This is a genomic window from uncultured Shewanella sp., assembly GCF_947491715.1.
Lineage (GTDB): Bacteria > Pseudomonadota > Gammaproteobacteria > Enterobacterales > Shewanellaceae > Shewanella.
The window spans coordinates 1-57,671 of record NZ_CANLKR010000004.1; the positions used below are offsets into that span (position 1 = coordinate 1).

Annotated in this window: 54 protein-coding genes and 1 tRNA gene; 29 read left to right on the forward strand and 26 right to left on the reverse strand. The window is 39.1% G+C overall.

What is annotated here, in order from left to right; translation table 11 throughout:
• Positions 1 to 366: 366 nt before the first annotated feature.
• The 7 genes from Q0779_RS05205 to Q0779_RS05235 form a co-directional block, all read right to left on the reverse strand.
• The gene (locus Q0779_RS05205; protein WP_298770231.1) at positions 367 to 1,569 is read right to left on the reverse strand and encodes a multidrug effflux MFS transporter; all 1,203 of its coding nucleotides are present in this window, start codon (positions 1,567 to 1,569) and stop codon (positions 367 to 369) included.
• 285 nt (positions 1,570 to 1,854) lie between these two features.
• Complete coding sequence (locus Q0779_RS05210; protein WP_298770233.1) at positions 1,855 to 2,892, reverse strand: nitronate monooxygenase; 1,038 nt, start codon at positions 2,890 to 2,892, stop codon at positions 1,855 to 1,857.
• A 324-nt stretch (positions 2,893 to 3,216) separates the two neighbouring features.
• Positions 3,217 to 3,588 carry a hypothetical protein gene (locus Q0779_RS05215; RefSeq protein WP_298770235.1) on the reverse strand — a complete coding sequence of 124 codons (372 nt, stop codon included), beginning with the start codon at positions 3,586 to 3,588 and terminating at the stop codon, positions 3,217 to 3,219.
• Between the two features lie 581 nt (positions 3,589 to 4,169).
• Positions 4,170 to 4,814 carry a hypothetical protein gene (locus Q0779_RS05220; RefSeq protein ID WP_298770237.1) on the reverse strand — a complete coding sequence of 215 codons (645 nt, stop codon included), beginning with the start codon at positions 4,812 to 4,814 and terminating at the stop codon, positions 4,170 to 4,172.
• A 526-nt stretch (positions 4,815 to 5,340) separates the two neighbouring features.
• Positions 5,341 to 5,967, reverse strand: coding sequence for a hypothetical protein (locus Q0779_RS05225; protein ID WP_298770239.1), 627 nt, complete (start codon positions 5,965 to 5,967; stop codon positions 5,341 to 5,343).
• Positions 5,968 to 6,380: 413 nt separating this feature from the next.
• A complete protein-coding gene (locus Q0779_RS05230; protein ID WP_298770241.1) occupies positions 6,381 to 7,496 on the reverse strand; it encodes a calcium:proton antiporter in 1,116 nt (371 codons plus the stop codon).
• A gap of 341 nt (positions 7,497 to 7,837) precedes the next feature.
• Positions 7,838 to 7,914, reverse strand: a tRNA-Trp gene (locus Q0779_RS05235).
• Between the two features lie 349 nt (positions 7,915 to 8,263).
• Here Q0779_RS05235 and Q0779_RS05240 point away from each other — a divergent pair.
• The 4 genes from Q0779_RS05240 to Q0779_RS05255 all read left to right on the forward strand — a co-directional run bounded on the left by Q0779_RS05240 (position 8,264) and on the right by Q0779_RS05255 (position 13,246).
• Complete coding sequence (locus Q0779_RS05240) at positions 8,264 to 8,584, forward strand: 2Fe-2S iron-sulfur cluster-binding protein (protein ID WP_298770243.1); 321 nt, start codon at positions 8,264 to 8,266, stop codon at positions 8,582 to 8,584.
• Position 8,585: 1 nt separating this feature from the next.
• Positions 8,586 to 9,980, forward strand: coding sequence for an FAD/NAD(P)-binding oxidoreductase (locus Q0779_RS05245; RefSeq protein ID WP_298770244.1), 1,395 nt, complete (start codon positions 8,586 to 8,588; stop codon positions 9,978 to 9,980).
• A 2-nt stretch (positions 9,981 to 9,982) separates the two neighbouring features.
• Positions 9,983 to 11,224, forward strand: a complete 1,242-nt coding sequence (locus tag Q0779_RS05250) for an FAD-binding oxidoreductase (protein ID WP_298770245.1) — start codon at positions 9,983 to 9,985, stop codon at positions 11,222 to 11,224.
• Positions 11,225 to 11,620: 396 nt separating this feature from the next.
• A complete protein-coding gene (locus tag Q0779_RS05255) occupies positions 11,621 to 13,246 on the forward strand; it encodes a ricin-type beta-trefoil lectin domain protein (protein ID WP_298770247.1) in 1,626 nt (541 codons plus the stop codon).
• A 299-nt stretch (positions 13,247 to 13,545) separates the two neighbouring features.
• Here the strand turns inward: Q0779_RS05255 and Q0779_RS05260 are convergent, their stop codons facing one another.
• Both Q0779_RS05260 and rsgA read right to left on the reverse strand, forming a co-directional pair.
• Positions 13,546 to 13,794: a hypothetical protein gene (locus tag Q0779_RS05260; protein ID WP_298770249.1), complete on the reverse strand. Its 249-nt coding sequence runs from the start codon at positions 13,792 to 13,794 to the stop codon at positions 13,546 to 13,548.
• Between the two features lie 214 nt (positions 13,795 to 14,008).
• Positions 14,009 to 15,070 carry a ribosome small subunit-dependent GTPase A gene (gene rsgA, locus Q0779_RS05265; RefSeq protein ID WP_298770251.1) on the reverse strand — a complete coding sequence of 354 codons (1,062 nt, stop codon included), beginning with the start codon at positions 15,068 to 15,070 and terminating at the stop codon, positions 14,009 to 14,011.
• A gap of 691 nt (positions 15,071 to 15,761) precedes the next feature.
• Here rsgA and Q0779_RS05270 point away from each other — a divergent pair.
• Positions 15,762 to 16,226: a type III secretion system chaperone gene (locus tag Q0779_RS05270; RefSeq protein WP_298770254.1), complete on the forward strand. Its 465-nt coding sequence runs from the start codon at positions 15,762 to 15,764 to the stop codon at positions 16,224 to 16,226.
• Between the two features lie 13 nt (positions 16,227 to 16,239).
• On the opposite strand, the gene Q0779_RS05275 is transcribed toward Q0779_RS05270, so the two are convergent.
• The 6 genes from Q0779_RS05275 to lolB form a co-directional block, all read right to left on the reverse strand.
• Entirely contained in the window at positions 16,240 to 17,085 is an 846-nt protein-coding gene (locus Q0779_RS05275) for an isocitrate lyase/phosphoenolpyruvate mutase family protein (RefSeq protein WP_298770255.1), read from the reverse strand.
• Between the two features lie 65 nt (positions 17,086 to 17,150).
• Positions 17,151 to 17,690: a methylated-DNA--[protein]-cysteine S-methyltransferase gene (locus Q0779_RS05280; protein WP_298770258.1), complete on the reverse strand. Its 540-nt coding sequence runs from the start codon at positions 17,688 to 17,690 to the stop codon at positions 17,151 to 17,153.
• The gene (locus Q0779_RS05285; RefSeq protein WP_298770260.1) at positions 17,687 to 19,177 is read right to left on the reverse strand and encodes a DNA-3-methyladenine glycosylase 2 family protein; all 1,491 of its coding nucleotides are present in this window, start codon (positions 19,175 to 19,177) and stop codon (positions 17,687 to 17,689) included. The genes Q0779_RS05280 and Q0779_RS05285 overlap by 4 nt, the downstream gene beginning before the upstream one ends.
• Before the next feature lie 230 nt (positions 19,178 to 19,407).
• Positions 19,408 to 20,355: a ribose-phosphate pyrophosphokinase gene (locus Q0779_RS05290; protein ID WP_298770262.1), complete on the reverse strand. Its 948-nt coding sequence runs from the start codon at positions 20,353 to 20,355 to the stop codon at positions 19,408 to 19,410.
• Positions 20,356 to 20,424: 69 nt separating this feature from the next.
• Positions 20,425 to 21,279: a 4-(cytidine 5'-diphospho)-2-C-methyl-D-erythritol kinase gene (gene ispE, locus Q0779_RS05295; protein WP_298770265.1), complete on the reverse strand. Its 855-nt coding sequence runs from the start codon at positions 21,277 to 21,279 to the stop codon at positions 20,425 to 20,427.
• A complete protein-coding gene (gene lolB / locus Q0779_RS05300) occupies positions 21,276 to 21,893 on the reverse strand; it encodes a lipoprotein insertase outer membrane protein LolB (protein ID WP_298770266.1) in 618 nt (205 codons plus the stop codon). The genes ispE and lolB overlap by 4 nt, the downstream gene beginning before the upstream one ends.
• A gap of 300 nt (positions 21,894 to 22,193) precedes the next feature.
• Between lolB and hemA the strand changes: the two genes are divergently transcribed.
• The 5 genes from hemA to Q0779_RS05325 all read left to right on the forward strand — a co-directional run bounded on the left by hemA (position 22,194) and on the right by Q0779_RS05325 (position 27,067).
• Entirely contained in the window at positions 22,194 to 23,444 is a 1,251-nt protein-coding gene (gene hemA / locus Q0779_RS05305; RefSeq protein WP_298770268.1) for a glutamyl-tRNA reductase, read from the forward strand.
• A 13-nt stretch (positions 23,445 to 23,457) separates the two neighbouring features.
• The gene (prfA, locus tag Q0779_RS05310) at positions 23,458 to 24,543 is read left to right on the forward strand and encodes a peptide chain release factor 1 (RefSeq protein WP_298770270.1); all 1,086 of its coding nucleotides are present in this window, start codon (positions 23,458 to 23,460) and stop codon (positions 24,541 to 24,543) included.
• Positions 24,544 to 24,642: 99 nt separating this feature from the next.
• A complete protein-coding gene (gene prmC / locus Q0779_RS05315; RefSeq protein WP_298770272.1) occupies positions 24,643 to 25,485 on the forward strand; it encodes a peptide chain release factor N(5)-glutamine methyltransferase in 843 nt (280 codons plus the stop codon).
• A 189-nt stretch (positions 25,486 to 25,674) separates the two neighbouring features.
• Positions 25,675 to 26,340 (forward strand): methyltransferase, encoded by a 666-nt coding sequence (locus Q0779_RS05320; protein WP_298770274.1) that lies wholly within the window; start codon positions 25,675 to 25,677, stop codon positions 26,338 to 26,340.
• 10 nt (positions 26,341 to 26,350) lie between these two features.
• On the forward strand, positions 26,351 to 27,067 hold the full coding sequence (locus Q0779_RS05325) for a transporter substrate-binding domain-containing protein (RefSeq protein WP_298770276.1): 717 nt from the start codon (positions 26,351 to 26,353) through the stop codon (positions 27,065 to 27,067).
• A gap of 30 nt (positions 27,068 to 27,097) precedes the next feature.
• On the opposite strand, the gene Q0779_RS05330 is transcribed toward Q0779_RS05325, so the two are convergent.
• Positions 27,098 to 28,588 carry a CoA-acylating methylmalonate-semialdehyde dehydrogenase gene (locus Q0779_RS05330; protein WP_298770278.1) on the reverse strand — a complete coding sequence of 497 codons (1,491 nt, stop codon included), beginning with the start codon at positions 28,586 to 28,588 and terminating at the stop codon, positions 27,098 to 27,100.
• A 93-nt stretch (positions 28,589 to 28,681) separates the two neighbouring features.
• On the reverse strand, positions 28,682 to 30,025 hold the full coding sequence (locus Q0779_RS05335; RefSeq protein ID WP_298770280.1) for an aspartate aminotransferase family protein: 1,344 nt from the start codon (positions 30,023 to 30,025) through the stop codon (positions 28,682 to 28,684).
• 582 nt (positions 30,026 to 30,607) lie between these two features.
• Between Q0779_RS05335 and Q0779_RS05340 the strand changes: the two genes are divergently transcribed.
• From Q0779_RS05340 to kdsA, 11 genes are all read left to right on the forward strand, one after another.
• The gene (locus Q0779_RS05340) at positions 30,608 to 31,507 is read left to right on the forward strand and encodes a nitrilase-related carbon-nitrogen hydrolase (protein WP_298770281.1); all 900 of its coding nucleotides are present in this window, start codon (positions 30,608 to 30,610) and stop codon (positions 31,505 to 31,507) included.
• A 46-nt stretch (positions 31,508 to 31,553) separates the two neighbouring features.
• On the forward strand, positions 31,554 to 33,023 hold the full coding sequence (locus tag Q0779_RS05345; RefSeq protein ID WP_298770283.1) for an NCS1 family nucleobase:cation symporter-1: 1,470 nt from the start codon (positions 31,554 to 31,556) through the stop codon (positions 33,021 to 33,023).
• Positions 33,024 to 33,097: 74 nt separating this feature from the next.
• On the forward strand, positions 33,098 to 34,375 hold the full coding sequence (codB, locus tag Q0779_RS05350; protein ID WP_298770285.1) for a cytosine permease: 1,278 nt from the start codon (positions 33,098 to 33,100) through the stop codon (positions 34,373 to 34,375).
• Positions 34,372 to 34,818, forward strand: a complete 447-nt coding sequence (locus Q0779_RS05355; protein WP_298770287.1) for a nucleoside deaminase — start codon at positions 34,372 to 34,374, stop codon at positions 34,816 to 34,818. Before codB ends, Q0779_RS05355 begins: the two co-directional genes overlap by 4 nt.
• Before the next feature lie 209 nt (positions 34,819 to 35,027).
• Complete coding sequence (gene hydA, locus Q0779_RS05360; protein ID WP_298770290.1) at positions 35,028 to 36,470, forward strand: dihydropyrimidinase; 1,443 nt, start codon at positions 35,028 to 35,030, stop codon at positions 36,468 to 36,470.
• A gap of 74 nt (positions 36,471 to 36,544) precedes the next feature.
• Entirely contained in the window at positions 36,545 to 37,102 is a 558-nt protein-coding gene (locus Q0779_RS05365) for a hypothetical protein (RefSeq protein ID WP_298770292.1), read from the forward strand.
• A 98-nt stretch (positions 37,103 to 37,200) separates the two neighbouring features.
• Positions 37,201 to 37,521: a hypothetical protein gene (locus Q0779_RS05370; RefSeq protein ID WP_298770293.1), complete on the forward strand. Its 321-nt coding sequence runs from the start codon at positions 37,201 to 37,203 to the stop codon at positions 37,519 to 37,521.
• Between the two features lie 113 nt (positions 37,522 to 37,634).
• On the forward strand, positions 37,635 to 38,030 hold the full coding sequence (locus Q0779_RS05375) for a SirB2 family protein (protein ID WP_298770297.1): 396 nt from the start codon (positions 37,635 to 37,637) through the stop codon (positions 38,028 to 38,030).
• Entirely contained in the window at positions 38,030 to 38,818 is a 789-nt protein-coding gene (locus tag Q0779_RS05380; protein WP_298770299.1) for a tetratricopeptide repeat protein, read from the forward strand. Before Q0779_RS05375 ends, Q0779_RS05380 begins: the two co-directional genes overlap by 1 nt.
• A 169-nt stretch (positions 38,819 to 38,987) precedes the next feature.
• Entirely contained in the window at positions 38,988 to 40,244 is a 1,257-nt protein-coding gene (locus Q0779_RS05385; RefSeq protein WP_298770301.1) for a DUF819 family protein, read from the forward strand.
• Positions 40,245 to 40,330: 86 nt separating this feature from the next.
• Positions 40,331 to 41,179, forward strand: coding sequence for a 3-deoxy-8-phosphooctulonate synthase (gene kdsA, locus Q0779_RS05390; protein ID WP_298770586.1), 849 nt, complete (start codon positions 40,331 to 40,333; stop codon positions 41,177 to 41,179).
• A 105-nt stretch (positions 41,180 to 41,284) separates the two neighbouring features.
• On the opposite strand, the gene Q0779_RS05395 is transcribed toward kdsA, so the two are convergent.
• Both Q0779_RS05395 and Q0779_RS05400 read right to left on the reverse strand, forming a co-directional pair.
• Positions 41,285 to 41,386, reverse strand: coding sequence for a MetS family NSS transporter small subunit (locus tag Q0779_RS05395; protein ID WP_298770302.1), 102 nt, complete (start codon positions 41,384 to 41,386; stop codon positions 41,285 to 41,287).
• A complete protein-coding gene (locus Q0779_RS05400; protein WP_298770306.1) occupies positions 41,383 to 42,888 on the reverse strand; it encodes a sodium-dependent transporter in 1,506 nt (501 codons plus the stop codon). The genes Q0779_RS05395 and Q0779_RS05400 overlap by 4 nt, the downstream gene beginning before the upstream one ends.
• 373 nt (positions 42,889 to 43,261) lie before the next feature.
• Between Q0779_RS05400 and Q0779_RS05405 the strand changes: the two genes are divergently transcribed.
• Positions 43,262 to 43,864, forward strand: coding sequence for a DUF6515 family protein (locus tag Q0779_RS05405; protein ID WP_298770308.1), 603 nt, complete (start codon positions 43,262 to 43,264; stop codon positions 43,862 to 43,864).
• Between the two features lie 74 nt (positions 43,865 to 43,938).
• Here the strand turns inward: Q0779_RS05405 and Q0779_RS05410 are convergent, their stop codons facing one another.
• Both Q0779_RS05410 and Q0779_RS05415 read right to left on the reverse strand, forming a co-directional pair.
• The gene (locus Q0779_RS05410; protein ID WP_298770310.1) at positions 43,939 to 44,865 is read right to left on the reverse strand and encodes a 2-dehydropantoate 2-reductase; all 927 of its coding nucleotides are present in this window, start codon (positions 44,863 to 44,865) and stop codon (positions 43,939 to 43,941) included.
• A 58-nt stretch (positions 44,866 to 44,923) separates the two neighbouring features.
• A complete protein-coding gene (locus Q0779_RS05415) occupies positions 44,924 to 45,331 on the reverse strand; it encodes a VanZ family protein (protein WP_367180781.1) in 408 nt (135 codons plus the stop codon).
• Between the two features lie 115 nt (positions 45,332 to 45,446).
• Between Q0779_RS05415 and Q0779_RS05420 the strand changes: the two genes are divergently transcribed.
• Positions 45,447 to 45,932, forward strand: coding sequence for a YajQ family cyclic di-GMP-binding protein (locus Q0779_RS05420; protein ID WP_298770312.1), 486 nt, complete (start codon positions 45,447 to 45,449; stop codon positions 45,930 to 45,932).
• An 82-nt stretch (positions 45,933 to 46,014) separates the two neighbouring features.
• On the opposite strand, the gene Q0779_RS05425 is transcribed toward Q0779_RS05420, so the two are convergent.
• Entirely contained in the window at positions 46,015 to 47,385 is a 1,371-nt protein-coding gene (locus Q0779_RS05425; protein WP_298770313.1) for an MFS transporter, read from the reverse strand.
• A gap of 156 nt (positions 47,386 to 47,541) precedes the next feature.
• Between Q0779_RS05425 and Q0779_RS05430 the strand changes: the two genes are divergently transcribed.
• Positions 47,542 to 48,819: an MFS transporter gene (locus Q0779_RS05430; RefSeq protein ID WP_298770315.1), complete on the forward strand. Its 1,278-nt coding sequence runs from the start codon at positions 47,542 to 47,544 to the stop codon at positions 48,817 to 48,819.
• Positions 48,820 to 48,902: 83 nt separating this feature from the next.
• Here Q0779_RS05430 and Q0779_RS05435 read toward each other — a convergent pair whose 3' ends face one another.
• The 3 genes from Q0779_RS05435 to Q0779_RS05445 all read right to left on the reverse strand — a co-directional run bounded on the left by Q0779_RS05435 (position 48,903) and on the right by Q0779_RS05445 (position 50,575).
• A complete protein-coding gene (locus Q0779_RS05435) occupies positions 48,903 to 49,223 on the reverse strand; it encodes a hypothetical protein (protein ID WP_298770317.1) in 321 nt (106 codons plus the stop codon).
• 148 nt (positions 49,224 to 49,371) lie between these two features.
• The gene (locus tag Q0779_RS05440) at positions 49,372 to 49,941 is read right to left on the reverse strand and encodes a peptidylprolyl isomerase (protein ID WP_298770590.1); all 570 of its coding nucleotides are present in this window, start codon (positions 49,939 to 49,941) and stop codon (positions 49,372 to 49,374) included.
• A 28-nt stretch (positions 49,942 to 49,969) separates the two neighbouring features.
• Positions 49,970 to 50,575: a YajG family lipoprotein gene (locus tag Q0779_RS05445; RefSeq protein ID WP_298770319.1), complete on the reverse strand. Its 606-nt coding sequence runs from the start codon at positions 50,573 to 50,575 to the stop codon at positions 49,970 to 49,972.
• A gap of 187 nt (positions 50,576 to 50,762) precedes the next feature.
• Here Q0779_RS05445 and Q0779_RS05450 point away from each other — a divergent pair, with 187 nt between their 5' ends.
• The 5 genes from Q0779_RS05450 (at position 50,763) to Q0779_RS05470 (ending at position 56,870) form a co-directional block, all read left to right on the forward strand.
• On the forward strand, positions 50,763 to 51,836 hold the full coding sequence (locus Q0779_RS05450) for a DUF2804 domain-containing protein (protein WP_298770320.1): 1,074 nt from the start codon (positions 50,763 to 50,765) through the stop codon (positions 51,834 to 51,836).
• Positions 51,837 to 51,903: 67 nt separating this feature from the next.
• A complete protein-coding gene (locus Q0779_RS05455) occupies positions 51,904 to 52,824 on the forward strand; it encodes a sterol desaturase family protein (RefSeq protein ID WP_298770322.1) in 921 nt (306 codons plus the stop codon).
• Between the two features lie 450 nt (positions 52,825 to 53,274).
• Positions 53,275 to 54,843: a hypothetical protein gene (locus Q0779_RS05460; protein ID WP_298770324.1), complete on the forward strand. Its 1,569-nt coding sequence runs from the start codon at positions 53,275 to 53,277 to the stop codon at positions 54,841 to 54,843.
• A gap of 173 nt (positions 54,844 to 55,016) precedes the next feature.
• Entirely contained in the window at positions 55,017 to 55,298 is a 282-nt protein-coding gene (locus tag Q0779_RS05465; protein WP_298770326.1) for a hypothetical protein, read from the forward strand.
• Positions 55,299 to 55,406: 108 nt separating this feature from the next.
• Positions 55,407 to 56,870 (forward strand): sodium:alanine symporter family protein, encoded by a 1,464-nt coding sequence (locus Q0779_RS05470; RefSeq protein WP_298770328.1) that lies wholly within the window; start codon positions 55,407 to 55,409, stop codon positions 56,868 to 56,870.
• A gap of 13 nt (positions 56,871 to 56,883) precedes the next feature.
• On the opposite strand, the gene Q0779_RS05475 is transcribed toward Q0779_RS05470, so the two are convergent.
• Entirely contained in the window at positions 56,884 to 57,462 is a 579-nt protein-coding gene (locus Q0779_RS05475) for a hypothetical protein (RefSeq protein ID WP_298770329.1), read from the reverse strand.
• Between the last annotated feature and the right edge of the window lie 209 nt (positions 57,463 to 57,671).

Genomic DNA, 57,671 nt, shown 5'->3' on the forward strand with positions numbered 1-57,671 from the left:
AGGCCTATGACGTTGTCATATTCACCTTGGCAGTCGTAGGGTGAAATGGGCGTTGTTGGCGAAGCGTAGCTTTGCGCACATTGATAGAAAATAGTTCCAGACATTTTCTACGTTCTCCACATCCATGTGCTTTAACGCGAAGAGCTTGCTCAAAGCGGGTGATTTATAGGATATAGGGAATGCCATTGATGCAGGATGCGTATCAATGACCCATGACTGATGCTATTCTCAGATGGAAAATAAAAAGCCCGAACACAGTGAGGTTCAATACCATGTGTATCCAGAGGGATAAAAGAGCATAGGATAAATGTAATTAGATCATATTTTTACTTAGATTGGTATTATTCTACACTTGCTAGAGTCGTATTACTTATCAGAGCGGTATTGAATAAAAATAACAACCAATAAACCGATTGAGATAGCTATAAAAAATAGGCTGAAATTGACAGCCGTATTAGCAAACTGTGACATAAATAATGTTCCTAAAAGGCTACCAAAGCCATAACGAAGGCAGGCTAATATTGCACTTGCGGCCCCCCCCATTGCTTTAAAATCCTCCATTGCAGCGGCTAAAGAAGGCCCAAAACAAAAAGCCACTCCCCCAAATAACAACCAAGCAGGAAAAATAAAGGTTAACGCATTTTCTTTAATATAAAGGTTACTTAATAGCATTACGACAGCTCCAGTAAGCATTAAGCTTGCCCCTATCATAATGCTGCGATTAAGCCCAAGAAATTCAACCCAACGAGAAGAGCAAAACGCGCCAATAACAAACATCAAGGCACAGCTAGCAAAATAAAAGCCATAGGCCTCCTGGCTAACATGGTATTGCTCAATCAATATAAAGGGGGAAATACTGGATAATGTAAAAAATAAAATAGCACTAGCTGTACTGAAAACACTATAACTTAATAACGATTTATTTCTGATTATAAAAACATAGTTTTTAAAGACTTGCCTAAGGTTTAATGTCTGGCGAGGCTGAAAGCGACTCGTATCTTCAATAAACAAAACAGCTATTAATAACGCAATAATGCCAAAAATGAACAATACGATAAAGGCCGCTCTAAAGTTATGAAATTGAGCTTGTAACAAACCGCCAATGACAGGACCTATCAAGGTGCCTAATGTTGCCGCACTGGATAAAAAACCATAACCTTTTGCTGCTTGTACTCCGACATAACGATCCCGAATAATGGCATAAGCGGTTACAACTGCCGCAGAGGCTGCTAAGCCTTGTATTACTCTCGCGATGATCAAACTCTCAACGCTTGAGGAAACAATACAATAGAGTGAGCCTAAAATATAGACAAATAGTGCTGTTATAGCACTAATACGTCTGCCAAATCGATCGGATAATGGGCCAAAAATAAGCTGTCCCACTCCTAGAGATAAAGTGTAAGCTGTCATGGTCAATTGAGATTCAATCTGAGAACTCGATAGCATACGCATCATATTGGGTAATGAAGGCGCATAAATATCTAAAGATAAGGTTATAATTCCCACCATTGGGGCTAAAATTAAGCCAACACCTAGCATTTTATCAGGTAGTTTTACATTAAAAGTCAATCTATTATCTCCTGATATTGTTAATGTCAATTTTAAAAAGAGTAACGCATTATATCGAACACCCTCAATATTAGTGCTAAATAGCATTTTTATGAATTTAAAAGAGCGTCCGTTCTTGATAAAAACAATAGGTAACCCTTGGCGCAACATTAATATTAAGTATTCAAGCTTGATTTTGATCTTTTTTGATAAAACTAGCGATATAAATTAATCATCGCTATCTTCGATGGTGCGTTGTTACCAGCAGTAAAAATTGATGAATACGCAGTGACTATCATGCTTTCTCTAAATCAACTTTGCCAGTGCTTTTGTTAGTGTCATCGCTGATATTTCTTTACAGCCAGTTGCATTTTGCCCACACCATAATGGAGAAAAATCTTTAATTCCCTTAGCTTCAGCCTTTTTACGTATAGCGGTCATGCTCATCGCTGCTAACGGAAATGGAGGAACGGCTGAATTCATGATACCCATTTCTATCATCACTCTATTCATAATTCCTCGGGCAGGCTTGCCTGAAAATAGTGTTGTCAGTGCCGTATGTCTAGATTGTGGACTTTTAATGGCTTTTCGATGAATGATTGTTGTTTTAGCTTCGTCGCATAATAAATATGCTGTGCCGATTTGTACCGCTAATGCCCCAAAAGATAGCGCTAATTTAACCGTTTGTGCATCAACAATACCACCAGCAGCAATTATGGGGAGCTTAACCTTATGGATAATTTGAGGTAATAAAGCGAAAGTACCAATTTGAGTACTTACATCTTGAGTCAGAAACATGCCTCTGTGGCCACCAGCCTCAATGCCTTGTGCAATTATGGCATCGGCTCCATTGGCTTCGAGCCATTGAGCTTCCTCAACGGTTGTTGCCGTTGATAACACTTTTGCCCCCCAAGATTTTACTCTTTCTAACAAGGCTTTATTTGGCAACCCAAAATGAAAACTGATAAATTCAGGTTGATAAGGCTCAATGATATCGGCAATATCATGACTGAAGGGGACCCGTTTGGCCCCTTGAGTAATGTCCGATTTTTGAATGCCATATTCTAAAAAGTAAGGCTTTAAAGCTGATCGCCATGTTAATTCAATGGCATGATTATATTCTGGGGATTGATGGCAAAAAAAGTTGAGATTAATAGGGGTAGATACCTGTGTTTTTAATTTTTCGATTTCAAACTTTAAAATGTCAGGACTCAACATCGCGCATGGCAGTGAGCCCATTCCCCCCGCCTTGGCGACGGCAATGGCTAATTCGCTATCTTGCACCCCTGCCATCGGTGCCTGAATGATAGGTAAGTCGATTCCTAAAAAATCTTGAAATGTCATAATGCAGTCTCTCAAATGCTCTTCTGCAATAAAGATACTCCAAATTAATCAAAGAGTGTGCTTTTCAAAAAAAAAAAATCACATGCTCCTTGATATCTAAGAAATGTGGCGAAAGAAAAAGAATAAAAAAGCTAGCTAGTTAACTCAATGACTAGTAAAAATGAGAGGTAGCCAATTCAATTTAGCCTCCATGTTAACCAAGCATAGTTAACTCGTTCTCCATAATATACAAATCTGTGGTATTTGCCTCTATTTTTGTAGTATGGCATCAACTGCAGTTTTAATTGCTGTTACTCTTGCTGACACAGCTCAACTTGGTTCGTTTTAGTTTTCTATGGCAGTTATTTTTGTATCAATGCTCGCCATAGTTGTGTTAACTTCACTAGCTAATACGCTGACATCAGAAGTCAAAGTGTTGAGCGTAGAGGTGACTAATTTCACATTTAATGCTATTGACGCTGTTGTTAATAAACTCGCGTGTTCAATGATAAATTTTTGTGCTGCTAATTCAGCTTTATCTACTGCAATTTTTGTACTACTTTCTTCAATAGCTATTTCACTTAACGTATATTTATTTAATACCAGATTGACACTATTCTTACTGACTAATGTAAAGTAAAATGTTTCATTAATAGTGATCATTGTTGCATTTTTTAGCCCTATCACTGCAGTGTTATATTCTGTAAATGTTATCAATATAGGTGGGTTTCACTATTTAATTCAGAGGTAAAATAGTAGAATATAATAAATAGAAGATCTTTAATTTTTTAGATTATTAATTTGTCATGAGAATTTATTATCATAAGTTATAAATACCTCGCTTAAAACTTGTCAATAACTGACGATGAGTTTATTGCTTTTAATTCGTCTGGTTTATAATCCTTACCTATATAGTAAAACTATATTTTGTATGGGATTTAAAAGGCGAGTAGTGAATGTTTATAATTTATTTTTAATAAAAACACACACCAATATATAAGTCTACAGTATTTAATTCTTTAAAAAATAAAGGCAGTGAATAAAGTATAGTTGCAAGAGTTTATAATATACATTTTTATTATCAGTAAATGCTTACTTAATGCGGTTATATTAGCTTTACAATTGTGCTCATTAGTAATTTTAACCTATTTTTAGATGGGGAAGGTCGAGTGAATTTGGGCTCTCATTCAAGAATAATGATATAGCACAGATACTGAAAATATCATTTATTAATTGATGTTTAAGCACCAAAAAAACTCAACAAACGAAAACGATAGAAGTAGAATGATAGGCGTTAATCAATCTAACATTAAAACTCCTGACTCAAAGATAGCTATATCATTTTGCTGTATTTGAGCAGTATTTTCTTCAATTTTTGTTGTATTACTCATAACAGCAGTACCTACTACAGCAACCACTGTCGCGACAGTATTAAGATCTGTAGCAGTATCTGTGATTTTCGTTGAAACCTCTCCAATTTCTGTTGCAATAGCTCGGATCTCATTACCTTTTACTACTAACTCTGTTGAAATGCTATCTACTGCCGTTTCTATTACATCCACTTTTTCTTCTGTAGCAGCTAATTTTGCTTGTACTAATTTCATTTCAGCGTCAGTTAAAGCAATTTTGGCCGCGGCTAACTCTTTTTTCGCCGCAGTGACTTCTGTTGCATTCTCACCAAAATAAATACGTTCAAAAGACCATTTATTGACTAACACATCAACTGACCATTTACTGGCCAAGGTGATATCTATTTTTGCTCCGATGGTTAGACTCGTTGCTAATGCTAATTTTAAATTATTATAATTCCCCACTGTCACACTTGTACTGGAACCATAGGTGTATGAATAGGAATAATTGGTTATCATTTTCCAGCCAGTATAATCATTAATGGCTTCAAATGCAGCTATTGTACCGTCATCATCACTATCATCATAATACATGAAGCACCTCCCACTAGAAAAGTTTAATATAATGTTCTATCAACTTTTATTGATTATTGTATATTGGATATTTTAATTATCAATCATTAATATATCGAACAAGCTGGTCTACAACTTACAAGACTTGTTTGAAATTAAAAAATATATTTACTTATCTTTACCTATTAATAAAGTTTAATTTAAATATTGAAGTTAATACTGTTAAAGTGAAAATGATATATAGGTATAAGCGTTCATTACTCGTAGGTATAAATATAATATGGTGGAAAGATATTTCTAATATGATAGTTTATATTAAAAACTTCTATTTTACTTGTTGTTATTTTTATATTGTCTGTTCTTAAGGGTAATTTGACCTATCCTCAGGGAGGAAGGATTAGAGACTGTTAGAGCTAGTTCGAGAATGCTGATATATTACAGACTTTGCGCGCTATAAATTAGCCATTAAGGCCCTATATTCAAAAACAGCATTCAAATACTCAACAGCCACTCACGCTAGCTATAGAGGTAGAATTAGAGATTTTAATCAATCTAACATTAAAATTCCAGACTCAATGATAGCCATTTCATTTTGTTCGATTTGAGTAGTATTCTCTTCAATTTTTGTCGTATTACTCATAACTGCAGTACCCACTACAGCAATCACTGTCGCGACAGTATTAAGATCATTTGCAGTATCTGTGATTTTCGTTGAAACCTCACCAATTTCTGTTTCAACAGCCCGGATCTCATTACCTTTTGCGACTAACTCAGTTGAAATACTGTCTACTGCTGTTTCTATAATTTCCACTTTCTCTTCTGTTGCAGCTAATTTGGCTTGCACTAATTTCATTTCAGCTTCTGCTAAAGCAATCTTTGCCGCAGCCAATTCTTTTTTGGCTGCCGTTACTTCAGTCGCATTTTCACCTATATAGATACGCTCAAATGACCATTTATTGAGTAATACATCAATAGACCACTTACTGGCTAAAGTTACATCAAATTTAAGACCTGCTGTGAGCCCTAGATAAGCACCAAACTTAATATTGTTATAATCACCAACAGTAATACTTGTTTTTGTTCCTGAGAAATAAGAATAAGAATAATCCGCGACTATTTTTAATCCGTCAAACGGTTCCACAGATCCCTGCTTACTCACATCATGTGTTGCCATAAACTCTCCTTGTAATGCTCTATTGCTGGGGCCATAAATAGTATTGAATAACTTTGATCTAAGCAAAGATATTGAATAAAATAATGGAAGTCGGTGTCAGTGTCGATGATTTTTTGTATGATATTAAAAAATACTCATTTAAGAGAAAGGTCACGCTATCGTCGTTCGGTATTCACTAAGAACAAATTTATCCTAAGATAGTTAATACTGTATTCCAAATTGCAAGTTCATTAGTTATTTGTCATGAAACCTGGTTCATTAGCTGTAATTGGGGGGCATGTCGTTTTTATTCTCAGTAAGGTTTTTAATCCCTCAAAACAATGTAATGATTCATTCATCTGAATTTTTGAACATTAAAAACATGTATGGCGGATGAAAAGTACAAAATAAGCCTCCAATTACTTAACTAACCTTTAAACTGAATCAAAAATAAGAACGATATAAGCTGCGAATAAAGTAAGGTGGACCACCCCCTGCATGATATTGGTTCTGCGACTAACGAATGTGACTACACTCACCATTAATGTCAATACTAATAACATCGATTCAAGTGGAGCAAGTCCTAATTCTACGGGTAAAGTGGTGATCCAACTGACGCACAATACTGCAGGAATCGTCAACCCAATCGTTGCTAACGCTGATCCCAAGCAAATATTCACCGAACGTTGAAGCTTATTAGCCAAGGCTGCATTCACTGCACTTAATCCTTCGGGTGTTAAAATTATCGCAGCAATGAGAAACCCCCCTAATTCAACAGGGGCATGGCTTAGGGCAATCACATGATCAATATAGACAGCGAGTATTTTAGATAAAAAGACAATTGCTAAAATAGCAGCGATTAGCATCACAACGTGATAAGAAAGTGTCTTCACCTTTAATTTATGTGTATTAAGTTTAGCGGATATGGCGTGGGGACGTTTATGCTTAGGCGGCTGAAAAATATCACTGTGGGTTGTTGTTTGAATCACAAGAAATACGCCGTACAATACTGTTGCAGCAATTCCTAGAGAAATTGCTAACAAAGGGGATAATGTTCCACCGAGAGTCGAGTTAGTAAAGCTTGGCATGACTAAGCCTAATATTGCTAATGGAATTAAAACAGATAAATATGCATTAGCTCCTTGCACATTATAACTTTGCATTTTGTGGCGCCAGCCACCAAGTAATAGGCTTATTCCTACCAAACCATTTAGAATAATCATGAGGACAGAAAACATGGTATCTCTTGCTAATGTTGGACTATCTGCTCCCGTTAACATGACTGAAGAAATCAACGCAACTTCAATTAGAATGACTGAGAGCGTTAAGATCAAGGTACCATATGGTTCGCCTAAAATAACAGCGAGCGATTCTGCATGGCGCACGACATTGAATGCGCACCAAAGCATGATAAGAAAAACAATTATGAGTACAAAAAAGCTTTGTGTATTTCCTAAATTTTGTGGCGACAAGCCATCCTTTAAGGATATAAAAACAACTAATATTAAAAAACAACATATCGTTGCAAGTTCTTGTCGTATTATTCTCATTTACTTACTACCCCTTGCTGATTTCTCATACGAATTAACTCAGTCAATAACCATAAGCATAGTTAATGATTTAGCTCTTTAAGCACAATCTGCATTGATAGTTGGCCTTGACAAGGGATCATTCAGGTTCCTTGATGTTTAAGAGGGTGGCAATGAGTGGGTACTTTGCTCTTTTACTATGATATTTAAGAGTCTGTTTTCAATGGGTAGAATCTTTTTTATTTTAGTATATACGGATAGGTAAGATATAAAAAATAGACAAAATGAAGAGGTGTAAATAAAAGAATAATAAATTATGTAAAAAACAAAGGCCTAGCATTTCTGCTAGGCCTTCTGGTATTTGGCAGGGGTGGAGAGACTCGAACTCCCAACCATCGGTTTTGGAGACCGCTGTTCTACCAATTGGAACTACACCCCTGTTGACGAAACGCATTATGCTGAAAAGCATGGCAAAGGTAAAGTACTTTTTTACAATAAACAATTAAACGAATATTTTTCCATCACGGTGGTGTTTTGTTATTCAAAACAAGTATCGAACAGAAGGTTTTCATACAGCCATTCGGTTATCCACTTCACACCCTCTATCACCTTAGATTTTATCAATATAAGTTAACCTAGATCATTGAAAGCTTAAATACTCCGCACTTTTGTTACCTATTCATACATTTGTCACACTTTTGTTATCGATTAAGTTCATAAAAACCAGTACCCTCGCTCGCAGCCATATATTTATCTGTATATTTGAGCTTTAGAGGTAGGAAATACTAATGAATAAAAATGAAAAACGACTAAGAAATCACGATATCGTTCCAACCAGTGGCCAATCAACTCGAGTTTGGGTCGATAACCAATCAGTCGACGCAATTCCAGGAGAGAATATTCTCAGTGTCCTATTTGCTGTGGGCAAAAGAACAATAACCAAAAATGATCACGGTAAAGTCACTGGCGCCTATTGCGGTATGGGGGTTTGTCATTGCTGTACCGTCAAGGTGAATGGGCAACATAAAGTGAAAGCATGCCAAACACTCATCGAGCCAGAAATGCAAATTACCACTCAAGTCAACCGCCTACAAGATGAGGGATTGTAATATGTCTCACTCTTCTCTTCCTGTCGTCATTGTTGGTGCAGGTACTGCAGGTATTTCTGCTGCTGCCGAGCTTGCAGAGGCAGGTATTCATTCTATTGTGATTGATGAAGCTCCTCGAATTGGTGGCGCTGTTTTTCGCGGCCCCTTTCGTGAAGCGATAGAATTACCTCATCTCGATAATAAATTACGAAAAAAAATAGCCAACATACGTCAGCTATATCAAGAAAACCAATCGCATATTCAGCTAATGCTCGAAACCAGAGTCTTGGGGCCCTCTGGTAATAAGGCACTGCTTGTGAGGCATAAAAACGAGGTGTTCGACATCCCCTATGAACAGCTCATTATTGCAACGGGCTGCCATGAACGCAGTATTCCTTTCGACGGCTGGCAATTACCCGGCATTATGTTACTTGGCGGAGTTCAACTCCAACTTAAATCAGGCTTAGTTAAACCCGGTCAAAAAATGGCCATTGTAGGCACAGGACCATTGCTTCCCTTAGTGGCTTGCCAACTTCACAAAGCAGGCGTCCATGTTGTGGGTGTTTACGAAGCGGGTAAGTTCAGTGACTTTGCCAAAGAAAGCCGTGCATTTTTAAATAGACCCCTATTAACTTTAGAAGGCATGGGGTTACTCAGTTACTTAAAAGCTCACGCCATTCCCATCCATTATGGTTGGGGGATTGTTTCAGCAAAAGGAGAGGAGTCTTTAAACAGCATCACTGTCGCACAATATAATGAAGATTGGTATCCGATTCAAGATACGGAAAAATCCATTGATCTCGACAGCCTAGCGGTCGGTTATGGCTTTGTTTCTCGCAATCAACTCTCACAACTGATGGGAATTAAACATGACACTTGCTCTTTAAGTGGCCTTAAACCCCAAGTCGATGAATGGCAAATGAGTTCTATACCCAACACCTATATTGCTGGAGACAGTGTGGGAATATTAGGTGGAGAAGGTGCAATGATGGAAGGACGAATAGCCGCTTTATCCATAGCCCAAAATATGAAAATGATGTCGGCCATTGTCGCTAAAGAAAAAGCTAATGAATATTATAACTTGCTCAATAAAGTTAAACTCTTTAGAGCAGGCTTTGATCGGGTCGGCCGCCGTCGAGAAGGGCTGTTATCACTACTGAAACCCGAAACCCTCGTTTGCCGCTGTGAAAATGTGTCTCGAGCAGATATCGATAAAGTGATCAACCAAGGCGTTAAAGATATTACCGCGTTAAAAATGCGAACACGTGTTGGCATGGGTGATTGTCAGGGAAAAACCTGTAATAGCTATTGCCAAGATAGGCTAAGACAAGAGCTCGATACACTCGATGTCGGATACGTTAAGCCTCGTTTTCCTCTTGACCCTATTCCTTTTTCAGCATTATCGGAAGGTGCATAAACATGCCAACTCTCTCACATAAGAAATATGACATTATTATTGCAGGTGGCGGCGTCATTGGCGCAGCTTGTGCTTATTTTTTAAGTAAAGACAAAGATCTTAATATTGCCTTAGTTGATTTAAAGAAACCGGGTAACGCCTCTCGTGCTTCAGCAGGGGGTCTTTGGGCTATTGGTGAATCTGTTGGTTTAGGTTGCGGAGTGATATTCTTCAAACGCATGTCAATGCAGCGAGCAGAAGCCGAAGGTGCCGATCTCCCACCACTGCGCCCTCATGTTCTACCTGATTGCTTTTTTGAATTTGCGCTTAAAAGCAATAATATGTACCCCGCCCTTTGGCAGGAATTAAAAGACAAGCATGATGTTGACTTTAAGTTTGAAAAAACCGGCCTTAAATACATCATGTATGACAAATACGATAAACTCTATGCCGACTCGATTGTAGAACAAATTCCCGGACTAAAAGATGAAATTAATTGGCTAAGTGCTGAAGAGCTGGCAAAAGATGAGCCTTATATTAATGCTGATGCCATTGGCGCATTAGAGTTTAAGTGCGATCATCAGGTCAACCCTTATCGCTTAAATGAAGCCTATATGGAAGCGGCTAGACAAAATGGTGTTGAGCTATTTTTACAAACTGAAGTGATAAGCATTGAAAAAGATGGCAATCGCATCACAGGCGTCAATACCACAAAAGGGACACTAGAATGCGACATGCTTATCAATGCAGCAGGGAGTTGGGCTGCACAATTAAGTAAAATGGCCACGGGTATTGAGATTCCAGTTTATCCCGTTAAAGGACAAATTATTCTCTCAGAGAAATTACCTAAAGTACTCAAAGGCTGTGTTTCCACCACAGACTGTTATATCGCTCAAAAAGATAACGGTGAAGTGCTCATTGGCAGCACGACAGAAGAGAAAGGATTTGATACCACTAATACTCTACCAGAACTAAAAGAGTTGGCCACTGGCGCCATGCGCTGTTTGCCTATACTGAATGACATGAACATCAAACGTTGCTGGGCGGGCCTAAGGCCCGGTACACCCGATGAACTGCCCATTTTAGGCGAAATGGAAGGAGTAGAAGGTTATCTTAATGCTTGTGGGCATTTTAGAACAGGTATTCTGACTTCTGCTATCACAGGAAAGCTTATTAACGATTTGTATCGTGGCCTTCCGTTGGATTTAGATATTACGCCGTTTAAACACGCTCGCTTTAATGAGCAACATAAAAAGCAGGCTTAACCTTTAATTGCATGACAAATCCGCTCTAACTTATATTATTCAAATAAGTTAGAGCACTTTATACATTTCATTGTTATCGCTACAAAGTCCCTAGGTAAAAATCATTCAAAAATTTAGCATACTTAGCCAAACTGGGTAAACCCACTGCTTTTCTATGTTGATCGACATTGGCTTCATCTTCTATTTCATCAGGAACATATTCTCTCCCTTAAAAATAAAGACACATAAAAAATGAAACATCCACTTAACCACATCACGTACAACAAGATCACGCATGCTTACAATTTGATCGTTGTTGTTATCATTTATGTTCATTATGATGCCCCACATTACAAATTCTAAAATGATTTTTAGGGCTATTTAAATTGGCCTAATCTATCCCGAAGGAGCAAAGTAATGAAATATATTTTACCTGTATTTATCCTTTATTTATTCGGCGTAAGCCATGTTTTTGCTGCTGATTACTATTTCAGCAAATGGGACAATAGCTTGCCTTTATCTGAAAAATGGACCGTGGTGAAAGAGAGCTCTGGAAGGGAAACTGGATCACTGGAACTCATAAATAATTTTAATGGTGCTAGATGCTTACTTACCGCAATTGGTGATCAATGTACTCTCTGGGAAGGAAAAATATACACAGGGAAAATGATTAGTTACAAGGATGTATTTCATGGGAGATTCAGCTTTCATGACCAAGCAGGCAATGAAGTTGTTAGAGCTACCCTAGAGCGTAAGATGAAAACAAGTAGTAATGATCCCATTCCTGAATGGCACTCAATAAGCCAACCCCAAAGTTCAATAGCATTCTCACGTCCAGGAGATATTCAAATTTTTCTAACTCAATTTTTAGCCAATAATCCTATGGTGATCCGCAGCTCAACAGGAGATGCTTGTGTCCATAAGGATAGCTTTGGAAGTGAGTCTGGTAAGAATATCCACATTGGAACGAGTGATTGTGACGCCCCTTCATTCCCCGTCGCAGAAAACAGTACCTGGAGAATGGATGAAGATGGACTGATCAAAAATTATTTGTATTCTGACATTTGTTTATCTGCTAATTCACATAACAACATTGAGACTATTGCTTGTGATGAGGCTGATCCAGCCTATAGTCGTTGGGAATTAATGCGCCATACTCTACAAATAAAGCTACAGAACGAAAATTTATGCATGGAGCGAGAAGGTGACCATCAAGGAAAAAATATACATACCAAGATTTGCCAAAGTGCTAATACAAAACAACACTGGAAATTTATGCATCCTGACGAATTTAATATTAACACAGTAGGCGATGGCCATGTAAATATTACTGACTCAGAAAATAATATGCTTTGTAACTCTAAGAGTTCTTGTCGCTATACTCACCTAAATATAGGCGAGAAAATAACCTTTACAGCGGTACCAGATATTGTAGATCGTAAATTTTCTCATTGGATCAACTTACCTTGTGGGTCAGATCCTGTATGTGATGTCATTTTCGACACAGAATTAAATTTAAATGCTATTACCGCATTCTTTAATGTGAAATTAGGTGATATTTCCAGTTGGTATATTACCGAAGAAATAGATAACATCGACAACGTTTACTTTGATGGGACTCGATATTTTCTTGAAGGTAAATCTGAATTAGAACCTCTTGTAACATTTAAAGCAGAGTTACCCATTGGACCCTGGGGTGCATTCTATTATGTTGATGCGCACATTGATTGTATAAAAGAATTACATGTTGAAAAACTAAGCTATACGCTCAATGAAGATAACGCACTCAGTAACATCATAATAGATGGGTATTATGTAGACATTAAAAGCCCTAGTATTGATCCTACCAAACCATTTTATTTAAATGAAATAACGGGGCAATTGCATGTTTCCTATATTTGCACCGATGATAAAGGTTCCAGCGGATTACATTTTGATAAGGCGATTTTTAATCCAAACTCCGAAACAATCAATATCCAAACACATATCAGTAATTATAGCCATGCTAATTTCAAAGTGAATATACCCAAGGAACAACACTGAAACATGAGTAATATCATAGTATGTATCAATATATTAAGATAATATAGTCGACCCTAATATTCAGATAAAGCCATGGATTGACTAAGGAGGCCATAGGCCTCCTGCTTGTACCATTTTCAAAAGTAAAGCAGTGCATATCATCCCTAAGCATTGATATTCAATTGGTAATGAGAGTATTGATTAAGCCTGATTAAAAATAAATATCACTTTCATCGTAAGCGATAAACTATGAGCCTTCGCTAAACAATCTATATCATTTTATACACTGACAACTTAATTTTCTAAAAGTGTGAGTTAGCTCACCATGTGTCGTTACCCCAGCATTCATCCTTGTGCTGCTCATATTGTTGACCAATAGGAAAAATAACACTCACTTTTTGTACTTCATCCTGCAGATCAGTTTGATTTTGTCTATGCGCAGGAATGACATCATCATGGTCATCATTCACGACTGCGACTGACGCACACCCTTGAAGCAATAGTGCACATCCTAGTGCTGTTATTAGTACTGTTATTAATGCTCTCAAACTTAAAATAAAACGGCGCATATCATCCATAACCATCGGTATTTAATTAAGAATAAAAGTATTCCTTAAGTAAGCGTAAAAATATATATCACTTTAATCGTAAGCAATAAACGATCAGTTAACACTCCATAGCGGATCGTTCAGTAGAATGTCAGGGAAAATAAAGTCGATGATAAGAAAATGAAAAATGCCGCTAAATTAGCGGCATTGAAAATGTCGATATGTTCAGTGTGTATTAATCGCCTTGCTTTAGTTTACGGCCTGTCGATTGCACCTTTTTGTACATCTTAGACAGCTGTTTATCATGAAGACGTTTATCAGCCAGAGTTGCACCATTACGAGCTTGCTCTCGCAATAACTTTTGATAATTATTAAAACGCCTTTCAGTCAGGAGGCCATTATCAATAGCGGCAAGTACTTTACAACCCGGCTCAGTGTGATGCTGGCAATTAGCAAAACGACACTGTGATATAAGCACTTCAAGATCAGCAAACGTTTCTTGTACGCCGACGGTACAATCTGCTAATTGTAACTCACGCATACCTGGTGTATCGAGTAATAAGCCACCACTTGCTAATACATGCAATGAACGCGATGTTGTGGTGTGACGTCCTTTATTGTCATCTTCACGAACACCCGCTGTAATTTGCACTTTTCTACCTAATAATGCATTAATTAGACTCGACTTTCCTACGCCAGACGACCCCATCAATGCAATGGTTTGCCCCATCTTGCACCAAGATAACAGCACCTTTACCGAGCTCACATCAAGGCTATTAACTGCCTCGATCATTAACTGACTATCCAGTTGCTGAACGTGTTTAATTTTATCCTCGACATCATCACAAAGATCGACTTTGGTGAGTACAACGACAGGCTCAATTTGTGCGTCGTTGGCAAGCGTTAAATACCGCTCGATTCGACTCAAATTAAAATCATTATCCAGTGCTACCACGATAAACACAGTATCGATATTTGCAGCAATATACTGCTCAACCACTTTACTACCAGCAGCTTTACGACTGAACAATGATTGTCTCTCTAATAAACGTTCAAACTTTTTTTCTTGGTTTAACACAATCCAATCACCTATGCTCATCAAGGGTTGGCTTTGATGTACAGGCAATGGTATTTCACCTTGCTCAGTGGCTAATAGATAACCGCTTCTATGGTGAGCAATCACTTTAGCAAACCTTGAGTATTCAAGATCGGTAAGTGTAAGCTGTTGCTGAAAAAATGTTTTCCATCCAAGTTGTTGTAATGAGATTGGATATGTAAATAATGTTTTAGAATTCATTGGTTTTACCCTAGACGCATGCATAAACTTATCGACAGTTTTACAACGTCAAAAAACAATTAAGTTAGGGTCTACTTCAGATATTGTGACCCCGGTAATGACATACACCGGGTAAAAGGAACGCGAACATAAACTCAATGACATTGAGTTATTCAATTAGGAAATGGCTTGATAAGAAAACAATAAACGAAAGTGACTTAATAAAGTCCTCAGTTCATCTACCTATCATTACTTCACTTGACCGATTTATACGCGCGTCACTTTTACAGCCGTGTATCGGGTTTTCATTACAATCATCTTATATCCTCTCATTATTTATTAACTCAAGCAGAGTAACAGAAAAAGAACAATAGCAAAAGTGTACCTAATGTATTAATCATTGAATGTGACTAAAATCCACTTGCTTGCTAAGCACATATTGAGCTCCCCTATTTTTTGCCCGTACAAACCCAGTATCAACTGATAGAGGTATATAATTTACAAATAGATAACAGAGTGAACTTCAGCCAAAAGTCGATCATCAACACTATAACATGAAATAAAAATTGTTTTATATCAGTTATTTATTGTATATAATGATGAAGAGGTCATAAATTTTAAAATTGATGTCTTTTTCTGATAGATATTACACTAAAGTCGTATAGTATATTCATGGTTTGTTGTTGCTACTGTCAATATTAGGAAGAGAAATATGATCACGGCTTTTGAAAAGTTAGGAAATTCATTAGGAATAGGTGAATTTAAGTTTAATGCCGATGGCTATTTATCTGTTATCCTTCACGGAGAATATACAATCCACTTTCAGTTTAATGAGAGCAAAAACACATTAAGTTTTTACTCAGAAATTGCGGATTTAACGCATGTTAAATCCGTTAATTTACTTTCTGAATTATTAAAAGAGAATTTTCTCAGCGAAAGTGGTAATCAATTTCACTTTAGCATTAATCCTGAAACAAATTGGTTACTCTTATTTAGAACAATAGATGAACCTATAATAGACTTATCAATATTTAAAAATATAATCAATAGCTTAATTGAGTCGGTTATGACGTGGAAAAAACGCATCAATAATTTTTTGCAAGATAATCTCAATAAAAAAATGCAACAGAATCAGTATCAGATCCCCGCCAATAAGTTTTCTTTTATTTCCAGATAATGCACTAGAATGACTACCCATTCACCGTATAAAAAACGGTACTCACTTGAGTATTAAAGGCAGGGTTTTGATATAAGGCAGCCGTATTGTTCTGCTTTAGCAAAGTAGTGGCTGTATGCTCCATAAAAGCAATCGTCAGATCTGACAACGCGTTGCCAATACTAAAACGTTTCACACCCAAATTTTGTAACTGACTCATATCAGTCAGATCGGGTAGCGACATAACATTAACGGGCGCTGCAATGCTGCGAGTCACCGCCTTAATGTCATCACTTTGAGTCATGCCGGGCACAAATATTCCACTGGCCCCGCTGGCAATATAACAACTGCCCCGCGCTATCGTTTCTTGAAGCGGATCCTTGGCATGAAAATAAGCATCAATACGGGCATTGATGAAAAAATCCTGATAACCCGCCTCGTCCAATCCCGAGCGAATTGACTTGATAAGTTCTGCATGGGCAGCGGTATCTTTCAGACCACCTACAACACTGTCAGTCAAATGACTGGCAAAAGGCTTATATGAATCTTCAATATTAATACCAACAACACCTAGGTTTGCCAGTGTAATCACATTATCAACAATCTCGTCATTTGTCTTCGCAAAGCCCGACTCAATATCAACTGTCACCGGAATACTGACCACAGCCATAATTTTCTCGACAATGGATAAACATGCCTGAAAAGAAATAATTTCACCATCTTTATATCCAAGGCTATTGGCCATTCCCCAACTTGTGGTCCCTATCGCCTTAAAGCCAGCTTGCTCTAAGATCAGAGCAGATAATGCATCCCAGGCATTTGGAAGCAAAAGTGGGGCATCTTGTTCATGTAGATTTTTAAAATTTTTACTGTTATTCATTTTTCACTCCATTGATACTATTATTCTTATTGTTAAAAAAGTAGCTTATTATATTGATTGCTAAATTAATTCAGAAACTGCGTTTTTGCCTGACGCTGACATTTCATCGAGTTCACATCAGCGTAAGATTGAGAAATTGATTGCTTGATGGCAATGCCCTCATGCTGCAATAACCATAATTTACGCTCCAGACCACCGGCATAACCCGTGAGGGAGCCATTGGCCCCAATCACACGATGACACGGCACTATGATGCTAATAGGATTTCGACCATTGGCGCCTCCTACTGCCTGCGCCCCTTTTGGTTTATTCACTTTTTTGGCAATATCAGCATAGGTCAGTGTTTTCCCAAATGGGATCTGACTCAAACATCCCCAAACAGCTTGTTGAAAATCAGTGCCTTGTGCATCAATGGGTAAATCAAATGCTTGGCGAGAGCCTTCAAAATACTCAAGTAATTGCAGCTTACAGGCATCAGTCACATTATTTGCATTTTCAACGCCTTGCTCAGAGCCACAAAATATTAACTGACGAATGCCAATATCTGACGCCTTACATTCCATCAAGCCTATTGGTGTTTCTAAATAATCGGTATAAATTATCATGGCAATTGACTCCATAATTGAAAGGTCAAATAGCTGCCCCACGGAGAGGCTTTCTTTGCATTGAGTCTATTTTCTTCATCTGGTTCGTTGGTATGATATTGTTCTAATACTTTTTTGATGCCTAAGTCCCCAGCTAAAAAGATATCGGGATCACTTAAGCCTCTCATACGAGCATATTCAACCGTCCACGGACCAACTCCTTTTAACTTCAGCCATTGACTGGTATCGTTTGCATTATTCTCACCCAATCCATTTAGAGTGCCTTCACAACAGCCTTGATCGATTTTACCGTCAGCATCCTGAGCTGCCGTATCGCAACAGCCTTGAGCGGTTTTAGCTGCAGTATCGCAATAATATTGTGCCAAATTGCGTAACGTTTGCTTACGAGAGCCTGGAATTTTTAAAAAAGCCAGCTCACTATCTGCTATGGCTTGAGGTGAAGGAAACAAAAGGTGCTTCCCATAAGGCTCACCCAATTCACTCACTAAAGTTATTACTAAATTTCGCGCCGCAGTCACCGAAATCTGCTGTCCTAAAATTGCTCGAATGCCTGCTTCAAATAAGGTCCAAATACCCGGTAATCTCACTCCAGCCTTAAAAGGAAATGAAGCAGGCAAACAGGCTTTTAGATCTTTCTCAACAGCTTGTATATCAAGATCTAAATCTAAAATGCGACGAATATTGTTAATTATCGCTTTCAGATAGTTGACTTCATTGAGTGCTATATTGACTTCAAACATATTCACTTCGCCATAATGCTTCGCAGTAAAACATCCTTGAGTATCATGCCAATTAAACGTGCGCCCATAACTGTGTTCATCACACCATTCGAGCTTATCCACGACTCTTGCAGCTAATATGCCTTGCATTAAAGACCAATCAAAGGGTGGCCTATAATACAATTTCAACGTTAATTGGTTAGGCTTGTCTTGACGGGTTTTCCGCACCTGTGATGGCGTCAATTTAAGCTCTGATTTAAAGCAGTCATTAAAACGTCGCAGGCTGTCAAAACCACTTGCTAATGCAACTTGAATGATCGGTAATTTAGTTTGTTGTAATAACTGTTTAGCAAATAAACACTGTTGATAAAGAGAATAACGCTTCGGCGACATACCAAGATGCTGATTAAATAATTGCCTCAAATAGCGATCGCTGATCCCTAATCGTTCGGCCAATTGCACTAATGAATGAGATTGCAATGCGCCTTCATCAATTAAACGCATCGCTCTATCAAGAGTGGCATTCACACCTTTCCAAGCTGGTGAATGAGGGGCGCTATCCGGTCGACACCTTAAACAAGGTCTGAATCCCGCTGTCGCACACTCAATGGCTGAGCTAAAATATTGCACATTTTCTTCTTTTGGTGGGCTCGCAGGGCAGATATTACGGCAATAGATCCCCGTCGTCTTTACTGCTGTAAAGAACTGCCCATCAAAGCGGGGATCGCGTGATAATCTTGCCTTCTGGCAAATACGGGTGTCCAACATTAAGCGTCCCTTCTTTCTCACTGATGACTTAATGAAATCAGTATATCTTGACTCGAGCAGGAAACTAGCCAGAATCGGAACTGAATGTAAAAGATGTTTTGCGATGGTTGACGGGCAAATATGAAAAAGCACACGGTTAAGTGTGCTTTTTATCTGGCATGTCTTTTTTATAGGCTAAAAATGCATTGTAGCATTAGTGACCTATTTAGGATTAATGCTCAATCTAGTATTTAGTGCTCAAACATGGCAGAAATAGACTCTTCATTGCTGACGCGGCGTATTGCTTCAGCCATGACAGTGGACATCGTTAATTGAGAAACTTTATCAAGTGCCTGGATTTCTTTACTCAGTGGAATTGTATCAGTCACAATGACTTCATCAATCACAGACTCTTTGATGTTTTGCACTGCGTTTCCTGAAAAGACGGGGTGAGTTGCATAAGCAAAAACGCGGTTTGCACCATGCTCTTTCAAGGCTTCAGCCGCTTTACAAAGTGTACCACCTGTATCAATCATATCATCAACAATGATACAGTCTCGGCCTTGAACATCACCGATAATGTGCATGACTTGAGCCACATTAGCTTGTGGGCGACGCTTATCAATAATGGCAAGATCGGAATCATCAAGGAGTTTGGCGACAGCACGGGCACGAACAACGCCACCAATATCGGGTGAGACGACGACAGGATTTTCCAGTTCTTTTTGCATCATATCTTCTAGCAATACTGGGCTGCCAAAGACATTGTCAACGGGAACATCAAAAAAACCTTGAATTTGCTCTGCATGTAAATCGCAAGTTAATACTCTATCTACACCCACACTGGATAAGAAGTCAGCAACCACTTTTGCTGTGATGGGGACACGTGCACTGCGCACACGGCGATCTTGGCGAGCATAACCAAAGTAAGGTATAACGGCAGTAATACGGCCTGCTGATGCGCGACGAAGCGCGTCAACCATGACTATTAGTTCCATTAAGTTATCATTGGTCGGTGCACAAGTAGATTGAATGATGAAAACATCCGCCCCTCGCACATTCTCATTGATCTGGACACTGATCTCACCGTCACTGAATACGCCAACTTCTGCGTCTCCAAGTTTACAAAATAAACGTTCAGCTATTTTTTTAGCGAGACTCGGTGTAGCGTTACCAGCAAAAAGTTTAATGTCAGGCACTGTATGGACCTCAGGCTTAAGCGTTATTTTTAGTGGCTGAAATAATCTATATTACTTCAGATGCGTATTTTAACGTTGAGCTAATCTCAGCGTTAATGGTGATATATTTTTTCCTTGTGCAACAAATCCACTCATTTCCGCAGGCAGCTTAGCCAGTGCGGATAGGGCTTGCTGATGTTGCTCGAACTCCCCGAAAACACAAGCACCCGTTCCGGTCATCCTAGACGGCGCATATTCTAGCAGCCACGCTAAGGCATTGGCAACTTGGGGGTAGCGATTGGTTACCAATTTTTGACAATCATTATGCCAAGGGGCACTCATTAATGCGTCAAGTGATAATTTTGGTGTGTCGCGAGGAAGCTTGGGATCTCGGAAAATGTCAGCAGTCGATACATGGACAGTTGGGGTAATGATCAAATACCACTTCTCAATAGGCGTAACGGGCGTGAATTGTTCGCCAACACCTTCAGCAAATGATGATAGTCCATTGATAAATATTGGTATATCAGCACCAAGTTTGAGGCCTATATGGCAGAGCTCTTTTTGACTTAAGTGAGTATTCCACAGACTATTAAGGGCGACAAGTGTGGTGGCAGCATTTGACGACCCTCCACCAATGCCGCCCCCCAGAGGTAAACGTTTATCCAAGTATATTTCTGCTCCTTGAGAGCATTGAGTATATGCCTGCAATGATTTTGCGGCTTTAAGAATTAAGTTATCGTTTTGGGGGACAACTTTATTCAGACTTGAATGGAGGATGAGACTGGGTGTTTGAGTGATCTTAAAATCAAGGTAATCTGAGTGATCGATAAATTGAAACAAAGTCTGTAGTTCATGGTAACCATCGTCACGTTGATGATTGATATGTAAAAACAGGTTCAGTTTAGCGGGAGCAGGCCACGCGGTTGAAAGAGAGGCTGTCATATTGAGGGAGTGCTCGTGGCTTGATTAGTGCGAGCTAAGCGGTTGCTATTAGTCGATGCTGCTAATGCTTGCCATTGATTAATTTGAATTTTTATTTTTATATCTGTGCTGTTAAGTGCGAGTAACCTAGGCAGTTCAGTACCCTGTTGTTGTTGCCAGCGTAAATAGTGAATGTGCCAAGATGGATTGGTTTGTGTGATAACGTGAACGGGTCGGTTTTGATTATCTTTTGCTTTAACCACGTCCGTTGGACTGAGTTGACCTGTTATCCAAAGGGGGAGCGCATCTATGGGCAGCGTCCAACCTGTTACGCGAAAGAGTAAATCTTGAGCATTATTATCGTCATAGGTTTCGCCATTGACGACTAAGCGCGCTTTGCCCTCTTTTTGAGTTAACGAGAGGACTTGAATACCCAACATAGTGGTGAGGGTTAACTCATCGCTGTTACTCGTATGTAACCAGTATAAGTTACTGCTTAATTTGTCATTGGGTAGCGTGATAGCGATTTTCCCTGTCATTTCCCAAGCTTGGGCATCGGCGACTTTTTCAACCGACACTGGGCTGAGGTTACTGGGTAAACTACTACAGCCAGATAGAAAAACTAAGCTCAGCATTAGCCATGAATAGAATTTTTTGCTTAAGTCAGTCAAATTAGTTATTCGATATTTTTGGATTAGACAGATTATAATACGAGGGAGAATAAAAATAGCCAATGCTTATGATGATCTTTTCATTATAATGGAGCAATAGTCATCTTTTTTGGATGAAAAAGCAGCAATCAGCGTGTTTTTTTGTTAAATACGCTCGAAATGAACATTATTCTTCGGTTTTGTTAAGCATATTCTGTTTTTAAGTAACTCAATTCAGTAGAATAGCGGCCAATAAATAAGATAGTAACAATCTAAACGAGTCAGATGAGCCTTGTAGCAATCGGTATTAATCATAAGACAGCCACCGTGGATACCCGCGAAAAAGTGGCGTTTGCGCCAGATAAAATTCATGATGCCATGAAGAGTCTGGCTGCACACACTTGCTCTGGTGAAGCGGTTATTATCTCGACTTGTAATCGTACTGAACTGTATTCAAATGCGAAAAACACGAGTTTATTAGTTGATTGGCTTGAGCAATATCATGCTCTTTCTCATGAAAATATAGCGCCTTGTTTGTATACATTAACCGATCAAGAAGCGGTGAAGCATTTAATGCGTGTCGCGGCGGGGTTAGATTCATTAGTATTGGGCGAGCCGCAAATCTTAGGGCAGGTGAAGCAATCATTCGCCCAAGCCAAAGAAGCGGGTACCGTTGCTTTTGCCATGGATAAGTTATTTCAAAATACCTTTTCTGTGGCGAAAAAAATTCGCACAGAGACGGATATCGGTACTTCCGCAGTCTCAGTGGCATTTGCTGCGGTCAGTATGGCGAAGCATATCTTTTCAGCCTTAAGTCAAACTCAAGTCTTATTGGTTGGGGCTGGAGAAACCATAGAGCTGGTGGCTAAACACCTTTTTGATAATGGTGTAAAATCCATGATCGTGGCGAATCGAACGATCCATCGTGCGCAAGCCATGTGTGAACAATTTGACGCCAAACCTATTACATTAGAACAGATCCCTGATTTTCTCGCTAAAGCGGATATCGTGATATCCTCTACGGCAAGTCCATTACCTATCCTTGGAAAAGGCATGGTAGAAAAAGCGCTAAAGCAGCGTCGTCATCAGCCTATGTTATTGGTTGATATAGCGGTTCCCCGTGATATTGAAGCAGAGGTAGCCGAGCTAGATGATGCCTTCCTCTACACAGTAGATGATCTGCAAAGCATAATTGAACAAAATATGGCCTCTCGACGAGAGGCTGCCGAGCAAGCTGAATTAATTGCTGAAGATCAATCTCACCAGTATATGGCATGGGTTCGTTCCCTGAGTTCGGTTGACAGTATTCGTGAATATCGCAATAAAAGTCTCGCGGTGAAGGATGAATTGGTTGAACGAGCGATGAATAAATTAGCCCAGGGGGGAGACAGTGAAGCCCTCATTTTAGAACTGGCTAATAAATTAACCAATCGTTTGATTCACGCTCCGACACAAGCGTTAACTGCGGCGAGTCGTGAAGGGGATTTACATTCTCTTGAGCAATTAAGAAATGTGCTTGGATTAGATAAAGACTAAGGTTAGCGTTTTAATGAAAGAGAGTGTTATTCGCAAGCTTGAAGGCTTGCTTGAGCGAAATGAAGAGGTGCTGGCTTTACTGAGTGATGCCAGTGTGATTGCTGATCAAGAGCGTTTTAGAGCCTTATCTAAAGAGTATTCGCAATTAGAAGAGGTGGTTAAAGCTTTTACGGCATTTAAGCAAGCAGAAGAAGATCTTATTTCAGCAAAAGAAATGCTGGCTGAAGATGATGCTGAGCTAAAAGAAATGGCTCAGGAAGAAATTAAGCAAGCCAAAGAAGTGATTGAATCACTTGAAGATGAGCTACAAATCTTACTGCTTCCTAAAGATCCCAATGATGACAACAATGCGTTTGTTGAAATTCGTGCAGGGGCTGGGGGTGATGAGGCGGCTATTTTTGCGGGTGATTTGTTCCGTATGTACAGTCGTTATTGTGAAGGTAAACGCTGGCAAATAGAAGTCATGAATGCCAGTGAAGGCGAACATGGTGGTTTCAAAGAAATCATTATTAAAGTGTCAGGAGAAGGGGTTTACGGTAATTTGAAATTTGAGTCTGGTGGACATCGTGTTCAGCGAGTGCCTGAAACCGAATCTCAAGGTCGCGTGCATACTTCTGCATGTACTGTGATTGTTTTACCTGAAATTCCTGAAGCGCAAGCCATCGAAATCAATAAAGCTGATTTAAAAGTGGATACGTTTAGGGCTTCAGGTGCGGGTGGGCAGCACGTTAACAAAACAGATTCTGCTATTCGTATTACGCATATTCCCACGGGCATCGTTGTAGAATGCCAAGATCAGCGTTCTCAGCATAAAAACCGTGCTCAAGCCATGAGTGTATTATCGGCTCGTATTCAAGCCGTTGAGGATGAAAAGCGTCGTAGCGAAGAAGATTCCACTCGTCGAAGTCTTGTGGCCAGTGGCGATCGTTCTGAGCGCATTCGTACTTATAATTTTCCACAAGGACGGCTGAGTGAGCATCGTATTAATTTGACGTTATACCGTTTAGGTGAAGTTATGGAGGGTAATTTAGATATGATTATTGAGCCCTTGATACAAGAAAACCAAGCGGATTTATTAGCCGCGTTGTCAGACGAATAGTCACTCGATAGTCATAAAACCAAAGCCCTTAAAGGGCTTTGGTTTTATCTATTATTCCAATACCAATTAATCTTGTGTTCATAATGAAAAGGATGTGCAGTGCAACTGATTATTGTTAAAGCGCTTGAATGGGCTTCATCACAACTGATGGATATTTCTGATACACCTCAGTTAGATGCCGAAATTATGTTATTACATGTGATTAATAAACCGCGAGCGTATCTCTACACTTGGCCTGAAAATAATATCACATCAGAACAAGGCTCAGAGTTTAAACGTATGGTGGCTAAACGGCTAGAAGGTAATCCTATCGCACATATTGTGGGTGAGCGAGAGTTTTGGTCCCTCCCCTTCAGGGTCAACCCAACGACGTTAATTCCCAGACCAGATACCGAAATACTCGTTGAAACTGCATTAAATTTACCTTTATCTGATTCGGCTCGAGTACTGGATTTGGGGACCGGAACGGGGGCGATAGCGCTCGCGTTAGCGCATGAAAGGCCTTCATGGCGGGTGACAGGTGTAGATAAGGTGAAAGATGCCGTCGAATTGGCAAAATTAAATCGACAGCTACTTAAACTGGATCAGGTTGACATTTTACAAAGCGATTGGTTTGATGCCATATGTTGCTATGATTTTAATCTCATCGTCTCAAATCCTCCTTATATCGATGAGCAAGACCATCATCTGAATGAAGGAGATGTCAGGTTTGAACCTCAAAGTGCACTCACCGCTCCTGAATCGGGCTTTGCAGATCTGTATCACATTGCGTCGGCCGCACGGGATTATTTAGCGCCGGGTGGATATTTATTATTAGAGCATGGTTATCAACAAGCCATTGCGGTACGAGATAAGCTTATTGAACTCGGTTATGAAAATGTCTCTACGGTGAGAGATTTTGGCAGTAACGATCGCTGTACATTGGGGCGTTGGTCTCGATAATGTCACTCTAGCAATAAGAAAGACGAGCCACAGACTTCTTGTTGGCTCCATTTTCTATTCTGTTTTTATTCCCCATACTTTTATCATTAAGGACTTTAATGACTTAGTATTGGACGTAAATGTTCTATATTTATCCTTACTTGCTCATTATTATTCAATGATGGGTTTTGATTTAAAAAAGGATAGAGGATGACGTTACAAGACGATCCCAGTTATGCTGGTCAAGCCGTGTATACACGTAAAATGTTATTGATTTATAATTTATGGGTATTAGGTTTTTCAAATACTTATCTATGGCGTTGCCCCACCACTTTTCTGCGAGCCCACTTTCATAAAAAAGTCAGTTTAAATCATCTCGATGTGGGAGTTGGGACAGGGTATTATTTAGAAAAATGTCTTACAGAGAAGCAAAGGCGAGTGGCTTTATTAGATTTGAATTCTGTGAGTTTATCGACGGCTGGTGCCAAGATAAGGCAGTATCATCCTGAAATTTATAAAGGCAATGTGTTAGCGCCTCTAGAGCTTAATTGTGAACCTTTTGATTCTATAAGTATGAATTACTTATTGCATTGCTTACCCGGAGATTTAGTTGCTAAATCTGTTGTTTTTGAACATTTAATTCCTTATTTGAATGAAGGGGGCACTTTATTTGGTAGCACCATATTAGGCCAAGGCACTCAGCCAGGCTATTTTGCGACTAAGTTGATGAATTTTTATAACCATAAGGGTATTTTTGATAACTTGTCTGATGATTTAATGAGCCTAGAAACCATTCTTAATAAACATTTTCAGAAAGTTAAAATAGAAATGCGAGGTTGTGTTGCCATTTTTTCTGGTGTGAAAAAAGACACCTAGGAGGACAAACATGATATTACGGGTGATGTGTTATTTTGTGATAGGGGGCTTATTCTACGCGCAAGCGTCGCAAACATTGCGGGTGGGCACCACGGGAGATTATCGACCACTCACTTGGTTTGATAAACAAAATAACACCTTTAGCGGTGATGCTATTACATTAATTAAGCGTTTCGCGAAAGATAAGCATTATGACATTGAGTTTATACAAACCCATTGGCCTGATTTATCAAAGGATCTGGCCAATGGCCGTTTTCAAATAGCAGTAGGTGGCATTTCAGCTACTGAGCAACGAGAGAATCAATTTTTATTTTCATTGCCTATACAGGTTTTTGGTAAAACAGCCTTGATGCGGTGTCGCGATCAGTCACGTTTTAAAACCTTCGATGATATTGATGTAGAGGGAGTCAGAGTTGTGGAAAATCGTGGTGGGACGAATGAAGCATTTGCATTATCTCGAGTGAAAAAAGCCACATTAATTATTGTGCCCAATAATCATCTGCCTTTTATATTGCTGACTGAAAATAAAGCTGATGTGATGTTTACTGATTCTATTGAAGTTAATTATATGCACAGTATTAATCCAGCATTGTGTGGTTTAGCGTCAAAAAAATTATACACACAATCTGAAAAAGTGTTTCTATTTGGAAGAGATGAAGGTGCGTTACAGCAACAATTTAATGCTTGGTATAAAGAACAAGCGGTGACAGACAAGTCAGCACCTTGATACTTGTCTGCGGTTTGATTCTACACGTGCTTATTTCATCGTGGGCATCACAAATTCGGCTTGATTATGCATAATGGTTGGCCAGCGGGCGGTAATGGCTTTGCGCTTTGTATAGAACCGAACACCATCGGGGCCATGCATGTGCAATGGTCCAAATAACGAACGCTTCCAGCCTCCAAAACTATGAAACGCCATTGGCACAGGTATAGGCACATTGACGCCGACCATGCCGACTTGAACATGATGACAAAAGTGACGAGCCACTTCGCCATTTTGAGTAAAAATGGCGGTACCGTTGCCAAATTCATGTTTATTAATCAGTGCGAGAGCCTCTTTATAATCTGTGACTCTCACCACGCAGAGTACAGGGCCAAAAATCTCTTCTTGGTAAATTCTCATATTGGGGGTGACATGATCAAACAAACAGCCACCTAAAAAGAAACCGTTTCCTCTGTCTTTGACTGATAATTGACGTCCATCGGCGATAAGCGAGGCGCCTTCTTTTAGGCCGACTTCAAGGTAATGTTCAACTTTGGCTTTATGGGCAGCGGTGATCAGAGGACCCATGTCCATGTCGGGTGTCATGCCATCACCTATTTTGAGGGATGTCACTTTTGGGGTCAGTTTTGCTATTAAGGGATCGGCAATATCACCAACAGCAATAATGACAGAAATGGCCATACACCGCTCACCTGCTGAGCCAAAGGCCGCACCTGTTACGGCATTCACGGCTTTATCAAGATCGGCATCGGGCATTAACAGCATATGGTTTTTTGCGCCGCCTAAGGCTTGAACGCGCTTACCGTGGGCCGATGCGGTCGTGTATATGTATTCTGCTATTGGGGTCGAACCGACAAAACTCACGGCTTTGATATCATCATGAGTGAGCAGAATATCGACAGCTTCTTTATCACCGTTAATGACATTCAGTACACCATCAGGTGCGCCAGCTTGAGTGAGCAATTCGGCAATGCGCGTAACGACACCGGGATCTTTCTCTGATGGTTTCAAAACAAATGTATTGCCGCATGCTATGGCGATAGGAAACATCCACATGGGAACCATAAAAGGGAAGTTAAAAGGCGTGATACCGGCGACGACGCCTAAAGATTGATTGAGTGTCCAAGCATCGATACCGCTTCCAACTTGTTCAGTATGTTCACCTTTTAATAGGTGAGGGATCCCACAAGCAAACTCAACAACTTCGAGTCCGCGAATGACCTCACCTTTAGCATCATCATGCACTTTGCCGTGCTCTTGTGTAATGAGCATGGCAAGTTCATCGATATTTTCTTCAATAAGCGTTTTAAATTTAAACAATATACGAGCACGGTTTAAGGGGGTAACTTGGGACCATGTTTGGTGAGCTGCTTTAGAATGGGCAATGGCATCTTCAACTTCTGCTTTACTGGCCATAGACACATTTGCTTGTACTTGACCGGTAGCAGGATTAAATACAGTTTGAGTGCGTTCACTGGCTTGAGTGTGCTGCCCATTGACATAATGAGTAATCATTTTCATTTGCTATTTCCTGTGTTAATCAGCATTCATTCTTCATTCACGATGGCATCAGATAAGATAGTGAGTAATGTGCTTCATTTGCTATTTCATGCGTTAATCTGCACTCACAATGGCACGAGATAATATATTGATAAGGTGTGATATTTCATCTTTTTCGATAATCAGTGGTGGTGATAATGCGATGGTATCGCCTGTCACTCTCACAAGGGCACCTCGATAGAAACAATCTTCGAAAATAGCAAAGGCACGTTTACCTATCCCTGCTTGGCTAGGAGCAAACTGAATTGCGCCGACTAAGCCAAAGTTACGAATATCGATCACATTTTTTAATTCCTTTAAGCTGTGAATAGCCTCTTCAAAGTCCTTCTCTAATTGACGACTGCGTTGGAAAAGTTGATCGTTTTGGTAAATGTTTAATGTGGCTAATGCGGCTGCTGCGGCAACGGGGTGGCCTGAATAGGTATAGCCATGGAAAAGCTCAATCGTGTTTTCAGGAGCATTCATACAAGTATCATATATACGATCGTCAATGAGAACGGCTCCCATAGGGACGGTGCCGTTAGTCAGACCTTTTGCCGTCGTGATCATATCAGGAGTGATCCCCCAGCGTTCACTTGCAAAGGTGTCTCCGACACGGCCAAAAGCAGTAATCACTTCGTCAAAAATAAGTAAAATACCGTGTTTTTGAGTGATTTCTCGAATACGCTTCAGGTAGCCTTTAGGGGGCAGTATGACACCCGCTGATCCGGCTAAAGGTTCAATGATAACGGCCGCAATGTTTTCAGCACCTTGTAAGAAAATGATTTTTTCTAATGCATCGGCTTTTTCAAGGCCATATTCAGGTAACCCTTTACAAAAAGCATTATTTTCAATATCTAAAGTGTGGGGGAGATGATCTACACCTTGTAACAGTTGTGCACTAAAGTTTTTACGGTTAGCTGGGATCCCCCCGACTGAAATACCACCAAATCCAACACCGTGATAGCCCAGTTCTCGCCCGATGAATCGATTTCTGCTGGCTTCGCCGTTTGCTCGGTGAAAATTAAGGGCTATTTTTAAAGCACTGTCAACAGATTCAGAACCTGAATTGGTAAAAAAGACTTTATTGAGTCCGTTAGGACTAATTTGTGCTAGACGCTCGGCTAATTGAAAAATAAGAGGGTGTCCCATTTGAAAAGAAGGGGCAAAGTCCATTTCTTTTATTTGATGACTGACAGCTTTGTTAATTTCTTCTCGTGAGTGACCAGCATTACAACACCATAGGCCAGCGGTGCCATCTAAAACGGGCCGTCCTGTGTTATCCTCATAATAAATCCCTTTCGCTTTTGTTAAGAGTCTAGGTTTTGCTTTGAATTGCCTGTTAGCGGTAAAAGGCATCCAGTAGTGTTCTAATGAATATGAATCATTTGAGCTGGATTGTGGATCCTGTATTGTCATATACCCTATCCTCAATGTGTTGTTGTATTCTTTGAATAAACTTATCGTTGTTACTAATGTGTATGGTTTTTTAAAGTGTTTTAGCGCAATTCCTTTCACTTATATACCCGTGATACTTGAAGATGCAGGATTCAGCTGGAATGAAAAGCCTTTTAGACAAGGCTTTGAACAGCGTGCCTAGTGATTCTAAGCTGGTGTTCAGTAACGCAGAATAAAAGGCTTTAAAACCAGCCCTTTGGGAGTCTGTAAAATCACCTACTTCTGCGTTGTATCACCTTAAAAGGCAATAAGCATTCCTGCAATAATACGCCTTGAATTAGGCACTTTTACAGGCTCTGAAAACATGCATCTTCAAGTATCACGGGTATAGTCATTCAATTGTAGAATATATCAAGCTGTTCAAATAATGCACAGTAAATGATAACAAAATATACATGGGTGTTTTTTTAGGCTAATGTATATTTGTGTTAATTTCTTGTGTTGATTTATTGTGGTTTTTTTGGGCTGCTACTGGCTTCTTTCTATTTAGACCAAAGGGCTGGTTGTTGTGCCGTCCTATTATTGAAGAATAGGGATAAAAGAATGACTAAAGTGAAATGTGGCTTAATTCAAATGAGTTTAAAAGCGGATACATCCCAGAGTGTTGAAGTGATCAGGCAAGCGATGCTTGATGCACATCTTCCTTTGGTGGAGTCTGCTGCGAAAAAAGGCGTTCAAGTACTTTGTTTTCAAGAAGTTTTTACACAATCTTATTTTTGTCCTAGTCAAGATAATAAATGGTATCAAGCAGCCGAGAAAATACCTGAAGGACCAACGGTTAAATTAATGCAAGATTTAGCCAAGAAGCATGCCATGGTATTAGTGGTGCCCATTTATGAAGAAGATATTACAGGGGTTTATTATAATACGGCTGCGGTGATTGATGCTGATGGCCGTTATTTAGGCAAGTACCGTAAGAATCACATTCCGGATGTCGCGCCTGGTTTTTGGGAAAAGCATTATTTTAAACCCGGTAACCTTGGTTACCCTGTCTTTGATACCGCTTATTGTAAGCTGGGTGTGTATATCTGTTATGACCGACATTTCCCTGAAGGCTGGCGAGCATTGGCACTTAATGGGGCTGAATATATTGTTAATCCATCGGCGACAGTGGCGGGATTGAGTGAATATCTTTGGGAACTCGAACAGCCGGCATCCGCTGCGGCTAATGGTGTTTTTATTGGGGCGATTAATCGAGTCGGTAAAGAAGCCCCATGGGATGACAAAATGGGAGAATTTTATGGTTCGAGTTACATTGTGAACCCAAATGGCAAAATTGAAGCACAAGCAAGTAGAGATAGAGATGAATTACTCGTTCATGAAATTGATTTAAATATGGTTAAGCAAGTCAGAAATGGCTGGCAGTTTTTACGGGATAGACGCCCTGAAAGTTATGGTGTGCTTACGGAGGGTTATGCTTGGGAGCCAAAAGCACGCTTGTGATGATGTGAATAGAGACGAAATTGATTAAAAGGAATAGGGACGGTTTATGGTGAATAAGGTATCACAACCGATTAAAAAAGGGCTGTTATATGAGTTAGATATTGAGGATGATGTATTACATAGCGCTCATTTTAATCATGATATCGCGCCAACAAAAGCGAAAGAAAGAACGTGGACAAAATGGCATGTTGCTGCGTTATGGGTGGGGATGGCGGTGTGTGTTCCCACTTATACACTGGGCGGTGTATTAACCAGTTTTTTTGGGCTGAATGTCAAAGAAGCCTTATTGACGATTTTATTTGCCAACATTGTCATCCTTATTCCGCTGACTCTTAATGCTTGTGCGGGGACAAAATATGGTATTCCTTTTCCCGTTTTACTTCGCTCATCCTTTGGCATTATTGGTTCAAACCTTCCTTGTTTGATTCGGGGGGTGGTGGCTTGTGGATGGTTTGGAATACAAACCTTATTTGGCGGGATTGCCATTCATATTTTGTTATCTCATTTGTTGCCAGGATGGGAGTCTTTGGGTGGAAAAGGTGAGGTGATAGGCTTTTTTCTTTTTCTTTTTTTAAATATTTATATTGTGATTAAAGGCTCTGAGTCGATTAAAGTTTTAGAGTCCTTGTCAGCCCCAATTTTATTAGCAGTAGGGGGTGGTTTGATGATGTGGGCATACCCGCAAGTGTCAATGACAGAGCTATTATCTGTGCCTGCAAAGCGTCCAGAGAATGCCTCTGTTTGGCCCTACTTTTTTGGTGGTTTGACGGCTATGGTAGGTTTTTGGGCGACGCTATCATTAAATATTCCTGATTTTAGTCGTTATGCTAGATCGCAAAAAGATCAAATTTTAGGGCAAATAATCGGTTTGCCTGTGACGATGTTTTTTTATGCTTCTCTAGGGGTGATTCTCACTGCAGCATCACAAGGGTTAGTGGGAGAAACCATTTCAGATCCTGTTAATCTTATCGGCAAGATTGATAATCCCATTGGGGTTGTTATTGCTATGTTATTTATTGTTATTGCGACCTTATCTACCAATACGGCGGCAAATGTGGTGTCACCGACCAATGATTTTCAAAATATTGCCCCTAAAAAGATCAATCATACCAAAGGGGTATTATTAACAGGCTTATTCGGTTTTCTGCTTATGTCCTATGATTTAGTCCAACGTATGGGCTGGGTGAATACGGATTTTAAATTAGAAGACATGTACTCTAATTGGCTTTTGGGGTATTCGAGTTTGTTGGGACCCATAGCTGGAATAATGATTGTTGATTACTTTATTATTCGACAGCAGTATTTGAATCTGCCAGAGCTTTATAAAACACTTGGCATCTATAAAGGAGTCCGTTTTCAAGGAATAGTGGCTTTTATTTTTCCCGTATGTTTAACCTTAATTGCTGTGAATAGCGATGCATTTTCATGGTTTTATCATTATGGATGGTTTACTGGATCGATTCTAGGGGGGGTCACTTATTATGTACTTTGTAAAATAACAAGCAATAAGCAGTAGAAATATTATTGGATGAATATGACAAACATAACATGAGTGTCATACTGAAATATTGCATTGAGGTTGCCTATAGGATGAAAAGCCAAGATTATCCATTATCTGAAGTGCCCTTATCGAGTCGAAAAACGTTATTTTCACTCAGTTGGGTGCTGATGGGCTTTACCTTGTTCACTGCAACCATGTTTGCGGGTGGGAAAATCGGTCTTGCTTTTCCATTTTGGCCCGATCTTATTATGATCGTTTTCATCGGGAATGTATTGTTAGGAGGTTATGCGGCACTCTTAGGCCACATTGCTTTTCATTCAGGATTAAATACTCACTTACTTGCGCGTTTTAGTTTTGGTCGAGTAGGAGTCGGGCTTGTGGATTTAGTGCTAGGTTTGACGCAAATCGGTTGGTATGCTTGGGGCACAGCAATGCTGGCTGTTTATAGCCTTCAAATGATGGGGATCTCCACCTATTCAGCGTACTATACCCTGTATTTAAATAGCATTATTATCTTTGTTGGTATGGCTTTTTGTATTACGGCTTTGATTGGTTATCGAGGGTTGGAAAGCTTGTCATTAATGGCCGTGCCATTAATGCTCTTTTTGATTATTATCAGTTTATATCATAGTTATGAAGCAAGTGAGGCGGTGTCGTTTTCACCTTCTAAAGCACTGTTACCTTCGTTATCTTATAGTTTGGCTATTACATTAATTTTTGGCACATTTTCAAGTGGGGCAACCCAGTCGACTAATTGGACTCGATTCGCACCCTCATCTAAAGGGGCTATTTATGCCAGTTTACTGGCATTTTTGATTTGTAACGGGCTCATGGCATTCGTTGGCGCAGTTGGGGCATTTGTCTATGCTGAACCTGATGTTGTTAAAGTTTTATTATTACAAGATTTATTTTGGTTTGGATGCTTAATGTTATTATTGAGTCTTTGGACAACACAAGATAATACGATTTATAACTTTTCTTTAGCGGCATGTCATTTATTCAGGACTAATAACAGGCGGTTAGTGACATTGATTGGGGCCGTTGTTGGTATTATCTTAGCTCTTTTTCGTATTGATCAGCATTTAGTTGATTTTTTGGTGTTGCTAGGGATATTGATCCCACCGATTGGCGGTGTGGTGATCGGGGATTATTTTTTTGTCAGAAGGCGGTCTTATCCTCCAATGAGCGAGATGACGTTCCCTAATATTAATATTGCGGGATTGAGCGCATATTTTATTGCTTGTGTTATTGCTTACACCAGTCCCGGTATTGCGCCAATTAATGGCATAGTCGCTGCTGTTATTGTCTATAGCTTGTTGGGGCGTTTATTTCATTTTTCTAATTGCGATGTTGAGAGAAAATTATGAATCGAGATCACTATTTTATGCAAGAAGCGTTATTACAAGCAAAAAAGAGTTTAGCTGAGGGAGGGATCCCTATCGGCTCCGTTTTAGTGATTGATGATAAAATTGTGGCAAAAGGGCACAATCAAAGAGTGCAGAAAAACAGTGCAATTTTACATGCTGAAATGGACTGTTTAGAAAATGCTGGGCGATTAACGGCCGCCCAATATCAACAGTCAACCTTATATTCAACCTTATCCCCCTGTGCCATGTGCAGTGGCACCTCTTTACTCTATTCTATTCCGAGAATTGTCATTGGTGAGAATATCACCTTTCAAGGCCCTGAAGCCTATTTAATTTCAAAAGGGATCCAATTAGAAATCCTTAACGATAGTGAATGTATTGATTTAATGACACAATTTATTGAACAAAAACCGACGTTATGGAATGAAGACATTGGTATTTAATAGCATGATTTTATTGGGCAAGAATGATTGAACAAGAATGATTGAACAAAAACCGACGTTATGGAATGAAGACTTTGGTATTTAATGGCATTATTAGCTAAATAACACTTAGGTTGAATAGTTCGACTTTTTAATGATTTCTTCGGGGTATATGGAGTTGTTTGTATTTCCATTTTTATACAATGTAAAAATAAAAATAGGAGAGCAACATGTCGATTTTAATCAGAGGTGGCACCGTTGTTAATGCTGACACCAGTGTTTTAGCTGATGTTTATTGTGAAGGGGGGGTGATCCAGGCGATAGGTAATCACTTATCGGTACCCAATCATACAGAAACGATTGATGCCAGTGGGCAATATGTGATGCCGGGTGGCATTGATCCCCATACGCATATGCAATTACCTTTTATGGGAACCGTGGCCAGTGAAGATTTTTATACTGGGACTGCAGCGGGATTAGCGGGCGGCACAACGAGCATTATTGATTTTGTGATCCCAGGACCAAAGCAGCCATTAATGGAAGCCTATAACGAATGGAGAGGCTGGGCTGAAAAGGCGGCGAGCGATTATTCTTTTCATGTGGCAGTGACGTGGTGGGATAAATCTGTCCATGAAGATATGGGAATATTGGTTAATGAACATGGTGTGAATAGTTTTAAGCACTTTATGGCTTATAAAAATGCCATTATGGCCGATGATGAAATATTGGTGAATAGTTTTCGTCGTTGTGTCGAGTTGGGCGCTATGCCGACTGTGCATGCCGAAAATGGGGAGCTTGTTTTTCAATTACAAAAAGAAATGTTAGCGAAAGGGATCACAGGTCCTGAAGGCCATCCATTATCTCGCCCACCAGCCGTTGAAGGTGAAGCGGCACATCGAGCGATAAAAATAGCAGAGGTGATGAATGTGCCCCTTTATGTGGTGCATGTATCATGCAAAGATTCACTTGATGCCATAGTGCATGCGCGTAATGCGGGTCAACGGGTATTCGGTGAGTGTTTAGCTGGGCATTTAGTAGTTGATGAGAGTGTATACAGACACTCAGATTTTACCTATGCAGCTGCTCATGTGATGAGCCCACCTTTTAGAAGTAAACCGCATCAAGAAGCGTTATGGCAAGGTTTGCAATCGGGCAATTTACAAACAACGGCCACAGATCATTGCTGTTTTTGTGCTGATCAAAAAGCTATGGGTAAAGATGATTTTAGTCAAATCCCCAATGGTACAGCAGGCGTGGAAGATAGAATGACAGTGCTTTGGGACGCAGGGGTGAATAGCGGGCGACTTACCATGAATGAATTTGTGGCAGCGACGTCGACTAATGCGGCCAAGATATTTAATATTTACCCAAAAAAGGGAACAATAAGTGTGGGCTCTGATGCCGATATTGTGATTTGGGATCCTACTGGCACACGAACGATTTCGGCTAAGACTCACCATCAAAATATCGATTTTAATATTTTTGAAGGTCGCAAGGTTAAGGGAATTGCTTCTCATACCATTAGTAATGGCCAGCTTGTTTGGATTGACGGTGATTTGCGAGCGGTTAAGGGAGCAGGCCGTTATATTAAAAGGCCTGCGTTTCACCCCATGTTTAATGCTATGGACACCTTTAAACAGCAGCACGCTCAAGGAAAGGTGAAACGAAAATAGCGAGAAATATTGTAAGGTAAGCTGATATACTCCTTGAATATAATGGAAAAATATTCAAGGAGTGAACATCTATTATGTATTCAGTATTACCCAATAAAGCGCTCAATCCTCACGGAACACTTTCTGATATTTTTATCGGTATGAGCTTTGAATCTTTTCATCAGATCTGTGAATGGGTGTGGCATCTACCTTATGGTAGACCTAATGACAGTCAACATTATATGAGTGTGGTGAACGAGAAAAAAGGCACATGTAGCACGAAACATGCATTACTGAAAGCATTAGCCGATGAATTGCGCATTGATGTGGCGTTGACGGTCGGTATTTATGCGATGACAGAGGCCAATACGCCGGGTGTTGGGCATGTGCTCAAGCAATACAGGCAAGATTTTATTCCTGAAGCCCATTGTTATTTAACTTACCAAAATCACCGAGTAGATTTAACCCGCTTGATGAAAGCGGAGAGTGAACCCATTACCGCGTTTTTCATTGAAAAAAATATACTTCCTGATGAAATACAAACAGCTAAACCTCCCTTTCATTATCAATTTATCCAAAATAGGTTTGGGTGTGATAAGGCGCCATTAATTTGGGCTATTCGAGAACAATGTATCCAAGCGTTAAGCGTGTAATAAACTGTAATAAGGAGAGTGCATTTACTGGCTATAATCATAATTGAACCTGATGACTAGCAGTGAGTCACAATGGATGAGAGGAGCTAAGGAAAGCAATGAAACTAAGATTAACCAATCGCGCGAGTTTATTTGCAAATTATAATGATTGTGCCACTGAAAATACGAATGTATTATTTTATATTCATTCGACTGAACATTGGGCATTGTCTGCTGCCGATGTCAAAACCGCTTTTATGAAGAGGCAAATCACCGTTGCGTTAAAGCCCAATGAAAAAGGTGAAGGGGCTTTTTCATTGGGGGAAGCCATTAATTGCCGCTATTGCCGTGAATTACATCCCAATCCATGTCTATTCTATATTCAACTTTTAGAAATCATGTTATTTGCGTTAAAAGGAACAAACGTGATCCAAGAGTAAGAAAAAAGTGATTGAAAAGTGAGCAAGGTTTGTGTTTTTATTTTGGGATTGGTGATGCGAGAAGGGATCGGGTACACTAATGCCTTTCTTAGCCACTAGATAGATACTTTAACATGGAATTTTTAACGGGTTTATATCCTGGCATTAAGCACTTACATCTTACACTGGTTGCGACAAGTGTATTGTTTTTTATTTTTCGATTTGTGCTGCATTTACGTGATTCAGCGTTGTTGGATAAGAAGTGGCTAAAGATATCACCTCATGTCATCGATACATTCTTACTTCTCTCTGGATTGGTTTTATGTTTCATTATTCAACAATTCCCCTTTGTTGATCCTTGGTTGACAGAAAAAATAGGTGCAGTTGTTGCTTATATCGTGCTGGCGACCATAGCGTTAAAAGCCAATAGGGGTAAGCTTTTTAAGATTTTTGCTGCATTTGGTGCTCTAGGATGGGTTGTGTACGCGGCAAAAATAGCAGTTTTTAAACAGGCAATATTAATAAGTTAATGACAAAATTCATTCTGAGTGATGCGATAAAGTTACCTGAGATCGCATTTGAAATAACAGAGCATCTTGGCTTTTCAAAAGTGCAAAGCACACAATGGGCTTGGTATGCCTTAGCGGGGTCAGTATTAAGCCATTATGTGGTTGATAGGCATGATCGTCTAAGGGCCTTATTGCATTGGTTTTATCAAGAGAAAGGCTTTTGCGCTAGAGATGACTATTTTAGTGTTGAAGCGGCTGATTTAGGCCGCTGCTTAGTCACTCGTCAAGGTAATAGTACCACATTGGCGACTCTTTTGATGTTACTGGCCAAGCAGCTTGATTTACAAGTGGAATTAATTTTATTGCCCGGGTTTACGGCATTGTGTTGTCGTATTGATAGTGATGTTTATTATATCGATCCTTTGACCGGAAAACGTATGAGTAAGCACGAGTTGCATGTGGTTGTGCGAGGAGAGCTAGGTAATGCGGCAAAATTAAAACCGAGTTATTTAAAGCCTGCGACGCCCAAACGCATTGTGTCTCGAATGATCCACGAGCTTAAGGCGGGTTGTATTATTGCTCGTCAATTTGAGCCTGCTATGGAATGCAGTAATTTATTACTGCAATGGCATAGTGATGATCTTAACCTTAATCGGGAGCGTGCATTTATCGCACAGCAGCTCGGTTGTTTAAGTTTAGCGACGGCGGATTTGGAGCACTTTATTGATAATAGCCCCAACGATCCTTTGATTGAGCTGGTTAAAATACAGCTAAAAGAGCTGCGCAGTGAAGTGGAGGTTTTTCATTAACGTTGGAAGTAACAGCGTTTAGACAATATAAGTAACAGCGCCCTTATTGAAGGGCGCTGTTATATCCTAAACCTCCAAACAAGCACCGTTGAGTGGTGTCAGTATATTCAAACCTCTAAATGGAAAAAATAATAATAAAGCAGCGATGACTGCAAGGGAGAAGTAATTTATGAGTGAAACAGCTTTAGTGACTAACGATGCGATTGCGTTAGGTCTGTTAACCACTATTTTAGGCGGTATTTTTTACACCAGTACCAGTTCTCATCCATTTTGGCAAAAGTTTTATCGCTTCATTCCTGCGTTACTCTTGTGTTATTTTTTACCTTCACTATTAAACACTTTTGGTATTGTTGATGGTGATACGTCCAAACTTTATTTTGTAGCATCACGCTATTTGTTACCTGCGTGTCTCGTGTTGTTGATTTTAAGTGTCGACTTAAAAGCCATTTTGTCTTTGGGTCCTAAGGCGCTTATTATGTTTCTCACTGGAACGGTGGGTATCGTTATTGGTGGGCCTATTGCGTTATTGATTATTTCTGCGATTAATCCGGAGGTGATTGGTGGACATGGCCCTGATGCGGTATGGCGCGGCATGACAACACTCGCTGGTAGCTGGATTGGTGGCGGCGCGAATCAGGCCGCGATGAAAGAAATCTATGGTGCAGGGGGGAATATCTTTTCGGTAATGGTGACCGTTGATGTCATTGTTGCCAATATTTGGATGGCTGTTCTTCTGTTTATGGCCTCGAAAGCGAAAGAGATTGATGCTAAGACAGGGGCTGATACCTCTGCGATTGATGTCTTAAAATCCAAGGTTGAGCAATATCATGCTGAGCATGCTCGTATTCCTAGTTTACGGGATTTGATGCTGATTGTCGCGATTGGCTTTGGTGTGACAGGTCTTGCTCATTTTGCTGCAGACTTTTTGGGACCTTATTTTGAGGCAAACTATCCCTGGACACAAGCCTATAGCTTAACGTCGAAGTTTTTTTGGTTAATTGTGTTAGTGACGAGTGTGGGACTTGCACTTTCATTTAGCCCAGTTAGACACATTGAAGCTGCTGGCGCATCGAAAGTGGCATCGGCATTTTTATACATTTTAGTGGCGACCATAGGTTTGCATATGGATGTATCTAAGTTAGCCGATGAAGCGAATCTTTGGTATTTTGCTATCGGGATTATTTGGATGCTCGTCCATGCAACCTTTATGTTGTTGGTGGCAAAATTGATTAAAGCGCCACTATTTTATATGGCGGTGGGCAGTCAAGCGAATGTTGGGGGCGCGGCATCTGCGCCAGTCGTCGCAGCAGCTTTTCATCCTGCTCTTGCGCCTGTAGGTGTGTTATTGGCTGTACTGGGTTATGCTTTAGGCACGTATATGGCTTGGCTTTGTGGTCAAATTTTACAGCTGATAGCGGTGGCATAAGATAGAGCATTGACAAGCATTATTCTATGGCATGCTTAAGTAATCAACTTTCTGAATAATGAATGGTTTTTTGAAGAGATATAATGATGAGTAATAAAGTAATTAAGTTAGGTGAGATTGATATTGCTAATGACAAGCCCTTTGTTTTATTTGGTGGTATGAATGTGCTTGAATCTCGTGATTTAGCCATGAGTATTGCTGAAACCTATGCGACCGTGACACAAAAGTTGGGGATCCCCTATGTGTTTAAAGCCTCTTTTGATAAGGCAAATCGCTCGTCAGTCAATTCTTATCGCGGCCCAGGTATGGAAGCGGGATTGAAAATTTTTGAAGAAATTAAATCCACATTTAATTTGCCCATCATCACGGATGTTCACGAAGTTCATCAATGTACTCCCGTTGCCGAGGTTGTCGATATCATTCAGTTGCCCGCCTTTTTGGCTCGCCAAACCGATTTGGTAGTAGCGATGGCAAAAACAGGGTCGATTATTAATGTTAAAAAGCCACAGTTTCTAGCACCCCATGAAATGCGTCACATTATCACTAAGTTTAATGAGGCGGGGAATGATGAGATTATGTTATGTGAGCGTGGAAGCAGTTTTGGATATAATAATCTAGTGGTCGATATGCTAGGAATGGATGAGATGAAGCAATCGGGGTATCCGGTGATTTTTGATGCGACTCATGCTTTGCAGCGTCCAGGTGGGCGAACGGATTCTGCTGGTGGTCGCCGGGCTCAAGCGACGGAATTGGCTCGCAGTGGTATGGCGTTAGGATTGGCGGGATTATTTATTGAGGCTCATCCAGATCCTGATCAAGCGAAATGTGACGGTCCATGCGCTTTGCCTTTGCATCAGTTAGAGAACTATTTAGCGCAAATGAAAGCCGTTGATGATTTAATCAAATCTTTTGAGCCTATTGATACCAGTAAATAAATATCATTGTTAACCTGCTCAACCTTTGTCAATAAGCAGAGTAGATAAAGGAAGCCGATAAGACCGCTAATAGGGTTATTAGCGGTTTTTTATTACTGATAGTTTTTACTTTTCCCGTTTACGGATGGCGATGCTGATGCAAATAGCGGCACCTCCCCAAGTGAGGGTTAAGCCAATGCACATCATAATGATTGCTGAAGTTGTCATGGTTTGTTCTCATCGATTGTGGAAGTAGATTGTTTAGAGCAGAAATCAATCACTATTGAAATCAATATCATTATGGATATTAATCCCCATCCAAGTATGATTTGTTCTATTAAAGCGTACTCTTCGTACCCTTTGGTTAACGTATTAAATACGTTTCTGATAAAAATGATCAGCAATAATGCGGGACTGATATAACGTAAACACAATTCTAACCATTTTCCTATCGTAAAGTCTGACAGTTGATTGACATAATGACGTATTGTCGATGCTTTGATAAACCAAGCGATGAGTATGACTTCAATCAAGCAGCTAAAGAGTAGGGCGATGTTATTAATAAAATAATCAACTAAGTCTAATAGTAATATTCCACCGTTTGTGGCAAAGAGTAGAGAGATAACAACCCCTAGCCCACATACGAGAGTGGCGACTTTTTTTCTGGGGTAAGCTGTCTTGTCTATGATTGCGGAAATGACGGCTTCCATTATGGAGATATGAGAGCTCAGCCCTGCCACAATTAAAGTGAAAAAAAATAAGGGGCCAAGAATATAAGGGATAGGTAAGTGAGTAATGGCTTCAGGTATTGTCACAAACGCCAGCCCTACGCCTGATGAGATAACATTAGTGATAGGTTGGGCTTGTTGGGTAGCCATATGTCCTAAGACACTGAAAATAAGGATCCCTGCAAGAATAGAGAAGCCACAATTGATCAGTACAGTGATAATGGCGTTATTGTTAATATCAGATTTTTTAGGTAAATAGCTGGAATAGGCAAACATGATGGCAAATCCGACACTTAAGGTGAAAAAGATTTGACCGTATGCTGCTGACCACACTTTAGCATTAAAGAGCTGGCTAAAATCCGGTTCGAAAAGGTAATTCAATCCATCTTGTGCGCCCGGTAAAAAAGCCGTTTGTGAAATAAGAAAGAGTACCATAATTAACAAAAGTGGCATCAAGAGTTTATTGGCCTTTTCTATTCCGCCTTTGATCCCAGTATACACTGCGAAAAAAGTAATACTCCATGCAATTAACATAGGAATAGCAATGTGCAGTAATAGCTCTCCTAGTTGCGATGGTGAATGTTCACCCACTTGTAAATATTGCGTGAAAAAGAACTGATTAGTGTCATTTCCCCAATTTTGAGTAAAGGAAAGACCTAAGTAAGAAATGGACCAACCGATAATGGCGACGTAATAAATCCCGATAACAGCGGCGATCATAACCTGAAACCAACCTAACCACTGTACACGGGTGTTCAAGTTTATACCGAGATATTCAAATACACCAGGCGCGGCCTGACGTAATTTGTGGCCTAAGCTAAACTCCATAATCATGAAAGGGATCCCAGCGGATAGCATAGCGAATAAATAAGGGATAAAAAAAGCACCGCCACCATTTTCATAAGTGATGTAAGGAAAACGCCATATGTTTCCTAAACCAATTGCCGAGCCTACTGCTGCTAATATGAAGCCCGTTCTAGAATTCCATTGCTCCCTTCCCATAACAGTCCTTTAATGAGTCTTATTGTTTGTATTAATGAAAGTTTAGTTACATTTCTTTCTTTTTGTTGAATGAATTTATATTAAATTTGATGTTCATTTTGAGTCAGATATAAGATAACTGCGATAACTGCGATAACTGCGATAACTGCGATAACTGCGATAACTGCGATAACTGCGATAACTGCGATAACTGGAGTATAGAATTGGTTTATGTTTTATGAGTAACAACAGTGGATTTTAATCATTATGATAAGAAAATGTTTTTTTGATTGTTTACGTTCTTTTTATTTAAATTGATGAAGTAAGACATTCATTTACTTTATATCGGTATACACTTGTTCATTCTTTTAGGGGGAGCCCTTTTGAGGTCATTATGAAACTTTTAAGTCGATACAGCCTATTATTGTTGATCCCATCAATATTATTCAGTCCATTTAGCTTGAGTGAACCCCATGGTCATGGCGATAAGCATGGGAATAAAAGGAAAGATAAAGTCGTTGTGATCGTTAAAGAGCCTAAACATAAAGTGGGTTATCAGAGGAAGCATATGCCTAAAGGGACGACGAAAATTGTCGTTAAGAAGAATAATTATTATTTCTTTGATGGTTTTTACTATCGTTCGGTAAGAGGGCAATATCAAGTTGTAAAGAGTCCTCATGGAGCGCGTATTAAGACATTACCAGTGGGTTACAGAAGGATAGTGATTGGCACAATACCTTATTTTGTGTTTGAAGGGACTTATTATCAGTATAGAGAAAACACGAGGGATTACATCGTGGTCGGTGAGCCTCATTCAAGTAATGAAGTGATTAAAGTATCGGGCAATTACATTGCGGGCGAAGTGTATTCTCAATTGCCTGAACATACGGAATCAGTTAAAAAGAATGGAATGCAATACTTTAGATATGGTTCACTTTATTTCTTACCTCAAGTTACGAATGGCCATATTGTCTATCTTGCAGTCAAATTGAACTGATTGTCATATCACAGAAAATACCTCTGGCTTGAATGGCTGAGATGAGCCCTTCAAACCAGAGTGAAATTGAAAGATTATTCATTATTTTCAATTTGCTTCACTCTACGATAAAGCTGAATGTTTTCAGGTACTGCTAATTGATGTTTTTTTGCTTGCTGAATAATATAACCATTGATGTTGTTAATTTCACTTCGCCTATGGTGTTTAATGTCTTGGTACATCGAAGAGAAATTATTGTGGGTGAGTGTGATGACCTCAAAAATACGTTTCATTAAATGGTCTTTATCTAATAGAATACCGTCATGTTGTGCAACCAATATCACTTCATCGGTAATGGCTTCTATTGTTGCATGATAGTGAGTGTTATTGAGCTCTCCATTTTTGCATTGATTAATGGCAGTGAGTGGGTTAATCGTGGCATTGACGGCGAGCTTTTGCCATAACATGGGCACAATAGTCTCGCAGTATTCAATGTTATGAATATTACTCAGCAGTGTTTGCTTTAAATGTTCACTCATGACTGGGCCGAAGTAGTGGCCAAATTGAGTCAGCCCTGTTCCTGTTTGTTCTATATGCCATCTATCATGTTTGATGGCGCCTTGGGATGTTGTCCCTAAGCTGAGCCCTAAAGTGGGATAAGCGTGTTGTAATGCCTCTTTAATGATCAGGTGTGGTCCCATCCCATTATGGAGTAACAAAATATGACACTGTGGGTGAAGCTTACTCAGTAAAGGGAGCAATGCGTCTGTGACTTGATAAGATTTAACACAAACAATGAGTAATTGAATTTTTAGGAGAATGTGGGGCTCGTTTTGTGCACTAATACAATCTGCTATGTAATCTATTTTATTGCCGTTCATTGAGGTGAAGTTAACTGTTTGGCGACGAGTCTCAAGGCGATCGATGAAGTAAAATATATCTTGATTTTTGTTAAGTTGACTCAATTGAAAATGTTTGAGTTGCCCAATGGCACCAGCGCCTAATATTCCTATATGATTCATATTAAAAAGTCTAACTCTGTATGGCTAACAATCATTCTGTATTATACGCAAAAAGAGGCTAACTTTCGGCTCTTCGTTTATCAATATAATGTGTTTTTAATTTGTTGATGAGTAAAATAAAATAAAAACATGATATTCCGATAATATCTGCGATTAGATCGCCGAAGGAAGCCGTTCGATAAGGTAGAACAGATTGAATGATTTCGATAATACTGGCATAACCCATTAGAAAGGTGATGATAAGATAATTGTTAGGCTTAAAAGCAAAATAAGTCAGCAAAGATAATATAAAAAAACTGATAGCATGGGCAATTTTGTCGAAATGTGGGATCCAAGTTGGGCTATAGCTTTGTCTAGAAAAGACTAAATAACTGATAAGTAATAAACTGATGATAAATGCTACTTTAAATATTAAGGGTTTTGTACTCACAAGCGACGACATCATGTTGTTATTTGGTTTCATCATAGGCTAAATGTATCCATAAAGTCACCTATAAGTCCATTTTATCTGATTATACCTTCAACTTTGAGGGCGCCATGGGTAGACTAGACATTTTTATTGAGTATGAGGACAATGAATTATGCCTTCTATGGATATCGTCTCTGAAGTCGATGAAGTTGAATTACGTAATGCCGTTGATAATGCCAGACGTGAGTTGAGCAATCGCTTTGATTTTAGAGGAAAAGAAGCCAGTATTGAATATAAAGATCATGTGGTGACTTTATCTGCTGAAGATGATTTTCAATGCCAGCAATTGGTTGATATTTTACGTATGCAGTTAAGCAAAAGAAATGTCGACCCAGCCGCAATGGATGTGGATGATAAAGCGGTTCACAGCGGAAAAACATTTTCTTTAAAAGTGAATTTTAAGCAAGGCATTGAAAGTCTTGTCGCCAAAAAATTGGTTAAGTTAATTAAAGACAGTAAGCTTAAAGTGCAAGCATCCATACAAGGTGATTCTGTCAGAGTCACTGGTAAAAAACGTGACGATCTTCAGGCGGTGATGGCCATAGCAAGAGAGTCTGATTTAGGTCAACCTTTTCAGTTTAATAACTTTAGAGATTAACGCTTATATAGCCCTCATAATGTGAGGGCTATATATCTTTTTTGCTTGATTCTATATTCAGATTAATTCGAGTTCAGTTTAATTATTCAGGATGTGGTGCGTATTTGTTAACGAGATAAATGAGTCCTAATACCGGGATCCCGATAGCACTTGTGCCAATAAAGAAACTGACATAGTTAAAATGATCAATATACACCCCCGAAAAACCGGCGATAAACTTAGGGAACAATAGCATTATCGATGATAATAAGGCATATTGTGTTGCGCTGAAGCCACTGCTTGTGAGGCTGGATAAATAAGCAATGAAGGCAGAAGTGGCAATACCCGAACAAAAATTATCGACAGAGATAATGCCTGTGAGCAGTGTGACGTCATAACCTATAATCGCTTGATAGGCGAATAGCACGTTAGTTATAGAGGCTAAAAGTGCCCCTAAAAATAAAATTTTCATCGTGCCATACCGAGCAATTAAAAGACCACCGAATCCTGCGCCCACTAAGGTCATGATCAATCCATAAACTTTGGTTATTGTGGCGATTTCAGCTTTAGAAAATCCCATATCCACATAAAACACATTGGCCATTATTCCCATGACAATATCAGAGATACGATAACAAGAGACGAGTAATAATATTAAAATAGCGCTGCGACCATAACGTTTAAAAAAATCGATAAAAGGCAAGGCTGCTGCGGTATATAACCAAGAAAAGAGCCCTGCTATTCTCGTTGGGTAGCGAAGCGATAATTGCTGTTTTAATTGTGCTTCTTGTTCATCGGCTTCTTTGGTTTCAATGTTAGGTTCACGGCAAAAGAGTGTCGTTAATACCCCGACCATCATAAAACCAGCCATGGCAAAATAAGCGGTTTGCCAAGCTTGCAAGTTATATTTTTGGCTATCAGGTTCGACCCATGCTGCAATGGTTAAGGCGCCGGCAGTAGAGATTATCATTGCGCAGCGATAACCCACTTGATATGCCGCAGCAAGCGCGGCTTGCATTTTTTGAGGAGCGGATTCAATTCGAAAAGCATCAATAACAATATCTTGCGTTGCTGAAGAAAAAGCAATTAAAAAGGCAAAAAAAGCTAAACTTTCAAGATTTGCTAGAGGGTTACTTTGGCTCATTGCTACAATGGCTAAAATGACTAAGCTTTGAGCCAGTAACATCCAAGAGCGTCTTCGGCCTAATAGAGGAGTGAGTATGGGTATTGAGAGTCTATCGACTAAAGGAGACCAAACCCACTTAAAGCCGTAAGTGAGCGCTATCCAGCTAAAGTAGCCTATAGCACTGCGATCAATTCCTGCTTCTCTTAGCCAAAATGACAGTGTTGAAAAGACTAGCATCAACGGCAGGCCGGATGAAAAGCCTAAAAAAAGTAAAACAAGGACGCGTTTATGGCGGTAAATGGAAAAAGCTTGTTGGATCCGTTGCAAACGAGTGCTGGCAATAATCATAACATTACTACTTGAAGTAAGATATGGCTAGCTTAAGCGGGAGGCGAGCAAGGTTCAAGGTTAATCTGTGTAAAATTGCCTTGGGTCTGTCAGTTAGAGGGAGGGGTAATGAACTACACTTTAATATAAAGGACTAGGAGGTGTTTAATAAAGGTTATGCTAATAGAACATAAAGTGGATAAAAAATTATCATTTGCCATTATTTTAGGGAATACAGTAGCCTGGGCCGACTTTGCCTTATATGCTTATTTCTCCTTAGTTTTATCTAAAGTCTTCTTTCCTTTTACTTCCAGCGCTAATGCTTATATTTTATATTTCATTGTATTTGCTTTAGGTTTTTTGTTTCGTCCAATTGGCTCTGCTATTGCGGGTGTGTATGCCGATAAGCATGGCAGAAAAAATACGCTTATGGCTACGGTGATTATTTCTTCTGTGATCACCGCATTAATTGGTTTGTTACCCTCTTATGACACAATTGGTTTTTTTTCGCCATTATTATTAACGATATTGCGTATACTGCAAACGATGTCAATCAGTGCTGAGCCAACCAATTCAGGATCACTATTGATTGAGTCTGCTCCAGATAATCGAAAGGGGCTTGTGACATCATGTGTCATGGTCGGTATATTTGTTGGTTTTGTATTAGGAATTTATTCTTTTTATTTATTAAGCTCGTGGCTAACGACGGAACAAATGAGTCTTTGGGGTTGGCGATTGTCTTTTTTATTCTTTGCTTCTCTTGGGATCATAGTGGTGATTGTTCTATCTTTTACCGAGGAATCTCCTTTATTTTTACAAAGAAAAAAAGAAAATAGACTTAATCCCCATCCTTTTAAAACAGCTGTCGCCCAGTATCCACGTCAAATGTTCATCGCCTTTGGGTATGCATTAATGATGGCCGTAACCAATTATTTTCTACTGGGCTATGTGCCTAAATTTGCGCAACACACACTTGGATTATCACAAAAACAAGAGAGCCTAGCGATAACCTTTTGTTTAGTCATTACCGTTATTCTGATCCCTTTTATGGGGTTGTTGTCTGATAAAGTGGGACGGCGTTGGGTGATGGGGGGAGGAGCACTTGGTTTTTGTTTATTAGGTTATCCAATGATATTACTTATCAATACGGGAGAATATCATTTTTTTGTCTTTGCTTTAGCGATTTATGGCGTTTTACTTGCACCTGTATCTGCTGTGCTCCCCGTCGCACTCGCTGAAATGTTCCCCTTTGAAGTGAGGTGTACGGGTGGGGCGATTGGTTATAATATTGCTCTTTTATTATTAGGAGGAACAACGCCAATTGTTGTTTCTCAATTGGTTAAAGTCAGTGGGACATTTTTTGCCGCGTTTTGGTATATTTCAGGCGTTGCTTTTATTCATCTTATGTTTATCATTTTTTCTAAAGAAACAAAAAATACAGATTTATCAGTGTGAAGCTAAATTGTATTATTCATTATTAATGAAAAAGCCCAGATTGAAATCTTCCAGGCTTTTGGTGTGGGTGAATTGATATTAAGTTAAGGTCTGATCCCTATGCAGCCTTGTGGAATGTTGCCACCAATGCTTAAATAATCGCAACAATCATCGATTTGCTGCCTTAAAAAATGATTACCGCGGATCATCCAGTCAGGCCATCGATCAAAGGCGTGAAGTAGGTGCCAGAACACTTTCTCTATATCGGTTTGTGCATCCCCTTGATGGTTGTACATTTGCCATTCTTCTAAGGTGTCCCATAAATATAATTGAATTTCGCTGAATTCTAATTGTTCACCTAAAAATGCTTTTCCATACATTGCCAGCTGGGGTGCTTTATCATCAATGAACTCGTTAGGTGTCATTGAGTTGCCTCCTTTTTTGCTGTGCATGTTGAGTATAGAAGTAAAATTAAGGACTTGAAATAAAAATAATCAAAAATGACATTTTTGTGACATGAATCACTTTTTCATTGTTTATTTATTTTTATCTGATTATATTAATGAGTTAGCCTTACTTAGGTAATAACTCGGCTTTGATTAAAATGACATTTTTAATGGGAAAATCTGGCCAATTTAATCGTTTGTCAATGTGTGTTGCGACTGACGATATATTTTCTAGCACCTCTTCTCCCTGAATGACCTCACCGAAAACAGCATAGCCCCAGCGACGAGAAGAGGGGTCTAGCCGTTCATTATCAGCAATATTGAAATAAAATTGACTGGTTGCCGTATGAGGTTCATTGTTCCTTGCCATTGCAATGGTTCCCATAGCATTGGATAACCCGTTTCCTGATTCATTGGCTATTGGGGGCAATGTTGGTTTTTCATTTTTGTGTAAATCGAGTCCTCCACCTTGTACAACAAATCCAGGAATAATTCGATGAAAGAGGGTGTTATCGTAATGCCCGTTAACCACATAGGTGAGAAAGTTATCGACGGTGAGCGGGGCCCTGCTTCTATCCAGTTCAACGACAACGTTCCCCATACTGGTTGTAAGTTTGACTTTAGGAAATAACGTATTGGGTTGAATATCTGCAGCAAAAGTGAATAGGCTAATAAAATAGAGTGAGCAAATAATCATACTGTTAAGTATTTTCATTGTGTTAATTCTATCCTTGAATGAATTGATTAAATTCAGCATCTGTCATCATTTCTTGTGTGAGTAAGGCAAGTTGTTGGTTAATTTCTAGTTCAAGGGTTGCAAAATCAGGTGTAAGTGGTTTTTTAAGCATAGCTTTGATGCGAAAGCGCTTATTTAATGTGTTTGTTTCCGTTTGTGTCGCACCGTTTGAAATAATTTCTCGTTGTTTTTTGACGATAGCATTGATAATGATTTCCGTATTAGCGGTAAACCCGAAGATGCCATCATCCACATTGGTTTGTAACTTTTCAATATTGAATGTCACTGAGGGGAAGGTATTTGATGTGAGCTGGTACCCTGCTTCTTCTAAGCTCTTTCGTAATACATTGTTCATTTGATCAACCAGTGGTTCGCTAGTTGTCACTTGACGAGTGACTTTTCCATCATCGATGAAACGAACGACATAGGGTGACGATCTCATATCGAATGTATCAATGGAAATGTTATCCTTCTGTGCCGTTTGTACATTGATCAAGGGGACCTGCGGATTTAATGCGATATAACGCGGTGAATAGCTGCTACAAGCGGATAGTGCTATTGAGAGTAATAGTAAACAGAAATGTCTCATTTTCATCAAATAAATGCTCTGTAATAACAATTTTGCTTAAGGATACCAGAATTGATTTCTGATACCAGTGCATGGCTGATTGAGTGAGTTAACATTCAAGTTTGAATGTTATTGTAGAGTCTGTATTTTTGTCGTACAGTCATGGTGTGAAATGTATGCTTATTAATGGATATGACACAAGGAATGAGAGTGGATGATAAAGCCTCAATTAACACCTTCTGAGACCTTTTCGGTTTTTTCCCATGCTCCGAGTTCATTAGTGAGTCGAGTTGGAGAAGTCATTTATGGGCATTTTAATGGGCCCGTTGACAAACTTGGTGTTGAGCACTTTGAATATCGAACCACAATGGATAAACCCGCTTCGAAATTATCTCAATATCTCGCCTTTAAACAGTTTCAATTTGTGAGTGTAACAACACCTGAGTTTATTATTTCGGTGGCGATTGCCGATATTCGCTATCTAGGCAGTGCTTTTTGTTTTATTTATGACATTAAAAATGATGAATTTATTGAAATTCAGTGGCTTAAGTTGGCATCGATAGGGTGTGAAATGGCTTGTTCTCCTATGGAAGGACTTGCTTCTATTAAAAGTCATAGAGGAGAAATAAAACTATTGATTGCTCAAGGAGCATGGCAGTTGAAAGTGAAGACGGTGAGATTATCAATCAATATTGACTTAGTCCCATTGCCTCATAGTTTGCCCCTAGCCATGTGTACCCCAACCGGTTATCGTGGTTGGACCTACACTCAAAAGCATAATGGACTGAGTGTGCATGGAGATGTGTCTATTGACAATAAAAGTATTTGTTTGAATAAGGCGCTGGCTAGCTATGATTTTTCAGCAGGCTTTATGCGGCGAGAGACCAGTTGGCGTTGGGGGAGCCTTAATGCACATTTAAACGGTGCCATCATTGGATTGAATTTAGCAGCGGGTGTGAACGAGACTGGCATTAATGAGAATATATTTTGGTTCAATGGTGAGCGGCATTATCTAGCGCCAGTACATTTTCAAATTCCTCATACAGCAAGTGTCAAAGGAGGGCTTTCTTTACCGTTATGTTGGCGTATTTATAGTGAGGATAAAAAAGTGAATTTAGTCTTTACGCCAAAGAATGTTAGGCGTGAGAAGTTAAATTTTTTCTTTTTAAAAAGTAACTTTAGACAATACTTAGGTCATTATTCGGGCACGATTATTGATAATAGAAACAGAGTGCATCAACTTGATGGCATTATGGGTTTAGCTGAAGATCATTATGCGCAATGGTAATGCTGTTTTACGTATCACGTGACATTAAAAGAGAGTGAAAAATAGGGTTAGTGAGGAAAGTAATAACATGAATATTAACGGACTAATAGAGTACCCTGAGTTATTATTATTGATCTTAGCGCCCATTTTTTATGTGTTCATGATTATTGAGTGGTACTTTGTTAACAAAGAGACAAGCTCAATATCGAATGCAAGGTATCATTTACCTGAAGTGTTATGCAATTTCGCGCTTGCGGCTATGCACCAAATGGCAGACTTATTTGCTGGGCTATTGATTATTGAGTTGTATTTTTATTTTTTCGATTGGCGTTTATTTATATTTGATATGACTTGGTATTATTTTTTGGTATTAATAGTGGCACAAGATTTTTGTTACTATTGGTTTCATCGGGCCAGTCACAGAGTACGTTGGCTTTGGTCGGCACATGTCGCCCATCACAGTTCTGAAACGATGAATTTCAGTACAGCCTTTAGGCAAAGTTTACTCTATCCTTTGACCGGTATGTGGTTTTTTTGGCTTCCTTTAGTGATGATTGGTTTTGCGCCTAAATGGGTAGTGTTGTCGGTATTGCTAAATTTAGGTTTACAGTTTTTTGTTCATACTCAAGCAATACGTTCATTAGGTTGGTTAGAATGGATATTGAATACTCCGTCTCATCATAGAGTACACCATGGAAGAAATCCTCAATATATTGATAAAAATTATGCGGGAGTGTTAATCATTTGGGATCGACTCTTTGGCACTTTTGAGCCAGAAAATGAACGAGTACTGTATGGAATAACCCAACCGATAAGCAGTGTTAATCCATTTATTGTGACGTTTAAAGAATGGTTGAGCATGTGGAAAGAGTTTGGCTCTAACGGATTAAGTGTAAAGCAAAGACTGGCTATTTTATGTTTGCCACCAAAGAGACATATATATGTTGATAAAAAGAGAGAACCTCAGCGTAATAGTGAATCAATCAGAGGGAGGGCTGATACTCATTAAATAGCAGAATAACAAGAATATTAGTATTGAAAGTATGGAACTTTTTATCTTAATTTGGTTTATATTCCTTTTAATCACATTCATTGTGAAATGATTTTTATGTTTCATTTTGATTCTTTTGTTTTTTATTAAGTATCGTTGTGTTTTATTAGTTGTTCTTCTGTTTTATTTGTCTGTTGTCATGTTTCATGTGTAACATAGTAAGTACTCATCATCATGTGTGTTGGAATAAATATAAATTCCGTAATGTAAAGATTGAAAAGTATTTTTTGTTTATATCAAAGATTATTTATCTAAATATCATAAGCTTAATGTTTTTACTGGTCGCCTTGCTTTTTCTGGTCTGACCTCTTTTTTGGGATTTCATTTTTTTTGGATATCGGTAATGAAAGGTATCTCTATAATTTTAATCCATTAAGTTTGTTGGATTTATATTATAGAGGACGTCAAATGCCGGTTACGTTAAATTTTACATCTACATCAGCAGGGTACAATCCCAGTGAAACTCAAACGACTGGTGAAGCACCTAAGTCTTATTCTAATTTTAAGGTAAATGATCAGCGCCTTGCTAAGATGGTGTTCGGTGATTCAGAGTCAGAAGCGACATCATTAACAAAATGGAATAAGTTTTCATTAAGAGTGAAATCTCTTTTTGGCCCTTCATCAAGTAACCTGCTTGATAGAAAAGAAAGCGGGATGAAAGTATTACACAATTTAATCAGTCAAGCCAATGGGAAAAATGATGCCAATTGCTTAGACAGGTTGAAAGTATTGGCAAACCTTGCAGGCCCTGAGCATGGTGCGCAGTTCAAGTTGCAATTATCAGAAAATAAAGGTAAATATTTCGCTGAGATGTTTATTGATGGCGTTGGTATCACAAAAAAAGAGGTAAGCAGCGCGCATTTCAGACAGATGAAAGCACAAATAGGGCAAGTAGAGGAAAGACCGAGTATTTTACGCTCTGTAAAAGCGCTTGAGAACCACAAAAAAGAAACGGCTAAATTAGACACTTTATCCAATAATAATTTCAAAGGTGGTGGGGTTAATAAGAAGTTTGATGGGTCGACTGGTGTATTAAAAGGCATGAATGATACCGCAATGGAGGATTTTGCACTTGAAGCCGATTTACTCAAGTATAAAGGAACACTCAGCAAGGAGGGCAATGGAGCATTAGAGCGTTATATTTCTTTGCAAGAGCAGATCCCAGTTAAAGAGTTACCTAATGGGTTGGATAGCAAGCAAAGGGCTAAATTTGATGCAGCCTTAAAGCATGATGAACAACATGGAACGAATACGGCTGCAGAAGTGATGTCTGAATATGCTCAAGTTTCTATGTATAAAAAAGATGTAAAAAGTAAAGAGTTAGATGAGTGTCTGCCAAATCCTGTATTAAGTGCATCTTCTGATCCCAGAATTAGAGATAAAGGAAAGGTAGATGAAAAGTATGCACTTTCTACGCCTGAGAAAAAAGCGGTGGCAACACAGATGGTTGATATGTTGAGGGTGATGTACAACAATAAGGTATCTCATCGTGATTTACATTCGCATAATCTGTTAGTACATAGATTTGAAGATGAAAATGGTGAGCCAGTTACCATGTTAAAAGCCATTGATTTCGGTCGTGCAAAATATGGTGAAGAAGACTTTGAAGCCCATAAATTTGAAGATATTCGCTATATTTTTAACCGTGAAGGGGCGAGTAAACTTGAAACATTTGCGCGAAACACTGCGATGCCTGCATTGATTAATCCAACAGATACAGATCCAAAGCATGAGCAAACAGAATTACAAGCTAAATTGGCTAAGCATTATCCTATGCACAATTTGATACCGACTCAAGGTGGGGTTGGGCGTAATACTGAGATGTTATTGGCGAATATAGGTGATACATTAGTCAGTGATTTGACTGCCGCAGGTTCGGACCAACAGAAAATTGATGCCGCTTTTTTTGCGGCTTCTCAAGCGGTTGAAAATGCTTTCTCTGATACTCGCTCAATCAATGTGACTTCTTTAGTATAAAAATATTGAGTAGAAAAATCGTTAGCATAAAAATACAGTGATAAAGATTAAAGAGGAAATGATATTTCCTCTTTTTTATTTGATATGGCTTTAAATGAGGTTGACTATACTGAGGTATAATATGCTTATAAATGGCTAAACTCACTAAGTTAACGTTTTGAAAGGAGTCAATAATGCGTTTAATGCTAAGGTTCACTATTCCAGTTGAAAGAGGTAATCAAGCTCAGTTAGATGATTCTTTATCAAGGGCATTAAAATCATTGATTGATGAGTTAACACCAGAAGCGGCCTATTTCCATCTAGATGATGGTAAGCGTGCGGGTACTTTAGTGTTCGAAGAAACGGATCAATCAAGGTTAGCAATAGTGAATGAATCTTTATTTAAGCACTGTCATGCTGCTATTGATATACAGCCTGTACTCAACTTAGATGATTTAATGAAAGGGCTGGAATAATTTAAAAAGATTGAGTTTTTATTTTTCATATTCTGCTGAAATTATTTGTAAAGTTGTCAAAGAATGCTTTCATTTTCCATATGTGATGGAATATAACAAGGACTACAAATGGCATTGGTAGATTCAGTATTAGAGACATTATTCTCATCATTTTTAGATTATTTGTTGATTTTGGTATTGCTCACTATCGGTCTTTTTTTTAGTTATCAGATTAACTTTACTCAAATTAAGAAAGTTAAGCATATGTTTTCTCTATTATTGGAGCAAGCAGGAATAGGTAAAAGCAAACAGAAACGTATTTCTTCTTTTTCAACATTTTGTATTCCCTTAGCGTCACGAATTGGTGCGGGTAATTTTGCAGGAGTGGGTATTGCGATTAGTTTAGGTGGTGTGGGTGCTGTTTTTTGGATGTGGGTGATTGCCATTATTGGTGCTGCATCGTGCCTTATAGAGAATACCTTAGCTCAGGCCTATAAGCGAAAATTAAGAGACGGTCGTTTTATGGGGGGGCCAGCTGTTTATATTGCTTTTGGGGTGAAATCGAGAAAAATGGCATTGTTATTTTCGATTCTCATGGTAATAAGTTATGGGCTTATCTTTAATTTAGCTCAATCCAATACGATAGCAGGGGTAATGGAAGTGGCTTTTTCTGTGTCACCATTATCTGTTGGGATCAATTTAGCCGTTTTCACTGGCGTCATTATCTTTGGCAGTTTGTCAGGTGTGCTAAAAATTACCCAGATATTATTTCCGATGGCCTCTTTTTCTTACTTGTTGATTGCATTGGTTATTTTAATTATGAATTACCAACAGATTATACCAATGTTAGCTCAAATAATGAAAGAAGCACTAGGTTTTTCTCAGGTCTCAGCAGGGACTTTTGGTATGATGGTGGTGCAAGGGATTAAGCGTGGCGTATTTTCAAATGAGGCGGGAATGGGTTCCACGCCAAATGCGGGGGCAATGGCTTACGTCTCTCACCCTGTTAAGCAAGGCTTTATTCAAGCTTTAGGTGTGTTAACGACAACATTGATTTTATCAACAGCAACTGCCTTTATTATTATCGTTTCTCAAATTAACTATATTTCTCCAGAGCTGACGGGGATTGATTTGATCTATTCAGCGATGGATAGAAATTTTGGTGAACGAGGCGGTAATATTATTGCAATTTTAATTTTTATTTTTGTTTATAGTACTGTGGTAGTTAATTATTTTTATGGTGAGACAAATATAAAGTATATTACCCAGTCATCTTGGGCGCTGACAGTTTTTCGATTGAGTGTATTATTAATGGTGATACTCGGAGCGGTTTTGCCATTAGGATTAGTATGGCAAGTAGTTGATTTTTTTGTTGCTATTCTGGCCTTTATCAATATCTGGGCGTTAATTTTGCTGCGCAAAGTTGCATTTAAATTATTTGAAAATTATATTCAGCAGTTAAAGCGAGGTGAAGATCCTATTTTTCATAAAGAGACTATTACTGAATTACATCATGTTGAATGTTGGGGAGATGAGGATTTTAAGGTGTTTCAAGCTGAATTAAGAGAAAAGAAACACCTTAAAGGTAAATAGCGGTTTAATTAAGTTATAGTGCGCAGTAATTATGCTTGACTTGGTAATGGGTGAGTTCTTCTCTATGGTATTGACCATTTTCATTTTTTGTTAATTCAAACAGAGTAACACCACAAGTTTCTCGTCCTTCATCTATGGTGATATAGTCATATACTGCTTCGTAGTTTTTATCTTTTTCAGGAGTAAAACTCACCATTTTTCGACACCATGAGTATAAAATACCTTCTTGGTGAGAGACTTTGCCTGGATCGAATCCTGTAATGCCCACACCATTAAATTGAAAGGTAAACTCTTCACCTGCTGGTATATAGACTTCGTTTTGATGGGAGTCGCTGATACTTTTGTTATACAGCGGCATGTTGATACGACTTAATCGGCGAACCAAGTTTGCTTTTAGGCCTAAGGTTGCAAGAGATGCAGCACGTTGCTCTGAAATACACTGATTATCATTAGGTGTTGTAACAAAATTATTGTTACTGGGGATTGAAACTAGCCGTAACTGAGCGTTGTCCATATTGGGCCTAGGAACAGAATAACGGTTAGCACAGCCTGATGTGATTAATACTACAAAAATTAATACGATGGCTCTCATTGATTAGTATTTCCTATTTGAATCTAATTTAACATTAAATAGTTGAGTGTTTAAAGTTGTATAGTTGTATTGAATGGGGTGGATATGTGGTTATTTTTTACAATTGTATTTTTTGGCAGGGCATTGTAATTAAGGGAAGTCAGACAATCAAGGCGTTAATATCGATAATGAATCTTTATCTATAATCGCTTGTTTGTTTTTTATACGCT

What these genes read in the sequence shown, in the direction of transcription:
- Q0779_RS05210 (WP_298770233.1), bottom strand. Translation starts at nt 2,892, where the DNA reads ATGACATTTCAAGATTTTTTAGGAATCGACTTACCTATCATTCAGGCA.
- Q0779_RS05220 (WP_298770237.1), bottom strand. Translation starts at nt 4,814, where the DNA reads ATGTATTATGATGATAGTGATGATGACGGTACAATAGCTGCATTTGAA.
- Q0779_RS05225 (WP_298770239.1), bottom strand. Translation starts at nt 5,967, where the DNA reads ATGGCAACACATGATGTGAGTAAGCAGGGATCTGTGGAACCGTTTGAC.
- Q0779_RS05230 (WP_298770241.1), bottom strand. Translation starts at nt 7,496, where the DNA reads ATGAGAATAATACGACAAGAACTTGCAACGATATGTTGTTTTTTAATA.
- Q0779_RS05240 (WP_298770243.1), top strand. Translation starts at nt 8,264, where the DNA reads ATGAATAAAAATGAAAAACGACTAAGAAATCACGATATCGTTCCAACC.
- Q0779_RS05245 (WP_298770244.1), top strand. Translation starts at nt 8,586, where the DNA reads ATGTCTCACTCTTCTCTTCCTGTCGTCATTGTTGGTGCAGGTACTGCA.
- Q0779_RS05250 (WP_298770245.1), top strand. Translation starts at nt 9,983, where the DNA reads ATGCCAACTCTCTCACATAAGAAATATGACATTATTATTGCAGGTGGC.
- Q0779_RS05255 (WP_298770247.1), top strand. Translation starts at nt 11,621, where the DNA reads ATGAAATATATTTTACCTGTATTTATCCTTTATTTATTCGGCGTAAGC.
- Q0779_RS05260 (WP_298770249.1), bottom strand. Translation starts at nt 13,794, where the DNA reads ATGCGCCGTTTTATTTTAAGTTTGAGAGCATTAATAACAGTACTAATA.
- rsgA (WP_298770251.1), bottom strand. Translation starts at nt 15,070, where the DNA reads ATGAATTCTAAAACATTATTTACATATCCAATCTCATTACAACAACTT.
- Q0779_RS05270 (WP_298770254.1), top strand. Translation starts at nt 15,762, where the DNA reads ATGATCACGGCTTTTGAAAAGTTAGGAAATTCATTAGGAATAGGTGAA.
- Q0779_RS05275 (WP_298770255.1), bottom strand. Translation starts at nt 17,085, where the DNA reads ATGAATAACAGTAAAAATTTTAAAAATCTACATGAACAAGATGCCCCA.
- Q0779_RS05280 (WP_298770258.1), bottom strand. Translation starts at nt 17,690, where the DNA reads ATGATAATTTATACCGATTATTTAGAAACACCAATAGGCTTGATGGAA.
- Q0779_RS05285 (WP_298770260.1), bottom strand. Translation starts at nt 19,177, where the DNA reads ATGTTGGACACCCGTATTTGCCAGAAGGCAAGATTATCACGCGATCCC.
- ispE (WP_298770265.1), bottom strand. Translation starts at nt 21,279, where the DNA reads ATGACAGCCTCTCTTTCAACCGCGTGGCCTGCTCCCGCTAAACTGAAC.
- lolB (WP_298770266.1), bottom strand. Translation starts at nt 21,893, where the DNA reads ATGCTGAGCTTAGTTTTTCTATCTGGCTGTAGTAGTTTACCCAGTAAC.
- hemA (WP_298770268.1), top strand. Translation starts at nt 22,194, where the DNA reads ATGAGCCTTGTAGCAATCGGTATTAATCATAAGACAGCCACCGTGGAT.
- prfA (WP_298770270.1), top strand. Translation starts at nt 23,458, where the DNA reads ATGAAAGAGAGTGTTATTCGCAAGCTTGAAGGCTTGCTTGAGCGAAAT.
- Q0779_RS05320 (WP_298770274.1), top strand. Translation starts at nt 25,675, where the DNA reads ATGACGTTACAAGACGATCCCAGTTATGCTGGTCAAGCCGTGTATACA.
- Q0779_RS05325 (WP_298770276.1), top strand. Translation starts at nt 26,351, where the DNA reads ATGATATTACGGGTGATGTGTTATTTTGTGATAGGGGGCTTATTCTAC.
- Q0779_RS05330 (WP_298770278.1), bottom strand. Translation starts at nt 28,588, where the DNA reads ATGAAAATGATTACTCATTATGTCAATGGGCAGCACACTCAAGCCAGT.
- Q0779_RS05335 (WP_298770280.1), bottom strand. Translation starts at nt 30,025, where the DNA reads ATGACAATACAGGATCCACAATCCAGCTCAAATGATTCATATTCATTA.
- Q0779_RS05340 (WP_298770281.1), top strand. Translation starts at nt 30,608, where the DNA reads ATGACTAAAGTGAAATGTGGCTTAATTCAAATGAGTTTAAAAGCGGAT.
- Q0779_RS05345 (WP_298770283.1), top strand. Translation starts at nt 31,554, where the DNA reads ATGGTGAATAAGGTATCACAACCGATTAAAAAAGGGCTGTTATATGAG.
- codB (WP_298770285.1), top strand. Translation starts at nt 33,098, where the DNA reads ATGAAAAGCCAAGATTATCCATTATCTGAAGTGCCCTTATCGAGTCGA.
- Q0779_RS05355 (WP_298770287.1), top strand. Translation starts at nt 34,372, where the DNA reads ATGAATCGAGATCACTATTTTATGCAAGAAGCGTTATTACAAGCAAAA.
- hydA (WP_298770290.1), top strand. Translation starts at nt 35,028, where the DNA reads ATGTCGATTTTAATCAGAGGTGGCACCGTTGTTAATGCTGACACCAGT.
- Q0779_RS05365 (WP_298770292.1), top strand. Translation starts at nt 36,545, where the DNA reads ATGTATTCAGTATTACCCAATAAAGCGCTCAATCCTCACGGAACACTT.
- Q0779_RS05370 (WP_298770293.1), top strand. Translation starts at nt 37,201, where the DNA reads ATGAAACTAAGATTAACCAATCGCGCGAGTTTATTTGCAAATTATAAT.
- Q0779_RS05375 (WP_298770297.1), top strand. Translation starts at nt 37,635, where the DNA reads ATGGAATTTTTAACGGGTTTATATCCTGGCATTAAGCACTTACATCTT.
- Q0779_RS05380 (WP_298770299.1), top strand. Translation starts at nt 38,030, where the DNA reads ATGACAAAATTCATTCTGAGTGATGCGATAAAGTTACCTGAGATCGCA.
- Q0779_RS05385 (WP_298770301.1), top strand. Translation starts at nt 38,988, where the DNA reads ATGAGTGAAACAGCTTTAGTGACTAACGATGCGATTGCGTTAGGTCTG.
- kdsA (WP_298770586.1), top strand. Translation starts at nt 40,331, where the DNA reads ATGAGTAATAAAGTAATTAAGTTAGGTGAGATTGATATTGCTAATGAC.
- Q0779_RS05395 (WP_298770302.1), bottom strand. Translation starts at nt 41,386, where the DNA reads ATGACAACTTCAGCAATCATTATGATGTGCATTGGCTTAACCCTCACT.
- Q0779_RS05400 (WP_298770306.1), bottom strand. Translation starts at nt 42,888, where the DNA reads ATGGGAAGGGAGCAATGGAATTCTAGAACGGGCTTCATATTAGCAGCA.
- Q0779_RS05405 (WP_298770308.1), top strand. Translation starts at nt 43,262, where the DNA reads ATGAAACTTTTAAGTCGATACAGCCTATTATTGTTGATCCCATCAATA.
- Q0779_RS05410 (WP_298770310.1), bottom strand. Translation starts at nt 44,865, where the DNA reads ATGAATCATATAGGAATATTAGGCGCTGGTGCCATTGGGCAACTCAAA.
- Q0779_RS05415 (WP_367180781.1), bottom strand. Translation starts at nt 45,331, where the DNA reads ATGATGAAACCAAATAACAACATGATGTCGTCGCTTGTGAGTACAAAA.
- Q0779_RS05420 (WP_298770312.1), top strand. Translation starts at nt 45,447, where the DNA reads ATGCCTTCTATGGATATCGTCTCTGAAGTCGATGAAGTTGAATTACGT.
- Q0779_RS05425 (WP_298770313.1), bottom strand. Translation starts at nt 47,385, where the DNA reads ATGATTATTGCCAGCACTCGTTTGCAACGGATCCAACAAGCTTTTTCC.
- Q0779_RS05430 (WP_298770315.1), top strand. Translation starts at nt 47,542, where the DNA reads ATGCTAATAGAACATAAAGTGGATAAAAAATTATCATTTGCCATTATT.
- Q0779_RS05435 (WP_298770317.1), bottom strand. Translation starts at nt 49,223, where the DNA reads ATGACACCTAACGAGTTCATTGATGATAAAGCACCCCAGCTGGCAATG.
- Q0779_RS05440 (WP_298770590.1), bottom strand. Translation starts at nt 49,941, where the DNA reads ATGATTATTTGCTCACTCTATTTTATTAGCCTATTCACTTTTGCTGCA.
- Q0779_RS05445 (WP_298770319.1), bottom strand. Translation starts at nt 50,575, where the DNA reads ATGAAAATGAGACATTTCTGTTTACTATTACTCTCAATAGCACTATCC.
- Q0779_RS05450 (WP_298770320.1), top strand. Translation starts at nt 50,763, where the DNA reads ATGATAAAGCCTCAATTAACACCTTCTGAGACCTTTTCGGTTTTTTCC.
- Q0779_RS05455 (WP_298770322.1), top strand. Translation starts at nt 51,904, where the DNA reads ATGAATATTAACGGACTAATAGAGTACCCTGAGTTATTATTATTGATC.
- Q0779_RS05460 (WP_298770324.1), top strand. Translation starts at nt 53,275, where the DNA reads ATGCCGGTTACGTTAAATTTTACATCTACATCAGCAGGGTACAATCCC.
- Q0779_RS05465 (WP_298770326.1), top strand. Translation starts at nt 55,017, where the DNA reads ATGCGTTTAATGCTAAGGTTCACTATTCCAGTTGAAAGAGGTAATCAA.
- Q0779_RS05470 (WP_298770328.1), top strand. Translation starts at nt 55,407, where the DNA reads ATGGCATTGGTAGATTCAGTATTAGAGACATTATTCTCATCATTTTTA.
- Q0779_RS05475 (WP_298770329.1), bottom strand. Translation starts at nt 57,462, where the DNA reads ATGAGAGCCATCGTATTAATTTTTGTAGTATTAATCACATCAGGCTGT.